The sequence below is a fragment of the Stenotrophomonas sp. LC732 genome (genome assembly GCF_052446685.1).
In the GTDB taxonomy this organism is placed as follows: Bacteria; Pseudomonadota; Gammaproteobacteria; order Xanthomonadales; family Xanthomonadaceae; genus Stenotrophomonas; species Stenotrophomonas muris.
In genome coordinates, this window is record NZ_CP199214.1 from 3,472,521 (window position 1) to 3,529,189 (window position 56,669).

Annotated in this window: 52 protein-coding genes and 1 tRNA gene (2 of these 53 cut by a window edge); 22 read left to right on the plus strand and 31 right to left on the minus strand. The window is 66.6% G+C overall.

Annotated features, from left to right (window positions below; translation table 11 throughout):
* Positions 1-1,360, minus strand: the 5' portion of a protein-coding gene (gene clpB / locus ACT6SE_RS16570) for an ATP-dependent chaperone ClpB (protein WP_012481080.1). The gene continues 1,226 nt to the left of window position 1, outside the view; only the first 1,360 of its 2,586 coding nucleotides appear in the window; its start codon is at positions 1,358-1,360; its stop codon lies beyond the left edge, outside the window.
* Positions 1,361-1,541: 181 nt separating this feature from the next.
* Positions 1,542-2,363, minus strand: coding sequence for a DUF3014 domain-containing protein (locus tag ACT6SE_RS16575; protein WP_046432180.1), 822 nt, complete (start codon positions 2,361-2,363; stop codon positions 1,542-1,544).
* Positions 2,364-2,532: 169 nt separating this feature from the next.
* Here ACT6SE_RS16575 and ACT6SE_RS16580 point away from each other — a divergent pair, with 169 nt between their 5' ends.
* Complete coding sequence (locus tag ACT6SE_RS16580) at positions 2,533-3,243, plus strand: glutathione S-transferase (RefSeq protein WP_014648184.1); 711 nt, start codon at positions 2,533-2,535, stop codon at positions 3,241-3,243.
* Positions 3,244-3,408: 165 nt separating this feature from the next.
* Here the strand turns inward: ACT6SE_RS16580 and ACT6SE_RS16585 are convergent, their stop codons facing one another.
* From ACT6SE_RS16585 to ACT6SE_RS16600, 4 genes are all read right to left on the minus strand, one after another.
* Positions 3,409-5,019 carry a membrane protein gene (locus tag ACT6SE_RS16585; protein ID WP_049420761.1) on the minus strand — a complete coding sequence of 537 codons (1,611 nt, stop codon included), beginning with the start codon at positions 5,017-5,019 and terminating at the stop codon, positions 3,409-3,411.
* A 629-nt stretch (positions 5,020-5,648) separates the two neighbouring features.
* A complete protein-coding gene (locus ACT6SE_RS16590) occupies positions 5,649-7,367 on the minus strand; it encodes a thiamine pyrophosphate-dependent enzyme (protein ID WP_046432208.1) in 1,719 nt (572 codons plus the stop codon).
* 108 nt (positions 7,368-7,475) lie between these two features.
* Positions 7,476-8,333, minus strand: a complete 858-nt coding sequence (locus ACT6SE_RS16595) for an XAC2610-related protein (RefSeq protein ID WP_046432245.1) — start codon at positions 8,331-8,333, stop codon at positions 7,476-7,478.
* 36 nt (positions 8,334-8,369) lie between these two features.
* Positions 8,370-8,852 carry a DUF3574 domain-containing protein gene (locus tag ACT6SE_RS16600; RefSeq protein WP_005410781.1) on the minus strand — a complete coding sequence of 161 codons (483 nt, stop codon included), beginning with the start codon at positions 8,850-8,852 and terminating at the stop codon, positions 8,370-8,372.
* 215 nt (positions 8,853-9,067) lie between these two features.
* Between ACT6SE_RS16600 and ACT6SE_RS16605 the strand changes: the two genes are divergently transcribed.
* From ACT6SE_RS16605 to otsA, 4 genes are all read left to right on the plus strand, one after another.
* Positions 9,068-11,503 (plus strand): TonB-dependent receptor plug domain-containing protein, encoded by a 2,436-nt coding sequence (locus ACT6SE_RS16605; RefSeq protein ID WP_046432210.1) that lies wholly within the window; start codon positions 9,068-9,070, stop codon positions 11,501-11,503.
* A gap of 151 nt (positions 11,504-11,654) precedes the next feature.
* Positions 11,655-12,413, plus strand: coding sequence for a trehalose-phosphatase (gene otsB, locus ACT6SE_RS16610; RefSeq protein WP_014648189.1), 759 nt, complete (start codon positions 11,655-11,657; stop codon positions 12,411-12,413).
* Between the two features lie 41 nt (positions 12,414-12,454).
* Positions 12,455-14,236, plus strand: coding sequence for a glycoside hydrolase family 15 protein (locus ACT6SE_RS16615; protein ID WP_032960733.1), 1,782 nt, complete (start codon positions 12,455-12,457; stop codon positions 14,234-14,236).
* Entirely contained in the window at positions 14,233-15,597 is a 1,365-nt protein-coding gene (gene otsA, locus ACT6SE_RS16620) for an alpha,alpha-trehalose-phosphate synthase (UDP-forming) (RefSeq protein ID WP_014648191.1), read from the plus strand. The genes ACT6SE_RS16615 and otsA overlap by 4 nt, the downstream gene beginning before the upstream one ends.
* 70 nt (positions 15,598-15,667) lie before the next feature.
* Here the strand turns inward: otsA and ACT6SE_RS16625 are convergent, their stop codons facing one another.
* The 4 genes from ACT6SE_RS16625 to rluD are packed head-to-tail and all read right to left on the minus strand — an operon-like array spanning position 15,668 to position 18,366.
* Entirely contained in the window at positions 15,668-16,105 is a 438-nt protein-coding gene (locus ACT6SE_RS16625; protein ID WP_046432211.1) for a thiol-disulfide oxidoreductase DCC family protein, read from the minus strand.
* Positions 16,080-16,586, minus strand: coding sequence for a DUF4166 domain-containing protein (locus tag ACT6SE_RS16630; RefSeq protein WP_046432214.1), 507 nt, complete (start codon positions 16,584-16,586; stop codon positions 16,080-16,082). Before ACT6SE_RS16630 ends, ACT6SE_RS16625 begins: the two co-directional genes overlap by 26 nt.
* 20 nt (positions 16,587-16,606) lie before the next feature.
* Entirely contained in the window at positions 16,607-17,377 is a 771-nt protein-coding gene (pgeF, locus tag ACT6SE_RS16635; RefSeq protein ID WP_046432215.1) for a peptidoglycan editing factor PgeF, read from the minus strand.
* Entirely contained in the window at positions 17,377-18,366 is a 990-nt protein-coding gene (gene rluD / locus ACT6SE_RS16640; protein ID WP_014038257.1) for a 23S rRNA pseudouridine(1911/1915/1917) synthase RluD, read from the minus strand. Before rluD ends, pgeF begins: the two co-directional genes overlap by 1 nt.
* A gap of 113 nt (positions 18,367-18,479) precedes the next feature.
* Between rluD and ACT6SE_RS16645 the strand changes: the two genes are divergently transcribed.
* The gene (locus tag ACT6SE_RS16645) at positions 18,480-19,367 is read left to right on the plus strand and encodes an outer membrane protein assembly factor BamD (RefSeq protein WP_032960726.1); all 888 of its coding nucleotides are present in this window, start codon (positions 18,480-18,482) and stop codon (positions 19,365-19,367) included.
* Positions 19,368-19,566: 199 nt separating this feature from the next.
* Entirely contained in the window at positions 19,567-20,769 is a 1,203-nt protein-coding gene (locus ACT6SE_RS16650; protein ID WP_046432217.1) for a lipase family protein, read from the plus strand.
* Between the two features lie 72 nt (positions 20,770-20,841).
* On the opposite strand, the gene ACT6SE_RS16655 is transcribed toward ACT6SE_RS16650, so the two are convergent.
* The 3 genes from ACT6SE_RS16655 to sucC all read right to left on the minus strand — a co-directional run bounded on the left by ACT6SE_RS16655 (position 20,842) and on the right by sucC (position 24,723).
* A complete protein-coding gene (locus ACT6SE_RS16655; protein ID WP_014648197.1) occupies positions 20,842-22,476 on the minus strand; it encodes an NAD+ synthase in 1,635 nt (544 codons plus the stop codon).
* Positions 22,477-22,657: 181 nt separating this feature from the next.
* Entirely contained in the window at positions 22,658-23,533 is an 876-nt protein-coding gene (gene sucD / locus ACT6SE_RS16660) for a succinate--CoA ligase subunit alpha (protein WP_005410793.1), read from the minus strand.
* A 20-nt stretch (positions 23,534-23,553) separates the two neighbouring features.
* Positions 23,554-24,723: an ADP-forming succinate--CoA ligase subunit beta gene (sucC, locus tag ACT6SE_RS16665; RefSeq protein WP_004154430.1), complete on the minus strand. Its 1,170-nt coding sequence runs from the start codon at positions 24,721-24,723 to the stop codon at positions 23,554-23,556.
* Between the two features lie 405 nt (positions 24,724-25,128).
* Here sucC and ACT6SE_RS16670 point away from each other — a divergent pair, with 405 nt between their 5' ends.
* The 4 genes from ACT6SE_RS16670 (at position 25,129) to ACT6SE_RS16685 (ending at position 29,404) form a co-directional block, all read left to right on the plus strand.
* Positions 25,129-26,742 (plus strand): sensor histidine kinase, encoded by a 1,614-nt coding sequence (locus tag ACT6SE_RS16670; protein ID WP_046432220.1) that lies wholly within the window; start codon positions 25,129-25,131, stop codon positions 26,740-26,742.
* 60 nt (positions 26,743-26,802) lie between these two features.
* On the plus strand, positions 26,803-28,176 hold the full coding sequence (locus ACT6SE_RS16675; protein WP_046432223.1) for a sigma-54-dependent transcriptional regulator: 1,374 nt from the start codon (positions 26,803-26,805) through the stop codon (positions 28,174-28,176).
* Positions 28,177-28,347: 171 nt separating this feature from the next.
* Entirely contained in the window at positions 28,348-28,677 is a 330-nt protein-coding gene (locus ACT6SE_RS16680; protein ID WP_141098642.1) for a hypothetical protein, read from the plus strand.
* A complete protein-coding gene (locus tag ACT6SE_RS16685; RefSeq protein ID WP_046432224.1) occupies positions 28,649-29,404 on the plus strand; it encodes a zeta toxin family protein in 756 nt (251 codons plus the stop codon). Before ACT6SE_RS16680 ends, ACT6SE_RS16685 begins: the two co-directional genes overlap by 29 nt.
* Before the next feature lie 50 nt (positions 29,405-29,454).
* On the opposite strand, the gene pilB is transcribed toward ACT6SE_RS16685, so the two are convergent.
* From pilB to ACT6SE_RS16700, 3 genes are all read right to left on the minus strand, one after another.
* The gene (gene pilB / locus ACT6SE_RS16690; RefSeq protein ID WP_046432226.1) at positions 29,455-31,185 is read right to left on the minus strand and encodes a type IV-A pilus assembly ATPase PilB; all 1,731 of its coding nucleotides are present in this window, start codon (positions 31,183-31,185) and stop codon (positions 29,455-29,457) included.
* A gap of 224 nt (positions 31,186-31,409) precedes the next feature.
* Positions 31,410-31,817 (minus strand): pilin, encoded by a 408-nt coding sequence (locus ACT6SE_RS16695; protein WP_046432228.1) that lies wholly within the window; start codon positions 31,815-31,817, stop codon positions 31,410-31,412.
* Positions 31,818-31,894: 77 nt separating this feature from the next.
* Entirely contained in the window at positions 31,895-32,308 is a 414-nt protein-coding gene (locus tag ACT6SE_RS16700) for a pilin (RefSeq protein ID WP_046432229.1), read from the minus strand.
* Positions 32,309-32,663: 355 nt separating this feature from the next.
* Between ACT6SE_RS16700 and ACT6SE_RS16705 the strand changes: the two genes are divergently transcribed.
* Genes ACT6SE_RS16705 through coaE form a run of 3 tightly spaced genes read left to right on the plus strand, consistent with a single transcriptional unit; the run spans position 32,664 to position 35,417 of the window.
* Positions 32,664-33,923: a type II secretion system F family protein gene (locus ACT6SE_RS16705; protein ID WP_046432231.1), complete on the plus strand. Its 1,260-nt coding sequence runs from the start codon at positions 32,664-32,666 to the stop codon at positions 33,921-33,923.
* 7 nt (positions 33,924-33,930) lie between these two features.
* Positions 33,931-34,794 carry a prepilin peptidase gene (locus ACT6SE_RS16710; RefSeq protein WP_444811032.1) on the plus strand — a complete coding sequence of 288 codons (864 nt, stop codon included), beginning with the start codon at positions 33,931-33,933 and terminating at the stop codon, positions 34,792-34,794.
* Positions 34,795-34,805: 11 nt separating this feature from the next.
* Positions 34,806-35,417: a dephospho-CoA kinase gene (gene coaE / locus ACT6SE_RS16715; protein ID WP_046432233.1), complete on the plus strand. Its 612-nt coding sequence runs from the start codon at positions 34,806-34,808 to the stop codon at positions 35,415-35,417.
* Between the two features lie 173 nt (positions 35,418-35,590).
* Here the strand turns inward: coaE and ACT6SE_RS16720 are convergent, their stop codons facing one another.
* From ACT6SE_RS16720 to ACT6SE_RS16765, 10 genes are all read right to left on the minus strand, one after another.
* The gene (locus tag ACT6SE_RS16720) at positions 35,591-35,977 is read right to left on the minus strand and encodes a hypothetical protein (RefSeq protein ID WP_014648204.1); all 387 of its coding nucleotides are present in this window, start codon (positions 35,975-35,977) and stop codon (positions 35,591-35,593) included.
* Positions 35,978-36,517: 540 nt separating this feature from the next.
* A complete protein-coding gene (locus ACT6SE_RS16725) occupies positions 36,518-37,888 on the minus strand; it encodes a sensor histidine kinase (protein ID WP_032957212.1) in 1,371 nt (456 codons plus the stop codon).
* A complete protein-coding gene (locus ACT6SE_RS16730; protein WP_005410804.1) occupies positions 37,851-38,528 on the minus strand; it encodes a response regulator transcription factor in 678 nt (225 codons plus the stop codon). The genes ACT6SE_RS16725 and ACT6SE_RS16730 overlap by 38 nt, the downstream gene beginning before the upstream one ends.
* A gap of 162 nt (positions 38,529-38,690) precedes the next feature.
* Positions 38,691-39,152, minus strand: a complete 462-nt coding sequence (locus tag ACT6SE_RS16735; protein WP_014648206.1) for a hypothetical protein — start codon at positions 39,150-39,152, stop codon at positions 38,691-38,693.
* A gap of 115 nt (positions 39,153-39,267) precedes the next feature.
* Positions 39,268-39,738, minus strand: coding sequence for a hypothetical protein (locus tag ACT6SE_RS16740; RefSeq protein WP_014648207.1), 471 nt, complete (start codon positions 39,736-39,738; stop codon positions 39,268-39,270).
* A gap of 95 nt (positions 39,739-39,833) precedes the next feature.
* Entirely contained in the window at positions 39,834-40,313 is a 480-nt protein-coding gene (locus ACT6SE_RS16745) for a hypothetical protein (RefSeq protein WP_046432237.1), read from the minus strand.
* 257 nt (positions 40,314-40,570) lie between these two features.
* Positions 40,571-41,449: a 30S ribosomal protein S6--L-glutamate ligase gene (gene rimK, locus ACT6SE_RS16750; RefSeq protein WP_005418651.1), complete on the minus strand. Its 879-nt coding sequence runs from the start codon at positions 41,447-41,449 to the stop codon at positions 40,571-40,573.
* A 177-nt stretch (positions 41,450-41,626) separates the two neighbouring features.
* On the minus strand, positions 41,627-41,845 hold the full coding sequence (locus ACT6SE_RS16755; protein WP_046432239.1) for a hypothetical protein: 219 nt from the start codon (positions 41,843-41,845) through the stop codon (positions 41,627-41,629).
* Positions 41,846-41,968: 123 nt separating this feature from the next.
* A tRNA-Gly gene (locus ACT6SE_RS16760) sits at positions 41,969-42,042 on the minus strand.
* A gap of 160 nt (positions 42,043-42,202) precedes the next feature.
* Positions 42,203-44,056 (minus strand): autotransporter domain-containing esterase, encoded by a 1,854-nt coding sequence (locus ACT6SE_RS16765; RefSeq protein ID WP_046432240.1) that lies wholly within the window; start codon positions 44,054-44,056, stop codon positions 42,203-42,205.
* Positions 44,057-44,263: 207 nt separating this feature from the next.
* Here ACT6SE_RS16765 and thiS point away from each other — a divergent pair, with 207 nt between their 5' ends.
* The 4 genes from thiS (at position 44,264) to ACT6SE_RS16785 (ending at position 47,986) form a co-directional block, all read left to right on the plus strand.
* Entirely contained in the window at positions 44,264-44,464 is a 201-nt protein-coding gene (gene thiS, locus ACT6SE_RS16770) for a sulfur carrier protein ThiS (RefSeq protein WP_005418796.1), read from the plus strand.
* A gap of 118 nt (positions 44,465-44,582) precedes the next feature.
* Positions 44,583-45,377: a thiazole synthase gene (locus ACT6SE_RS16775; protein ID WP_005418798.1), complete on the plus strand. Its 795-nt coding sequence runs from the start codon at positions 44,583-44,585 to the stop codon at positions 45,375-45,377.
* On the plus strand, positions 45,377-46,111 hold the full coding sequence (trmB, locus tag ACT6SE_RS16780) for a tRNA (guanosine(46)-N7)-methyltransferase TrmB (protein WP_046432243.1): 735 nt from the start codon (positions 45,377-45,379) through the stop codon (positions 46,109-46,111). Before ACT6SE_RS16775 ends, trmB begins: the two co-directional genes overlap by 1 nt.
* Before the next feature lie 27 nt (positions 46,112-46,138).
* Complete coding sequence (locus tag ACT6SE_RS16785) at positions 46,139-47,986, plus strand: SLC13 family permease (protein WP_032957191.1); 1,848 nt, start codon at positions 46,139-46,141, stop codon at positions 47,984-47,986.
* A 307-nt stretch (positions 47,987-48,293) separates the two neighbouring features.
* Here the strand turns inward: ACT6SE_RS16785 and ACT6SE_RS16790 are convergent, their stop codons facing one another.
* On the minus strand, positions 48,294-48,629 hold the full coding sequence (locus ACT6SE_RS16790) for a Rieske (2Fe-2S) protein (RefSeq protein ID WP_012511947.1): 336 nt from the start codon (positions 48,627-48,629) through the stop codon (positions 48,294-48,296).
* 178 nt (positions 48,630-48,807) lie between these two features.
* On the opposite strand from ACT6SE_RS16790, the gene ACT6SE_RS16795 reads away from it, so the two are divergent.
* From ACT6SE_RS16795 to ACT6SE_RS16810, 4 genes are all read left to right on the plus strand, one after another.
* A complete protein-coding gene (locus tag ACT6SE_RS16795) occupies positions 48,808-49,089 on the plus strand; it encodes a hypothetical protein (RefSeq protein ID WP_005410817.1) in 282 nt (93 codons plus the stop codon).
* Positions 49,090-49,164: 75 nt separating this feature from the next.
* On the plus strand, positions 49,165-49,881 hold the full coding sequence (locus ACT6SE_RS16800; protein WP_019660190.1) for a fumarylacetoacetate hydrolase family protein: 717 nt from the start codon (positions 49,165-49,167) through the stop codon (positions 49,879-49,881).
* A 54-nt stretch (positions 49,882-49,935) separates the two neighbouring features.
* Positions 49,936-50,340, plus strand: coding sequence for a large-conductance mechanosensitive channel protein MscL (gene mscL, locus ACT6SE_RS16805; protein ID WP_005418809.1), 405 nt, complete (start codon positions 49,936-49,938; stop codon positions 50,338-50,340).
* A 245-nt stretch (positions 50,341-50,585) separates the two neighbouring features.
* Positions 50,586-52,007, plus strand: a complete 1,422-nt coding sequence (locus ACT6SE_RS16810) for a M28 family peptidase (RefSeq protein WP_032957185.1) — start codon at positions 50,586-50,588, stop codon at positions 52,005-52,007.
* A gap of 60 nt (positions 52,008-52,067) precedes the next feature.
* Here the strand turns inward: ACT6SE_RS16810 and ACT6SE_RS16815 are convergent, their stop codons facing one another.
* The 4 genes from ACT6SE_RS16815 to ACT6SE_RS16830 form a co-directional block, all read right to left on the minus strand.
* Positions 52,068-53,519, minus strand: coding sequence for an alanine/glycine:cation symporter family protein (locus ACT6SE_RS16815; protein WP_046432255.1), 1,452 nt, complete (start codon positions 53,517-53,519; stop codon positions 52,068-52,070).
* Between the two features lie 10 nt (positions 53,520-53,529).
* Complete coding sequence (locus ACT6SE_RS16820; RefSeq protein ID WP_046432257.1) at positions 53,530-54,516, minus strand: hypothetical protein; 987 nt, start codon at positions 54,514-54,516, stop codon at positions 53,530-53,532.
* A gap of 166 nt (positions 54,517-54,682) precedes the next feature.
* Positions 54,683-55,516 carry a TrmH family RNA methyltransferase gene (locus ACT6SE_RS16825; protein WP_046432259.1) on the minus strand — a complete coding sequence of 278 codons (834 nt, stop codon included), beginning with the start codon at positions 55,514-55,516 and terminating at the stop codon, positions 54,683-54,685.
* Positions 55,517-56,669: the 3' portion of an alanine/glycine:cation symporter family protein gene (locus ACT6SE_RS16830; RefSeq protein ID WP_046432261.1), read on the minus strand. It continues 356 nt past the right edge of the window; 1,153 of the gene's 1,509 nt are visible here — the last part of the coding sequence; its start codon lies off the right edge, out of view — the gene reads right to left on this strand; the stop codon is at positions 55,517-55,519.

Below are 56,669 nucleotides of genomic sequence, written 5' to 3' on the forward strand. Positions count from 1 at the left end.
CGCGCTCCAGCCCGTCGATGTCGTTCTCCAGATCGGCCAGCCGCTGCCGCGAGGCTTCGTCCTTTTCCTTCTTCAGCATCTCGCGCTGGATCTTCAGCTGGATCACCCGGCGTTCCAGGCGATCCAGCTCCTCCGGCTTGGAGTCGATCTCCATGCGCAGGCGCGAGGCAGCCTCGTCCATCAGGTCGATGGCCTTGTCCGGCAGCTGGCGATCGGTGATGTAGCGGTTGGACAGCGTGGCGGCGGCCACGATGGCCGGGTCGGTGATCTCCACCCCGTGGTGCACGGCGTACTTTTCCTTCAGCCCGCGCAGGATCGCGATGGTGTCCTCCACCGACGGCTCACCGACGAAGACTTTCTGGAAGCGGCGCTCCAGCGCAGCGTCCTTCTCGATGTACTTGCGGTATTCGTCCAGCGTGGTCGCACCGATGCAATGCAGCTCGCCGCGTGCCAGCGCCGGCTTCAGCATGTTGCCGGCATCCATCGCGCCGTCGGCCTTGCCCGCGCCGACCATGGTGTGCAGTTCATCGATGAACAGGATGATCTGGCCTTCGTTCTTGGCCAGGTCGTTGAGTACACCCTTCAGTCGCTCCTCGAATTCGCCGCGGAACTTGGCCCCGGCGATCAGCGCGCCCATGTCCAGCGACAGCACGCGCTTGCCGCGCAGGCCCTCGGGTACTTCGTCGTTGATGATGCGCTGGGCCAGCCCTTCCACGATCGCGGTCTTGCCCACGCCGGGTTCGCCGATCAGCACCGGGTTGTTCTTGGTCCGGCGCTGCAGCACCTGGATGGTGCGGCGGATTTCCTCGTCACGGCCGATCACCGGGTCGAGCTTGCCGCTCTCGGCCCGCGCGGTCAGGTCGATGGTGTACTTCTCCAGCGCCTGCCGCTGCTCCTCGGCATTCTCCGACTGCACGTTCTCGCCGCCACGCAGCTTGTCGATCGCCGCCTGCAGGCGCGTCTTGTCGGCACCAGCGGCGCGCAGCGCCATGCCCAGTGTGCCGCCATCGTCCAGCGCCGCCAGCACGAACCACTCGCTGGCAATGAAGGCGTCCCCGTGCTGCTGCGCCAGCTTGTCGGTCTGGTTCAGCAGGCGCCCCAGATCGTTGCCCATCGAGACGTTGCCGGCCTGGCCGGATACCTTCGGCAGTGCGTCCAGCGCCTCGGTCAGGCGCTCGCGCAGCACCGGCACGTTCACCCCGGCCTGGGCCAGCAGCGGGCGCGTGCTGCCACCCTGCTGGTCCAGCAGCGCGCTGAACAGGTGAACCGGTTCGATGATGCTGTTGTCGCGGCCCACGGCCAACGACTGTGCGTCTGCCAGCGCCTGCTGGAAACGCGAGGTGAGCTTGTCCATCCGCATTGCGAATCCTCATCGGTCTTCAGGGCCGGCCTGGGCCGGCAATGCTGGAAAGATGCGGTTGCCCCACCCGGTTTCAAGGGTGGCTGCGACTGCACCCCGGGGCCAGTCAGCCTGCGGCCAGCATGCCGGAGCGCGTGTGGTCGGCGCGTTGATCCCGATCAGTTCCGCACGGTGGACGGGCTCAGCGGGTGATCGCGCTGCGGATCGCCCGCAGCTGCTGCTTGATCGCCCGCGCCTGTGCAGGATCCATGCGTAGCAGGGCCTTCTGCCCGATCGAGCGTGACTGCAGGGTGGGATCGACGAAGCGATAGCGGCCGCGCTCATCGCGCTGCACCAGCGGCGACTGGGCCAGTTCCGGGGTGTCCAGCAGGTGGTCGATCACCATGACCAGGCGGTCGTTGAAATAGCCCTCGGGCCGGCCAAGGTCGGCATAGGCCTGCTGGATCAGCGGATAGAAGCGCTTGTAAGCGGTAGCCGTTGCCGCCGGGTCCAGCGCAGTGAACGCCTGTACGTAAGGCGCATAGCGTGCCGCATTGCTGGCGGCGATGCGTTCGCCGCCTTCGCCCGTATCGACCTGCAGGTTGCCCGGCAGCGGCCGCGCGCCCAGCGCGGTCGGCGGCACGCTGGGCTTGTCCAGGTTGTCGACCTGGGTGACCAGGCGCTGGATCAGGTGATCACGCAGCAGCAGGGTCAGCGGCCCCTCGCCCTGGAACAGCTGGCTCAGTGCGCCCCAGGCCGCGGCGTCGCTGTCAGCCAGTTTCGGCAGCGCCGGGTCGGCGGCGGCCTCGGTATCCAGCGGATGCCTGATCGATGGTGGTGCTGGCGCGGGCTCTGCGGCCGCCTGCGATTGTGCCGGTGCACTGGTACTGGCAGGGTTTGATTGCACCGGCACCGGGACACCGTCGGCCAGGCTCTTCAGCTGATCGCGGAACAACCAGCCGCCCGCGCCACCGATCACCACCACACCCAACACCCAGGGCCAGACCGCCTTTCCACTCTGCATGATGCAGCACCTCGTTTCACACGCAATGGAGAAGGTGTGACCCCATCGATTGCAGCCGGTTCCCCGCCTGTTCCGCTGCCGTTCGGGTTCAGGCACGCGTCGTCCACGCTCACGTCTGCTTTGCGCCACCCGCGCGAGGCTAGGAGTCCTGTCCCGTGGAGACTCTGCCATGCAGTACGCGCTGTACTACTGGACCGGCATCCAGGGCCGTGGCGAGTTCGTGCGCCTGGCGCTGGAAGATGCCGGCGCCGACTACATCGACATGGCGCGGGTGCACGGCGATGCGGTGATGCAGCCGTTTCTGGAGGGTCGCAACGAAGGGGCACAGCCCTTTGCGCCGCCGTTCCTGAAGGCCGGCCGCCAGGTCATCGCGCAGGTCGCGGCGATCCTGGATTTCCTCGGCCCGACGCTGGACCTGGTGCCGCAGGCCGCATCGCGGCGGATGCAGGCGCTGCAACTGCAGTTGACCATCGCCGACCTGGTAGCCGAGGTGCACGACACCCACCATCCGATCGCCGCATCGAAGTACTACGAACAGCAGAAGACCGAGGCCAAGGCACGAGCCGCGTCACTGCGCAGCGAGCGCCTGCCCAAGTTCCTCGGCTATTTCGAGCAGGTGATGGCCGCCAACGGTGGCCGCCATGCACTGCGCGAGCACTCCTATGTGGATCTGTCACTGTTCCAGCTGCTGAGCGGGCTGGACTACATGTTTCCGCGCCGCATGCAGGCGCTCGGCCCCACCCTGCCCCGGCTGCGCGCGCTGCAGGAACGAGTGGCGAAACGACCCAACATCGCCGCCTATCTGGCGTCTGAGCGGCGGTTGCCGTTCAACACCAACGGCATCTTCCGCCATTACCCGGAACTGGACGCCGAACGGTAGTGCCGGCCGCTGGCCGGCAGAGCGCGCTGTGATCATTCGCCGCCTGCAACACGCCCCTGTAGAGCCGAGCCATGCTCGGCTCAGAGCAGCCGAGCGCAGGCTCGGCTCAACAGAGCACCAGAAGTGGAAGGAGCGGTAACGCCGGGCCATGCCCGGCGTCACCGGTCAATGATCGGTGCGATCATCCAGCGGTTGCACCGGCTGCTTCTGCAGCGACAGCAGGCCCAGCAGCAGCGCCAATGCCACGTAGGCGCCGGCGAACTGCAAGCTGATGATGCGTGCCAGCCCGTCCAGATCCCACGGCAGGTAGATGCCGCCACGCGGGTCCACCGAATGGATCAGGCCGAACAGGGTCAGCACCGCCGCCACCAGCAGGAAGCCGCAGGCACGGCGCAGGCGGCCATCGACCATCGCGGCTACCGCCGAGATCCACAGCATCGAGGTGATGATGAAGCCGTTGCCGAGGGTGAAAATCACCGCCAGCTCGGGCAGGCCATGGCCGTCGAGCTTGGTCAGCAGCTGCGGCAGCTGGTCCGGTGCGATCCAGCCGGGCGCCTTGATCGCCAGCAGGTAGGCCACCGACGGCAGGAAACCGAACACCATCGCGCCGGTATGGTGGCGCGGCGTGGCCTGGAAGGCCTGGGTGGTGATGTCGATGGCCACGTACACGATGATCGGTGCCAGCACCGCCAGCGGCAGCCACTGCACCAACCCGGAGATGATGCCGAGCATGCCGCCAATGCCGACGAACAGGCCGGTCAGCAGCGTGTAGCCGCTGCGCGCGCCCATGTGCTTGTAGGCAGGCTGGCCGATGTAGGGCGTGGTCTGCGCGACACCGCCACAGACACCCGCCACCAGCGTGGCCACCGCTTCCACCAGCAGGATGTCGCGGGTGCGGTAGTCATCGCCAGCCGCGCGTGCGCTTTCAGACACATTGATGCCGCCCACCACCATCAGCAGGCCGAACGGCAGCAGCAGCGGCAGGTAGGTCATCGCGGTGGGCAGGCCATCGAGGAAGCCCAGCGTCGGCAGCGGCAGCACCACCTGCGGCGGCACCCATTCCGGCACATGGAAGCCGGGCGCGCCCAGCCCGGCCAGGCCAAGTCCGTAATACAGCACGGTGCCGAACACGAAGGCCAGCAGCACGCCCGGGCCACGCACCGGCAGCTTGCCCTTGGCGATCAGCACATACAGCAGCAGGCCCAGCGTGGTGAAGCCGACCAGCGGCGAGCGCAGCGTTTCCAGCAGCGGCAGCAGGCCCATCAGCACCAGCGCGATGCCCGCGATGGAACCCAGCAGCGCAGCTCGCGGCAGTGCGCGGGTGACCGCTTCACCGAAGAACGACAGCACGAACTTGAGCACGCCCATGATGACCAGCGCGGCCATGCCCAGCTGCCAGGTGGCGATGCCCGCAGCGTGCGGGTCCATGCCCTGCTGCTTGAACGCGAGGAAGGCCGGGCCGAGCACCAGCAGGGCCATGCCGATGCTGGTGGGGGCATCCAGGCCGAGCGGCATGGCGGTGACATCGTCGCGGCCGGTACGTGCCGCCAGCCGGCGCGCCATCAGGGTGTACAGCAGGTTGCCGACCAGCACGCCAAAGGCGGTGCCGGGGAACATTCGGCCGAACACCACGTCGGCGGGGAACTGGAAGATCCCGACCAGGGCCATGGCGATGAAGCCGAGGATGGAGAGGTTGTCGACGACCAGGCCGAAGAAGCCGTTGAAGTCGCCGGCGACGAACCAGCGACGCGGTACGGCGGAAGCGGGAGCGGACATGGAAGGGGCGGTGGGGGTGGGGAGCGCCGATGGTAGGCCCAGCGGGGCCGGCGCGCCAATTCCGTCGTGGAATGATGGGTTCCAGCCAACGGCGGGGCCCCTCGTGGCTGGTCGCGGATAGAGTCGACTGTTAGTCGACCGGCATTGCGAGTTCGGCCGGTCGGGGGGGCTGCGCAGGACACGCCGTAAATCCCCAGACCGGCCCAGCCGCTGGCGGCTGTGCGTTCGGGCCTTGCGAAGCAGTGCTTCGCAAGCAAAGCGCCCTCACCCATGGGGGCTCGATGGCGCCATCCATGGCGCCAACGGTCCTGCGCAGCCCACCCGACCGACCCCTGACAGTTTCCTGCGCGCGGCAGCCACGGAAGAAGATCAAAAGATCCAAAGCCAAGGCAGGCTCTCGCTGCAGTGCCGAGCCCATGCTCGCCCGCTGTACGCGAAGGCTCTGAGCCGAGCATGGCTCGGCTCTACAGAAGATTATTTCGATCATTCGTTCGTTCATCCACGCATGGCGTGGATCTACCGTGTCGACCAAGGTCGACACCTACCACACGGATGGCCGCCGTTGCTTCCGAGTGGCCGGCCAGCGGCCGGCACTACCGCGGGTGCAGGGCGCAGCCCTGCATCGCGCCCTACTTCTTCAGGAAGTTGTCCACCAGCAGATGCTTCACGTCGTCGAAGCGGCCATTCAACACCGCCTTGGCGGCATACAACGCCGTACCTGCCACCTGCTTGGCCTCGATCTGCGGCGGCATCACCAGCTCCGCGCGGCTGGTATGCACGTCCAGCAGCGCCGGGCCGCGCTGGGACAGGAAATCCAGCACCGCCTCCTCCAGATCCTCGCTGCGGGTTACCGTGCGGCCGTGGAAGCCGATGACCTCGGCCAGGCGGCCGAAGTCCGGGTTCTTCAGGTCGGTGTAGTTGTCCAGCAGGCCCTCCACCTTCTGCTCCAGCTCGACGAAGTTCAGCGAACCATTGTTGAACACCACCACCTTGATCGGCAGGTTCTCCTGCACTGCCGTGAGCAGGTCACCCAGCAGCATCGCCAGGCCACCATCACCGGACAGCGAGATCACCTGCCGGCCGGGGAAGGCCTTCTGCAGGCCCAGCGCCTGCGGCATCGCGTTGGCCATCGTGCCGTGCAGCAGGCTGGTCAGCGTGCGGCGGCGGCCGTTGACGCGGATATGGCGCAGCACCCACACCATCGGCGAACCGCCGTCGGCGGTGAACAGCGCATCGTCGCTGGCATGCCTCGACAGCAATGCCGTCAGGTGCTGCGGATGGATCAGTTCACCCTCGCCCGGTTGTTCTTCCTGTTCGCGCTTCTTCAGCGCCTTGTCGCGATGCCCGATGCACTCGTCCAGGAAACTGCTGTCCTCGCGCGGCGGCAGCATCGGCAGCAGCGCGTCCAGCGTCGGTGCGATGTCACCGACCACGCCGAGGTTCACCGGGTGGCGGCGGCCGAGGTGGCTGCCATCGCGGTCGACCTGGATGATCGTGGCCTTGTCCGGGTAGAACTGGCCCCAGGCGAAATCGGCGCCGAGCAGCAGCAGCGTGTCGCACTCCATCAGCGTGTGGAAGCCGGATTCGATGCCGAAGATGCCGGTCATGCCCATGTTGTACGGGTTGTCCGACTCGACGAAATCCTTGGCGCGCGAGGTATGCGCGATGGGCGCCTGCAGGCGCCGGGCCAGCTCCAGCAGCTGCGCGTGCGCGCCTTGGCAACCGGCACCGGCATAGATGCCGATGCGCTTGCCCTGCCCCAGCAGTTCGGTGATGCGCTGCAGCTCGGCATCGGACGGGCGCAGCACCGGCTGGGTGTAGTGCACCGAGAACGGCACATCGTGCTTCACCTCGGCCTGGCTGATGTCGGCCGGCAGGATCACCACCGCCACGCCACGGCGGCTGATCGCGGCCTGGCAGGCCAGGGCCACGACGCGCCGCGCCTGCTCCGGGCTGTGCACCTGCTCGCAGAACACCGAACAACTGGCATACACCGCCTTGAAGTCCACTTCCTGCGGAAATTCCATGCCCAGCTCACTGGTCACCACCTGGCTGGCGATCAGTACCATCGGTGCACGGTTGCGATTGCTCTCGAAGACGCCGTTGATGAAGTGCAGGCCACCGGGACCACAAGAACCCGCACAGGCGGTCAACTCGCCGCTCACCAGCGAATCGGCGCCGGCAGCGAAGCCGGCCACTTCTTCGTGGCGTACATGTACCCAGTCGATTTCACTGCGGTGCAGGGCATCGGTGACGTGATTCAAGGTATCGCCAACGATGCCGTAACAGCGGCGGACGCCCGCCTGCTGCAGGGTATCGACAACGATCTCGGCAACGCGCTTGCTCATCGGATACATCCTCGAGGGGAGAGCATCCGAGGCTAGACCCGAAGAAGTGATGCCTCCGTGGGCAAGGCGCACATCACCTCGATAGGCAAACTACCGGCGGAGATCGAGTCAATCGTTGACGTTGATCCAGCCCTCCACCGCGCCCTGCTTCGGGTTGCGGTAGCGCAGCTTCACCCAGCCATCCCGTTCATCCAGCATCTCCACGCGGTCTCCCTGCACCAGGTAACGCCTGGTGCTGGATGCGCCGGGTCGATCGAACAGGAACAGCCGCGCGGGTACCACGGTGGCCTGCTGGCCACGCAACGGTCCATCCGGCGGTGCACCCAGGCCATCGGCGATGGCACTTTCCAGCACCCGGCCGGCGGCATCATAGGTGCGCCAGACCGCCAGCGGGCCCTGCTCGCCGGTCTGTTCCCACTGCAGCGCGGCGTTCAACGTATCGCCCAGCATCAGCACGCTCTCGGCGCGGTACAGATAGAGCTTCGCGCCTGCAAACCGGTACTGATCGGTGTACCACATCGGGCCGCTGCGGCAGCTGCTGGTCAGCGTGCGGCTCGGACGGTCGACCGTAAGCCCCATGAGGTCACCGCAACTGTCCTTGCCGTGGGTATCGGCCTGCAGCGCGCGGAACCCGGCACTGGCCGGATCGAAGCGGTACACGGTCACCGCTTCGTTGACCATGCCCACCGAGGCGCGCGCGACCAGTTCCGGGTAGCCATCGAAATCGACATCTTCGAGCGACCATCGCGAATTGCCGTCGGCATCGGCCGCGCCCTCAAGCGTCTGGCGCTTGCCTGACGGTGACAGCTGCACCGCGATGCTGCCGTCCTGCTGCGGATCGGCATGCGCCTGCACATGCGCGGCCACCTGGAAGCGCAGCGTTTCGCCGTCGTCCCCACCCGCCTGCGCCGTCGGTGCCAGTACGCCTGCCAATGCCAGGCCCAGCATGCATTCCCTGTAGTTCATCATTGCTCCCTGCGGCACCTCGGCGGCACCTTCCACTCAGAACGATACCTCGACCGGCTGCCGCGACCACAGCACCGATTGATGTTTGGTCTGCTGCTTCCACGCCAGGCGGATCGCCTCGATATCGGCACGGCGCTGCGGGGTGTCTTCGTGCAGCACCACCAGCACCTTGGTGCGCAGACGGTTGGGCGAGGCATCACCGCGGAACAGCCACTGGCCGTAGGCATCGAACACGGTCAGGCCATCCGGAAAGCGCGGGGTCACTTCCTTGTCCAGGAAGGTGCGCCACTGCGCCTCGCTGATGGTGTCGGCCTGCGGGCGGTTGCCGGCGCCCTGCTCTTCGCCTACGCCGAAGTACAGCTCGCTGCGCACCCAGCCGTGGCCGGCGGACGGACGCGCGGCATCGCCCTTCAGTTCGGCGGTGGTGGCCGTGGCATAGGCGCTGGGCGCCTGCGAAGAGAGGCTGGCGCAGCCACTGGTGGCCAGCAGCACGGCGAAGACGAGGCCAAGGTGTTTCATCGGTACAGCTCCGGGGAAGGGGAACAGGGCGAGCCGGCAGCGTACAGCGCCACTGGCCCGGCGTGCTGATGCCAACCGGGCATCAGCTCATGCCGGACCGGCAGGGACTTGCATCGGCACCGGCCATCACGCGAAGATAATATATCGCTTCATCCGGATGGATGTAAGTGAAACTATCTCCCCCTTCCCCGTCGTCGTTGTTGCTGGAGCCCTCCATGTCCGCCCGCCTGCCCGCGTCGCCGCTCGGCCTCGCCATCGCCCTCGCGCTTTCCTCCGCTGCCATCCCGGCCCTGGCCCAGGACGCCACCAACCTGGACACCGTGATCGTCACCGGCACCCGCGCCGCCGATCGCACCGTGCTCGAATCCACCTCGCCGGTGGATGTGCTCACCGCCGAGGACATCCGCAAGGCCGGCGTGGTCAACGGTGAACTGGGCAGCGCGCTGCAGGCGCTGCTGCCGTCGTTCAACTTCCCGCGCCAATCCAACTCCGGTGGCGCCGACCACGTACGCGCCGCACAGTTGCGTGGCCTGTCCCCCGACCAGGTGCTGGTGCTGGTCAACGGCAAGCGCCGCCACCACACCGCGCTGGTCAACACCGACAGCAAGATCGGCAAGGGCACCACCCCGGTCGATTTCAATGCGATCCCGGTCAGCGCGATCAAGCGCATCGAAGTGCTGCGCGACGGTGCCGGTGCGCTTTACGGCTCGGACGCCGTGGCCGGCGTGATCAACGTGATCCTCGACAACGGCGGCGACGGCGGCGAGATCGAGGCCAGCTACGGTGCCAACCACACCGACCTCAAGCCGATCGGCCGCACCCTCACCGATGGCCAGACCGGCAACATCAGCGCCAAGGTCGGCACTTCGCTGGGCGAAGACGGCGGCTTCCTGCGCGTCGGCCTGGAATACAAGCACCGCAACGGCACCAACCGCGCTGGCTTTGACCAGATTCCACCGTGGGACCAGACGCCGGACAACCTGGCGCTGCAGGGCAAGCGCAACTATGTGCTGGGCGATGGCAAGAGCAAGGACATCAACCTGTGGCTGAACACCGAGATTCCGGTGGGCCAGACCTCAACGTTCTACGCGTTCGGCACCTTCAACCAGCGCGACACCGAAGGCGCCAACTACTTCCGCTATCCCGATGGCGATGCCAACTGGAAGCAGGTCTATCCGAACGGATACCGACCGATCTCCGAAGGCGAGAACCGCGACGTACAGGCCGTGGCCGGCGTGCGCGGCCAGTGGGGCGAGTGGAGCTACGACAGCAGCCTGGATTACGGCCAGAACGACTTCACCTACCGCCTGCGTGAGTCGCTCAACGCGTCGCTGGGCCCGACCAGCCCGACCCGCTTCAAGACCGCCGACTACGAGTACGCGCAGACCGTGGGCAACCTCGATCTGAGCCGCGTGTTCACCCAGAGCGACAGCATCAGCCACACGCTGGGCCTGGGCGTGGAAGCGCGCCATGAGCGCTACCAGACCCGCCCCGGCGACCCGGCCAGCTATGCGGCGGGCCCGTACACCGACCGCCCGACCGGCTCGCAGGCCGGTGGCGGCCTGACCCCACAGGACGCCGCCACCCTGTCGCGCGACGTGGCCAGCGCCTATGCCAGCCTGTCCAGCCAGTTCGGCGAGAAGTTCTCCACCGACCTGGCCGCGCGCTACGAGCACAACGACGACTTTGGCGGCGAACTGACCGGCAAGCTCGGCCTGCGCTACGAATTCACCCCGGCGTTCGCACTGCGCGGTGCCATCTCCAACAATTTCCGCGCTCCGTCGCTGGCGCAGATCGGCTACGAATCCACCTCCACCGGCTACAACGCCGGCGGCCAGCTGGTGCAGGGCCGGCTGCTGTCGGTCAACAATCCGATCGCGCGTGGCCTGGGTGCGCAGAACCTGAAGCCGGAGAAGTCGATCAACACCTCGCTGGGCTTCACCAGCCGCATCGGCGAGCATTTCGACCTGTCGCTGGACTTCTTCCAGATCGATATCGACGACCGCATCGCGCTGTCGGAGAGCATCACCGGCGATGCGCTGACCGATTACGTGGCCGCCAGCTACGGCGTCAGTGGCCTGCAGAGCGCCAGCTTCTTCGTCAATGCCGCCGATACCCGCACCCGTGGCGCCGAGCTGGTAAGCAACTGGCGGCAGTCGCTGGGCGATGGCCAGCTGCTGCTGACCGGCACTTACGCCTACACCAAGACCACGCTGAAGAATGTGCTGGCCACGCCGGCGCAGCTGCGCGCGCTGAACCCGGACTACGTACTGTTCGGCATCGAGGAGACCAACACCCTGACCGATGCCACCCCGCGCACGCGTGGCAGCTTCTCGGCCGCCTGGAGCAACGACCACTGGTCGCTGAGCACCCGCGTGAACCGTTACGGCAGCGCCACCCGGGTGTTCAACTTCGGTGATGGCTACATCCCGCGCCAGACCTACCAGGCCGAATGGCAGCTGGATGCCGAAGTCGAGTACCGCATCACCCCGCAATGGAGCGTGGCGATCGGTGGCCAGAACCTGACCGACAACTACCCGGATCGATCCAACAGCGATATCCACTACTTCGGCAACCTGCCGTACGACGTGCTGTCGCCGATCGGCAGCAACGGCGCGTACTACTACGGCCGCGTCCGCTATACGTTCTGATCGCATTGGGTGGGTGCGGACCGTTGGTCCGCGCTGTTTGGGCTGGATGCAGGCTGACCTGCCGTGCCGACCAACGGTCGGCACCCACCGAAGCTGATCCGCAGCCTGCCCTCGACCCCACGTACACGCTCAGGCTGGCAGGCTGGTCGTCATGGCTGAACCGCTCCCCCTGCGTCCGCCACCGCCATTGCTGGACGACGCCTGTGCGTTGTTCCTCGATGTCGATGGCACCCTCATCGAATTCGCTGCACGACCGGATGCCGTGCAGCTCCTGCCGGATGTGCGCGAAGCCATCGGCCGCATCAGTGACCGCCTGGAAGGCGCCGTGGCACTGGTCAGTGGCCGACCGCTTGAACAGCTGGACCAGCTGTTCGCTCCCCTCCAGCTGCCTGCCGCCGGCCTGCATGGGCACGAACTGCGCGGCGAGGATGGTCGTGTGCTGCGCGACGAACACGACGACGACACCGCCGAGTGGCTGCACGCGCTGCACCAGCAGGCGATGCGCTTTGCCCACGGCCATCCCGGCGTGCTGGTGGAAGACAAGGGCGTCGGCCTGGCCCTGCATTGGCGCGGTGCGCCGCACGCGGCAAGTGATGTGCGCGCCTTCGCCGATCGCCACGTGCGGGGCCGCGCCAGTTACCGCCTGCAACCCGGCGACCATGTGGTCGAGTTCGTGCCCGTCGGCACCGACAAGGGCCGTGCCGTGCGCCGGATGATGCAGTACCTGCCCTTCCGCGGCCGCCTGCCGGTGTTTCTCGGTGACGACCTCACCGATGAATTCGGCTTCGATGCCGCCAACAGCCAGCATGGCTGGAGCGTGCTGGTGGGTGAACGTGAACCCAGCGCGGCGGTGTTCGCGCTGCCCGACATACGCAGCGTGCACGCCTGGCTGCGTGAGAATGCCTATTGACCCGGCCAACCCCCACGGCCGCAACCGAGATGTACCGCGTGATGACCCAACCCGATCTTGATCTGGGCGTGGTCGGCAACGGCAGCTTCGGCGCCCTGGTCGACAAACGTGCCCGCGTTGTCTGGAGCTGCCTGCCCACCTTCGACGGCGACCCTACCTTCTGTGCGCTGCTCGGCCCCAACCAGCAGACCGGTGGCGACTTCGCCATCGAGCTGGAAGACTTCGCCAGCAGCGAGCAGGAATACCTCACCAACACGGCGATCCTGCGCACGGTGCTCCGCGACGCGCACGGCGGCGAACTGGAAATCCTGGATTTCGCCCCCCGCTGGCGGCAGAACGACCGCTTCTACCGGCCGGTCAGCCTGATCCGCCAGGTGCGTCCGCTGGCCGGCAGCCCGCGCATCACCGTGCGTGCGCGCCCGCTGGCCGACTGGGGCGCACGCGTGCCAGAGTCGACCTGGGGCAGCAACCATGTGCGCTGGATCCTGCCGGAGCACGTGCTGCGGCTGACCACCGATGTGCCAGTGCGCTTCGTGCGCGATGGCCTGCCGTTCGTGCTCAACCATCCCATCCACCTGATCCTGGGCGTGGATGAGTCGCTCAACCGGTCGATCAGCGGCTACGTGCAGGAAGCCTTCCAGCGCACCCGCGACTACTGGCGCGAATGGGTGCGCTACCTGTCCATTCCACTGGAGTGGCAGGACGCGGTCATCCGCAGTGCGATCACGTTGAAGCTGTGCCAGTACGAGGACAGCGGCGCGATCATCGCGGCGATGACCACCTCCATTCCGGAAGCACCCGGCAGCGTGCGCAACTGGGACTACCGCTACTGCTGGCTGCGTGACGCAGCTTTCGTGGTGCGGGCGCTGAACCGTCTCGGCGCAACGCGCACGATGGAACAGTTCCTCGGCTACATCTTCAACCTGGCCACCACCGACGGCACGCTGCAGCCGCTGTATGGCATCGGCTTTGAAGCCAAGCTGGACGAAGACGAAGTGCCCAGCCTGTCCGGCTACCGCGGCATGGGCCCGGTACGCCGCGGCAACCTGGCCTGGGTGCAGCGCCAGCACGATGTCTACGGCAGCGTGGTGCTGGCCTCCACGCAGCTGTTCTTCGACCGCCGCCTGCAGGATCCCGGCGACGCGCACACATTCGCCCGCCTCGAACCGCTGGGCGAACAGGCCTTCGCCCTGCATGACGTGCCCGATGCGGGCCTGTGGGAGTTCCGTGGCCGCACCGAGGTACACACCTACACCAGCGCGATGTGCTGGGCCGCCTGCGACCGCCTGTGCAAGATCGCCGTGCGCCTGAAGCGCGATGACCGTGCACACTACTGGCGCGAGCGCGCCGACACCATCCATGCGCGCATCATGGCCGAGTCCTGGAATGAGGAACTGGGCCACTTCACCGATACCTTCGGCGGCCATCGCCTGGACGCCTCGCTCCTGCTGCTGGCCGACATCGGCTTCATCGATGCGATGGACGCCCGCTTCATCGCCACCGTCGATGCGATCGGCCGCGACCTCAAGCATGGCAATTCGCTGTACCGCTATGTCGCGCCAGATGACTTCGGTGAGCCGGAAACCAGCTTCACCATCTGCACGTTCTGGTACATCGATGCGCTGGCGGCGATCGGGCGCATGGACGAGGCGCGCGAGATGTTCGAGCTGCTGCTGAAGCAGCGCAACCACCTGGGCCTGCTGTCGGAGGATCTGGCCTTCGACAGCGGCGAGGCCTGGGGCAATTTCCCGCAGACCTATTCGCACGTCGGCCTGATCACTGCCGCGATGCGCCTGTCGCGGTCCTGGCAGGAGGCATCGTGAGTCGTCTGGTGGTGGTTTCAAATCGCGTGGCCGTACCCGGCGAGAACCGCGCCGGCGGCCTGGCTGTCGGCCTGCTGGCCGCCCTGAAGGAACGCGGCGGCCTGTGGTTCGGCTGGAGCGGCAAGACGGTAAAGGACGGCAGCGGCACGCTGCACAGGCAGAAAGACGGTGACATCGACTACGTCACCATGGACCTGAGCAAGCGCGAGGTGGACGGCTACTACAACGGCTTTGCCAACCGCACGCTGTGGCCGCTGCTGCACTTCCGCCTGGATCTGGTCGACTACGACCGTGCCACCCGCGAGACCTACCACAAGGTCAACGCCCTGTTCGCCGACAAGCTCGCGCCATTGCTGCGCGAGGATGACATCGTCTGGATCCACGACTATCACCTGATCCCGCTTGGCGCACTGCTGCGCGAGCGTGGCATCGGCTGCCGCATCGGCTTCTTCCTGCACATCCCGATGCCCTCGGCCGACCTGCTGCAGGCGATGCCCGACCACCTGCGGTTGTTCTCCGCGCTCTACGCCTATGACCTGGTGGGCTTCCAGACCCAGCGCGACGCCGATCGCTTCCAGACCTACCTGCGCCTGTTCGGCGGCGGTCGGGTACTCGCCAACGGCGAGCTGGAGGCACCGGGCGGGCGTCGTTTCCGCGCGGCGGCGTTCCCGATCGGCATCGACACCGAGCTGATCGCGCGCCAGGCCGGTACCGCCGCCACCAAGGCCGCCGTAAAGAACCTGCGCGCCAGCCTGCGGGATCGCCAACTGGCGATCGGCGTTGATCGCCTGGATTATTCCAAGGGCCTGCCCGAGCGCTTCCTCGGCTTCGAACGGTACCTTGAGCGCCATCCCGACCAGCGCGGGTCGCTGACCTACCTGCAGATCGCCCCCGTCTCGCGCGGTGATGTCACCGAGTACCGGCAGCTGCGCAGCCAGCTGGAGCAGATCGCCGGCCACATCAACGGTGGCCACGCCGAGCCGGACTGGACGCCGCTGCGCTACGTCAACCAGAACTTCACCCATGCCACCCTCACCGGTTTCTACCGTGCAGCGGCGGTGGGGCTGGTCACGCCGCTGCGTGATGGCATGAACCTGGTGGCCAAGGAATACGTGGCCTCGCAGGACCCGGAGGACCCGGGCGTGCTGGTGCTGTCGCTGCTGGCCGGCGCCGCCGACGAACTCAAGCAGGCACTGCTGGTGAACCCGCACGACCTGGATGGCGTTGCCGACGCCATCGCCACCGCGGCGACGATGTCGCTGCGCAAGCGCAAGGAGCGCTGGCACGCCATGATGGAGCACCTGCGCACCTACGACATCAACCACTGGCGGCGCAGCTACCTGGACGCACTGGAAGGCTGAGAAAAAAGGGGACGGAGGGGATTAAGTCGTTTGTGCACAAACGACTTAATCCCCTCCGTCCCCTTTTTCTTCAATCCAGGAACCGCGCAGCCTGCTCCGGTGCCGGCAGATGACAGGCATCATGCCGCCCGAACCAGCGGTAGCGGTTGCGGGCCAGCGCGCGGTACGCGGCATCCCTCCAGCCGCGCGGCACCATCCGCAGCACGCCGGTCAGGCGCCAGACGCCGTCCAGCCCGGCCAGTACACGCAGGATGGCATCGGTATCGGTCCAGGTGCCCTGCGCGTCCAGCAGCAGGAACGACATCGGGTCCTGCGGGTCCAGCCCGTGCGCGCGCAACATCGCGCTGCCCTGCTGCCCCTGCATCGCCGCAAAACGGTAGCGCCCCTTGCGGTCGAAACGCAGCAGGAAGCGCACCCAGCGGTTGCACAGGGCGCACACGCCGTCGAACACGATCACCGCGCTGCCAGTCCCGGCGGCGCCGTCACTGTGGTTCGAGCCAGCCTTCATAGCGGATCAGGGCTCCGGCCCGGGGCAGCGTCACATCGACCAGGAAAGTGTAACGCTCGCCGCGCCAGGCTTCACGGCAGCGCACACCGCCGAACCAACGCGTCGGCAGCGGCAGCAGCCCGAACGCCCAGACCCGCCGCACCGACCAGTCGATGCCGCCCTCGCGGGCCTGCAACGCGAACTCGAAGCGCACCGCGCCCAGCTGCTCGCGCAGAAGCCCTTCGTGCGCCCACAGCCGCGACACCATCGGCCAGCGGCCGAACCGTCGCGCCCACTGCTCGCCCTGCCCGCGTGCACTGAACGCCACTTCGGTGGGCAGCGCGTCGCCGTCCTTCGGCAGCCGCGCCAACGCGGCCAACAGCGGCACCAGCCAGTGCCGCCCTCGCACGATGCGCGCCTGCCCCACGTAGCGGCAGGGCAACGGCGCGGCATGCAGCGCCTGCACCGGCGCTGCCAGGGTGGCGAAGGCCGGCCCCAGCACGCGCGCGAACAGCGGCGTGGTCAGGGCGCGATCCAGGCCAGGGTCGCCATGCGCCCGGTACGACGGTCGCGCCGGTGCGAATACAGGTCAGGATCGGCCATGGTCGACACCGTGCCGCCATACACCTGCGCCGGGTCCATCCCCGCCGCCTGCAACCGCTGCCGCGCCAGCGCGAACAGGTCCACTTTCCAGTGGCCTGCGCGGGTGGCCACGAACGCCGCCCCGGCGGCCGGATCATGGCCGACGAAGGCGTGGTAGACCTCTTCGCCGATCTCGTAGTCGGCCGGCCCGGCAGCCGGGCCCAGCCAAGCCCGCAGCTGCGCCGGCGGCGTCTGCAGGGCGGCCACCGTGGCCTCCAGCATGCCGTCAGCCAGCCCACGCCAGCCGGCATGGGCCGCACCCACCTCGCTGCCATCGGCCGCGGCAAACACCACCGGCAGGCAGTCGGCGGTCAGGATCGCCAGCACCACGCCCGGCACCGAGGTCACTGCGGCATCGGCCACCGGTTCGCTGGTGCCGGGCACCGGCGGCGCGGTGAAGCGCAGCACGGTGCTGCTGTGCACCTGGCGCAGCCAGTGCGGTGCCGAGGGCAGTGCCAGCCCCTCCTGCAGCAGCTGGCGGTTGTGCTCCACGTTGGCCGGGGTATCACCATCGGCCGCGTGCCGGTTGCCGAGGTTGAACTGCGCGAACGGCGCCGGCGAAATGCCCGCGCCATGCCGGCGCGTGGTCAGCGCATGGACGCCTGCCGGCGCCGGCCAGTCCGCCTGCAGCAACGGCAGCGCGGCGGCCATCACCAGCGATCCCGCTCGCGGGCGGCGAAGGCTTCGCTGTCTTCGCGCAGCACCTTCATCAGGTGCAGCATGTCCTCCGGCACCGGCGCGGTATTGCGCACCGGCTCACCGGTGATCGGGTGCATGAACTCCAGGGTCTCGGCGTGCAGGGCCTGGCGCTTGAAGCCGCGCAGCGCGGCCACCAGCTCGTCGCTGGCACCCTTGGGCAGCTTCAGCGCACCGCCGTACAGCGGGTCGCCGATGATCGGATGGCGCACGTGTGCCATGTGCACGCGGATCTGGTGGGTACGGCCGGTTTCCAGGCGGCACTCCAGCGCGGTGTGCGCACGGAAGCGCTCGCGCAGGCGGTAGTGGGTCACCGCTTCCTTGCCGTCTTCGCGCACCGCCATCTTCAGCCGGTCGCGCGGGTGGCGGTCGATCGGGGCATCGGCGGTACCGCCTGCCACCAGCGCGCCCATCACGATGGCCAGGTACTGGCGGTGCACGTCACGGGCCGCCAGTTGCTCGACCAATGCAGTCTGCGCTTCCAGGGTCTTGGCCACCACCATCACGCCGCTGGTGTCCTTGTCCAGGCGGTGCACGATGCCCGCGCGCGGCAGCACCGCCACCGAGGGGTCGCGGAACAGCAGCGCGTTGACCAGGGTGCCGCTGTGGTTGCCGGCGCCGGGGTGGACCACCAGGCCGACCGGCTTGTTGATCACCAGCACATGCTCGTCCTCGAACAGCACGTCCAGCGGGATGTCCTCCGGCTGGGCGTCGGTCTGGGTTTCCAGCACCACATGGAGGGTCACCACCTCGCCGCCGCGCAGCGGATCGCGCGGGCGCACCTGGGCGCCGTCCAGCAGGACGTCACCGGACTTGATCCACTCGGTCAGGCGCGAACGCGAATATTCGGGGAACAGTTCGGCCACGACGGCATCGAAACGACGGCCGGCAGCGGTGTCGGGGACGATGGCCTGGCGGGCCGATTCAGAGGGTTGTTCAGACATGGCAGGGGGCATTCTTTGAAATTTTGGGGTCCCGGCGGCCGGTTTCAGTCGCTGGACAGGACACTAGGCTATCATCGACCCTTCGTATTCCAGCCGCGTCCCGCCTCGACCCCATGATCCGACGCTCCGCCATGCTCTCCGCGCCCGTCCGCCTCACCGCCCTGCTGCTGGTGCTGGTCATCGCCGCAACCGGCTGCCACCGCGGCGCCAAGAAGGGTGATCGCCCCGACGAAGGCGTGCCGGTCGAACAGCTGTACGAGAAAAGCCACAAGCTGATGCAGGGCGGCAACTGGAGCGGCGCCGAAGCCAGCTTCCGCCGCCTGGTGGCCCAGTATCCGTACGGCCCGTACACCGAGCAGGCGATGATCGAAACCGCCTACGCCCAGTACAAGGCCGGCAAGCACGATGACGCGGTGTCCAGCATCGACCGCTTCATCCGGACCTACCCGACGCACCGCAACATCGCCTACCTGTACTACCTGCGCGGCCTGGCCAATTCCAACCGCAGTACGGTTTTCCTGCGCCGCGTATGGTCGCTGGATGCCAGCCGCCGCGACCTGTCCACGCCGCACCAGGCGTACTCGGACTTCAACATCGTGGTTGATCGTTACCCGAACAGCCGCTACGCCGCCGATGCGCGCCAGCGCATGCTGGAGCTGCGTGACGTGTTCGCCCAGCACGAGCTGGACAACGCCCTGTACTACATGCGCCGCGGCGCCTGGGTCTCGGCCGTGGGCCGCGCCAACTACCTGCTGGAAACCTACCCGCAGAGCGCCTTCCAGTACGACGCCGTGGCCGTGCTGGCCGATTCCTACACCCACCTGGGCAACAAGACCCTGGCCGACGACGCCCGTCGCGTCCTGCAGCTGAACCAGCCGGATCACCCGTGGCTGGAAGGCAAGTGGCCGAAGTACCCGTGGATGATCCGCAAGCTGAACCCGTTCGCCGGCGAGAAGTCCGCCAGCACCGGCCAGCGCAACGCGCGACTGGAAAAGAAATAAGAGAGGGCCCCGAAAGGGGCCCTTCTTCTTTGTGGAGTCGAGCCACGCTCGACTGCTTTCCTCATCCGCCTCCCCGCGCCGGGGCCGGCACCTAGGAATGCTACGAATCCAGCGCGGATGCGACGCCGGTCGCAGCCCGCCTGGGCGAGGCGCTCCACACTGCGGCGCAACGGCCACACCGGCCATCACGGAGCGTCCCATGGCCCCACTGCGCTGCAGTTTCCGTCCCCTGTCCTGCCTCATCGCCACCGCCCTGCTGGCGCTATCCCCGCGCCCCCTGGCCGCTGCACCGGCCGCGCCGGGCGATCTGCTGTCTGCTGCCCCCTATCGCGCGTCATGGGTGCCGTCGAAGGCCGCGCAGGCCTACAAGCTGCACTACCGCACCCCGGACCACCGCGGCCAGCTGGCCGAAGGCACCGGCCTGCTGTACCTGCCCGCCGGCGCGGCGCCTGCGGGCGGGTGGCCGGTGGTGTCCTGGGCACATGGCACCCAAGGCATTGCGGATCGCTGTGCGCCCTCGGTCTCCGGCCCCACCCATGCCGAACGCGACGGACGCTTCCTGGACGTGTTCCTGGCCCAGGGCTATGCCGTCGCCGCCGCCGACTACCAGGGCCTGGGCAGCCCAGGCACTCATGCCTACCTGCACGTGCGTACCGCGGCGCGCAACGCCATCGACATGGTCAAGGCCAGCCGCCAGTACCTGGGTACGGCAACATTGTCGCCGCGCTGGGTCTCGGTCGGATATTCGCAGGGGGGCGCGGCCGCATTGACAGCAGGCCATCTGGCCGCCTCCCATGGCGGCCCATCCCTGCAGTACCGCGGCAGTTTCACCGCCGGAACGCCCACCGCAGTCGAACTGACCGCGCTGGTGATGAATCCCGGCAACCGCACCGCCAATCCTGGCGCACCCAACGCATATCACGCGTATCTGCTCGACGGCCTGCTGCAGGTCGCGCCTCAGATCGACCGCGTCCTCAGCGACGCAGGCCGTGCCCGTGTGGCAGTGGCCCGCGAGCAGTGCCTGAGCGAACTGACCGCCACGCTGGACGGCGCCGATACCGGCAGCATGTTTACTGCACCACTGACCAGCGTGCCGGGCATCTGGGCGGTGCTGCATGACTACCTGGGCGTACCGCGCCGCGGCTTCAGCCAGCCGCTGATGCTGGCCCATGGCAGCGAGGACCGCGACGTGCCCTATCTGACCACCCTGCTGTACGCCGCAGGCCTGGCCGTGCGAGGCGAGCCGGTCGCGTTCCGGCGCTACCCGGTCGATCATCGCGGCACGCTGGATGCGGCGGCGGCGGATGCCCTGGCGTTCGTGCGTGCACGACTGGAGGGCGACCACTTCAACGACGCTGCGGAGATCGCAGGCCTCGAACAACGGCTCGACGAAGCCCGGTAGATCCACGCCATGCCGGATACGCGCTATAGGGCGTTGCCGGCCAGCGGCCGGCATCACCTGCCAACCGCTGCCTCAGCCCTTGTAGCCGTTGCTGATCGGGTAACGACGCTCGCGACCGAACGCGCGGCGCGAGACCTTCGGCCCCGGCGCGGCCTGGTGCCGCTTCCACTCGCTGATGCGCACCAGCCGCAGCACGCGGTCAACCACGGCCGCATCGTAACCGGCGGCCACGATCTCCGTGCGCGACTGTTCCTGGTCGATGTAGCGGTACAGGATGCCGTCCAGCACGTCATAAGCCGGCAATGAATCCTGGTCCAGCTGGTTCTCGCGCAGCTCGGCCGACGGCGGGCGGCTGATCACCGCCGGCGGGATCACCGGCGCGCCGCCCACGGTATTGCGCCACTTGGACAGGCCGAACACTTCGGTCTTGTACAGGTCCTTCAGCGGCGCATAGCCACCGCACATGTCGCCGTAGATGGTGGCGTAGCCGACCGCATACTCGCTCTTGTTGCCGGTGGTCAGCAGCAGGCCACCGAACTTGTTGGCCAGCGCCATCAGGATCACGCCACGGCTGCGCGACTGCAGGTTCTCTTCGGTCACGTCCGGCGCGGTGCCCTCGAACATCGGCGCCAACGCTTCCATCAGGCCCTTGAACGCCGGCTCGATCGACACCGCCTCCAGCTTCACGCCCAGCGCCTGGCACTGCTCGGCCGCCAGGTCGTTGGACAGGCCCGCGGTGTAGCGCGACGGCAGGCGCACGGCGGTTACGTTCTCCGCGCCCATCGCGTCCACCGCCATGGCCAGCACGATCGCCGAGTCGATGCCGCCGGACAGGCCCAGCCACACTTTCTTGAAGCCGTTCTTGCGGCAGTAGTCCTGGATGCCACGGGTCACCGCGCGCCAGGCCAGCGCGTCCATGCTCTCGTCGCCGTCGTCCATCCACACGTGCGGCATGAAGCGGCGGCTGGCGCCGTCGTACTCCACCACCAGCCACTGGTCGACGAAGGCAGCAGCGGCCGGGTGCACCGTGCCATCACCGTCGGCCACCACCGAGGCGCCATCGAACACCAGCGCGTCCTGGCCGCCAACCACGTTGAGGTAAGCGATCGCCGCCCCGCTCTCGCGGGTACGTGCAGCCAGCACGGCGTCGCGCTGGGCATGCTTGCCACGCTCGTACGGCGAAGCATTCGGCACCACCACCAGCTGCGCACCGGCGCGCATGGTGTCGGCCAGCGGCTCGGCAAACCACAGGTCCTCGCAGATCAGCAGGCCAACCGGAATACCGTTGACCTCGAACACGCAGCTGCCGCCATCCGGATCGACATCGAAGTAGCGGCGCTCGTCGAACACGGCGTAGTTGGGCAGCTCACGCTTGCGGTAGGTCTGCTCGACCAGGCCGTCACGCAGCACGCTGGCGGCGTTGTAGACCACCGCGCCAGCCGCCTGCGGCCAGCCGACCACGGCGGTGATGCCGCGGCAGGCGGCAGCGATGCGGGCCATCGCCTGCTCGCACTCGTACAGGAAGCCCGGGCGCAGCAGCAGGTCTTCCGGCGGGTAGCCGCTCACCGCCAGCTCGGGGAACATCACCAGCTCGGCGCCGTACTCGTCGCGCGCCTGGCCGATCATCTCGATGATGCGCTCGGTGTTGCCGGCGACATCGCCGACCGGGAAGTCGAACTGCGCCATCGCGATGCGGATCGAAGCCATGGGATTCCAGCCTGTGGTTGCAATGCCGCCATTGTAACGCCGGGGTCAGATCCCTTTTGCACAGCAAAAGGGATCTGACCCCACGCCAGACGCAGAAAGGCCGCCCGGAGGCGGCCTTTCTGTGTTCAAGCAGCCGGCCAGCGGCCGGCTCTACAGCATCGTCTGCCGGAGGCAGTCGATCTTATTTCACCAGCTTGGCGATGGCAGCGCCCAGGTCGCCCGGCGAGCGGACGGTGACAACACCGGCAGCTTCCATGGCGGCGAACTTGCCTTCGGCAGTGCCCTTGCCGCCCGAGGCGATCGCACCGGCGTGGCCCATGCGCTTGCCGGCCGGAGCCGACGCACCGGCGATGAAACCGACGACCGGCTTCTTCACGTGGTTCTTGATGTACTCGGCGCCGGCTTCCTCGGCGTCGCCGCCGATTTCGCCAACCATGATGATGCCTTCAGTCTGCGGGTCTTCGTTGAACAGCTTCAGGCAGTCGACGAAGTTCAGGCCGTTGATCGGGTCACCACCGATGCCGATGCAGGTGGACTGGCCCAGGCCGACTTCGGTGGTCTGCTTGACCGCTTCATAGGTCAGGGTGCCCGAACGCGACACGATACCGATCTTGCCCGGCTGGTGGATGTGGCCCGGCATGATGCCGATCTTGCACTCGCCCGGGGTGATGACGCCCGGGCAGTTCGGCCCGATCAGCACGGTGTCCGGATGCGAACGGGTCAGCACGTTCTTGACGCGCAGCATGTCCAGCACCGGGATGCCTTCGGTGATGCAGACGATGACCTTGATGCCGGCAGCTGCGGCTTCCAGGATCGCGTCGGCCGCGTACGGCGGCGGCACGTAGATGACCGAAGCGTTGGCGCCGGTGCTCTGCACTGCGTCGGCAACGGTGTTGAAGACCGGCAGATCGATGTGGGTGGTGCCACCCTTGCCCGGGGTCACGCCGCCAACAACCTGGGTGCCGTACTCGATCATCTGAGTGGCGTGGAAGGTGCCCTGCTGGCCGGTGAAGCCCTGCACGATCACCTTGGTGTTCTTGTTAATCAAAACAGACATGGGAATTCCTTGGTGTCGAATCAGGCAGCGTTCTTGACAGCTTCAACGATCTTCTTGGCGCCATCGTTGATGTTGTCAGCCGGGATGATGGCCATGCCGCTGTCGCGCAGCAGCTGCTTGCCTTCTTCCACGTTGGTGCCTTCCAGGCGCACCACGACCGGAACCTTGACGCCCACTTCCTTCACGGCGGCGATGATGCCTTCGGCAATCATGTCGCAGCGGACGATGCCGCCGAAAATGTTGACGAAGATGCCTTCGACCTTGTCCGAGGACAGGATCAGCTTGAACGCTTCGATGACGCGCTGCTTGTTGGCACCGCCGCCCACGTCCAGGAAGTTCGCCGGCTCGCCGCCGTTGAGCTTGATGACGTCCATGGTGGCCATGGCCAGGCCGGCGCCGTTCACCATGCAGCCGATGTTGCCGTCCATGGTGACGTAGTTGATGTCCAGCTCCGAAGCGATCACTTCGGTCGGATCTTCTTGGGTCTTGTCGCGCATGGCGACCAGGGCCTTCTGGCGGAACGCGGCGTTGTCGTCGCTGTCGAACTTGCCGTCCAGCGCGTACAGGTTGCCGTCGTCCAGGATGGCCAGCGGGTTGATTTCAACCAGGGCCAGGTCCTTTTCGTTGAACAGGCGGTACAGGTTCACCATGATGCTGGCGAACTGGCCGGCCTGCTTGGCAGTCAGGCCCAGCTTGAAGCCGAAATCACGGCCGTGGTAACCCTGCACGCCTTCGACGAAATCGACGTTCAGCGAGTGGATCAGCTCCGGGGTTTCAGCAGCAACCTGCTCGATTTCCACGCCGCCTTCCGAAGAGGCGATGTAGGTGATGGTCTTGGTGCCACGGTCGACCAGCACCGACAGGTACAGTTCCTTGACGATCTCGCCGGCGGTGGTCACCAGCACCAGGTTGACCGGCAGTTCAACGCCTGCGGTCTGGTAGGTGGCCATCTTGGTGCCGAGCATCTTGGCCGCAGCGGCCTTCACGTCGTCGGTGGTCTTGCAGAACTTGACGCCGCCAGCCTTGCCGCGGCCGCCAGCGTGGATCTGCGCCTTGACCATCCAGGGGCCCTGGCCCAGGGAGTTGGCAGCGGCAACCGCTTCGTCCGGGGTCGCAGCGACCTTGCCGGCCGGGACCGGGATGCCGTACTCGGCAAGCAGTTGTTTTGACTGGTATTCGTGGAAATTCATGCGTCACCGTGGGAATAGGAACGACCGCACGCAATTCCTCAGGGCCCCGGCGGGGCGCCGGCATGGACCGCGGCGGGCCCACTATTGTGGCCGAGCCGGCGCCGGGGCGCAAAGAAGTCTGTACAAAACGCCAGACGCGGCCAGATTTCCGCCGTCATTCAGGCAGTTGCGCCCGGCGGCCCACTGGCCACCGGTATCCATCCCGGGCCAAATGCGCGATCCGGGCGGCTCCGGCGGCGCCCTGCCTGGGGCCCTATACTGGCCGACCAAGGTGTGTAGAGTCGGGCTTGCCCTGCTGCTTCCACCGCAGGCTACATCGAAGCGACGTGCCCGCCCGGCCTCAGGGGACGCCGGGCAGGCCCGCCGCAGCGTCCAGACCCAGGCAGCCAGAAGGGGAGTTCCGGCGTGTCACCCAGTGCTTCATTGATCGACCGCATCGAATCGATTCCGCGGCGTGAGCTGTATTTCTTCGCGCTGTACCGGGTGCTGATCGCCTCGGTCATCGCCGCCCTGCTCTACAGCCCGCTGTCGGCCATGGTCGGCGAAGCGCACCACCCGCGGCTGGCCGACACCGTCGCCGCCATCTACCTGGTGCTGTCCCTGCTGGCCCTGGTGATCGGCCGCAACGAACGCTGGCTGCGCCCGATCGTGGTCAGCGGCGTGCTGGTGGACATCGTCGCCGCCACCCTGCTGTCACATGCCCTGCCCGGTGCCAGCGCCGGCATCTCGATGTCGCTGCTGTTCAACATCGCCGCCGCCGCCACCCTGCTCCCGCTCAGCCTGGGGCTGGGCCTGGCCCTGGCCGCCAGCCTCGCCACCGGCGTGGAGTACACCTGGAAGCTGCTGGAAGGCGGCGATCCCACCCGTACCCTGGCCGAACTGGCCATGTTCGCCACCAGCTACCTGGCACTGGCCTTCATCAGTTACCAGGTCGGCAGCCGCGCGCGCCGCAACCAGCAGCTGGCCAACCAGCGCGGCGATGAAGTGGCCAACCTGTTCCAGATCAACGAGCTGATCATCCGCCGCATGCGTACCGGCGTGCTGGTGGTCGACGCCGACAACCGCGTCACCCTGGCCAACGAGGCGGCCTCGATGCTGCTCGGTGACAGTGATGGCAGCGGCGAAAGCGGCCGCCTGGACCTGGCCAGCGCCGCCCCGGAACTCGCCCGTCGCCTGCAGCGCTGGCGCAATGGCTGGGCGCAGGACGAACTGCCGCTGCAGCTCAACCCCGACCAGCCCGAAGTGCAGCCGCGCTTTGCCCGCCTGCTGGCCGGCAGCGACCTGGCCCTGGTGTTCCTGGACGACTCCAGCGTGGTCTCGCGCCGCGCCGAATCGCTCACCCTGTCGGCGATGGGCCGCTTCTCGGCCAGCCTCGCCCACGAGATCCGCAACCCACTGGCCGCGATCAACTACGCGGTGCAGCTGCTGGAAGAAGGCACCGGCTTCAACGAAAGCGACCGCCGCCTGCTGCAGATCATCCGCCAGCAGTGCCAGCGCACCAACGGCATCGTCGAAAGCGTGCTGGGCCTGGCCCGGCGCGAGCGCGCCACGCCGGAGAACATCGACCTGGCCGCCTTCGTGCGCCGCTTCGTGCTGGAGTACAAGCAGGGCCAGACGCTGGAGACCGACAGCATCGAGCCGATCATCAACGACACCTCGGTGCTGGCCCAGGTCGACACCAAGCACCTCTACCAGGTGCTGACCGTACTGGTGCACAACGCGCTCAAATATGGCCGCATCGGCCAGCAGCCGGCGCGGGTGCGCCTGCGCGTGGCGCAGCACGAGCGCAGTGCGGTCATCGACGTGATGGACCGTGGCCCCGGTATTCCCGAGAGTGTGGCCGCACAGTTGTTCCGACCGTTCTTCACCACGTCCGAGCATGGCACCGGGCTGGGCCTGTATATCGCCCGCGAGCTGTGCCGGGCCAACCAGGCGCGGCTGGACTACATCCCGGTTCCCGCTGGAGGCTCCTGCTTCCGCCTGGTGCTGCCCGGCCCGCATACGCTGTTGCCCACCTGATCTCGATTCTGTGCGTCAAACATTTGTCGCTTCCAGCCCCCTCGTTTATCTTTCACGCCCATGAACGAAACCCGCAGCGCCCTCGTCGTCGACGACGAACGCGACATCCGCGAACTGCTGGTACTGACGCTCGGCCGCATGGGGCTGCGCATCAGTACGGCAGCCAACCTTGCCGAAGCGCGCGAACTGCTGGCCAGCAATCCGTACGACCTGTGCATCACCGACATGCGCCTGCCGGACGGCAATGGCATCGAGCTGGTCAGCGAGATCGCGCAGCACTACCCGCGCACGCCAGTGGCGATGATCACCGCCTTCGGCAGCATGGACCTGGCCGTGGAAGCGCTGAAGGCCGGCGCCTTCGACTTCGTCAGCAAACCGGTGGATATCGCCGTGCTGCGCGGCCTGGTCAAGCACGCGCTGGAACTGAACAACACCGAGCGCCCTGCGCCCGGCCCCGCCGCCGAACAGGGCGCACGCCTGCTCGGCGATTCGCCGGCCATGGACGTGCTGCGCGCCACCATCGGCAAGGTCGCGCGCAGCCAGGCGCCGGTCTACATCCTCGGCGAATCCGGCGTGGGCAAGGAGCTGGTCGCACGCACCATCCACGCCCAGGGCGCCCGCGCGGCCGGCCCGTTCGTGCCGGTCAACTGCGGCGCCATTCCCGGCGAGCTGATGGAAAGCGAATTCTTCGGCCACCGCAAGGGCAGCTTCAGCGGCGCCCACGCCGACAAGCCCGGGCTGTTCCAGGCCGCGCATGGCGGCACCCTGTTCCTCGACGAAGTGGCCGAGCTGCCGCTGCAGATGCAGGTGAAGCTGCTGCGCGCGATCCAGGAAAAATCAGTGCGCGCGGTGGGCGCGGCTACCGAGGAGCCGGTGGACGTGCGCATCCTCTCGGCCACCCACAAGGACCTGGCCGAGCTGGTCGAGGACGGGCGCTTCCGCCACGACCTCTACTACCGCATCAACGTGATCGAACTGAGGGTGCCGCCGCTGCGCGAGCGTCGCCAGGACCTGCCGGAACTGGCCGCATCGGTACTGGCACGGCTGGCCCGCAGCCATGGCCGCCCGACGCCGTTGCTGGCGCCGTCGGCGCTGGACGCACTGGCCCAGTACGCCTTCCCCGGCAACGTGCGCGAACTGGAGAACATCCTGGAACGCGCGCTGGCCCTGGCCGAAGAAGACCGCATCGGCGCCGACGACCTGCGCCTGCCGCAGCATGCCCCGCGCACGCCCGGCAGCGCAGCACACGCCGAGGCCGTGGTGGACCTGCAGCCGGGCAGCGCCGCCCTGCCCTCGTACATCGAACAGCTCGAGCGCAGCGCCATCCAGCGCGCGCTGGAAGAGAACCGCTGGAACAAGACCCGCACCGCCGCGCAGCTGGGCATCACCTTCCGCGCGCTGCGCTACAAGCTGAAGAAGCTGGGGATGGAGTAAGGACAGGGTCGGATCCCTTCCGAAGGAAAGGGCATCAGATGGTCCAACAAACTGAATAAGTAAATGGACGCAACATCCATTGATCAGGCTACCTTGTTGTCGCCCGAATGATCTGATAGCGTCCGCTCCATGTCCCGGAAATCGCCCCCGCAGCCATACAGGCAAACGCTTGTGGTCGCCGACCGCGTTGCCGTCGCCCGTCAGAAGCCAGGTACCAAGAAGGCCACGGACAACTGGCGCCAGATTCAGTTCGGCTCAGTACTCATCAATAGTCCAGCGCTAGACGCCAAGGCTGGGCGGCAAGGCCGTGCGGAAAGCCAGCGCGCGCTACAAGCACTTGGCCAGGCACTAGGCCGCCCTGGCGTCACACTCAAGGAAGCGCGAGGCGTTCCTTACTACAGTGCAGACCCACAGCATCCTGGCGTGATCATCCGCCGCCTCGATGGAAAGATAGCCCAAGGACGGTTTATCAATGGCAAGTTCAAGGAAAACGCCGCCTGACCTGGCGACTGCATTCGGCCGTATAGAACAGGCAAGGGCAGAAACTAATCGCCCGCTTGCGGTCATTCTTGCCGGCCACAATGGGTCTGGTAAATCGACATTGTGGTATGAACACTTGGCCGATTCGTTGCAGATTCCTCTGATCAATGCTGATCGCATGATGCTGTCCATCCTGCCAGATGCGAACAAGCAGGCGCTCCCACAATGGGCGGTGCAACTACGAGACGAAAATGACGCATGGATGAAGGTCGCACAGCAAGGAGTCCAGGCTTTCGTCGGCCACGCGATGACGGCAAACGTTCCCTTTGCGTTTGAGACGGTGTTCTCGCACTGGCAGCCTCGTGGCGACGGTACGTTTGAATCAAAGATTGATCAAATCCAACAACTGCAGGAGGCGGGCTACTTCGTCATTCTGGTTTTTGTTGGGTTGGCCAATGATCAACTTTCCATCGCACGGGTTCTAACACGTGTTGCCAGCGGCGGACACAACGTCCAGCCGGGAAAGCTGACCTCGCGCTTTCCTCGAACGCAAAGGGCCATTGCGGCTGCAGCGGGCGTGGCTGATGCCTGCATTCTGACCGACAACAGCCTGAACGAAGAAGAAGCGTTCACGGTATGTCGGATACAACTCGGCAATATCGAAATTTTCGACTGCCGTACGGACGATCATGCAGTGGCCAAGCCCATCCTTGAATGGATGAACATTGTCAGTCCGATCGCCGCGTGACTATGGAAAGAGCCCCACCCAGCGGAGCTCTACAATGATCACTCTCCGCCTCAATCTTTCGTAACGCGGTTGATCTCGGCCAAGCTCGTGACGCCAGCAGCCGCCTTCTTCAACGCCGACTGGCGCAGATCGTTCACCCCGATCTGCTGTGCGGCCTCGGCAATCTGCAACGCATTGCCACCGGCCAGCACGATCGTGGCGATCTCGTCGGTCATCGGCATCACCTGGTAGATACCGGTGCGGCCCTTGTACCCCTCGGTGCACTCGTCACAGCCGACCGCCTCGTACAGCTCGATACCCGCATCCAGCTGCGCCTGGGTAAAGCCCTCGGCCAGCAACGCATGTTCGGGCAGGTTGGCCGGGCGCTTGCAGTTGTTGCACAACCGGCGCGCCAGGCGCTGGGCGATCACCAGCGTCACCGAGCTGGTGATGTTGTACGGCGCGATGCCCATGTTCATCAGGCGCGCGATGGTCTGCGGTGCATCGTTGGTGTGCAGCGTGGACAGCACCATGTGGCCGGTCTGCGCCGCCTTGATCGCGATCTCGGCCGTCTCCAGGTCGCGGATTTCGCCGACCATGATGATGTCCGGATCCTGTCGCAGGAACGAGCGCAGTGCCGCGGCGAAGGTCATGCCGCGCTTGTTGTTCTGCTGCACCTGGTTGACGCCGGGCAGGCGGATTTCCACCGGGTCTTCGGCGGTGGAGATGTTGCGCGTCTCGTCGTTGAGGATGCCCAGCGCGGTATACAGCGACACCGTCTTGCCCGAACCGGTCGGGCCGGTCACCAGCACCATGCCGTAGGGCTTGTGGATGGCGTCCAGGAACAGCTTCTGCTGGTCCGGCTCGTAACCCAGCTTGTCGATGCCCAGCTTGGCCGCGCTGCCGTCCAGGATACGCAGCACCACCTTCTCGCCGAACAGGGTCGGCAGCGTGCTCACGCGGAAGTCGATCTGCTTGGTCTTGGACAGGTTGAGCTTGATGCGTCCGTCCTGCGGCACGCGCTTCTCGGCGATGTCCAGCTGCGCCATCACCTTCAGGCGCGCGGCGATGCGCTGGTTCAGCTTCACCGGCGCGCGCGCGACCATCTTCAGCAGGCCATCGATGCGCAGGCGCACGCGATAGTCGTCTTCATAGGGCTCGAAGTGGATGTCCGAGGCGCCCTTGCGGATCGCGTCCACCAGTACCTTGTTGACGAACTTCACCACCGGGGTGTCATCACCCTTGGCATCGATGCCGGAGTCGCCACCGGCGCCGAGATCCTCGTCTCCGGCCGCAACATCCAGGTTGCCCATGCCATCGTCGTCACCGCCCAGCGCGTCGCCCAGCGTGTCATGGCTGGCATGCCACTGCTCGAGCGTGCGGCGGATCTGGTCTTCATCCACCAGGATCGGCTCCACCACCAGATTGGTGTGGAACTTGATCTCGTCCAGCGAATGGGTCGGATTGCTGGTACCAACGAACAGCTTGCCGCCGCGCCTGAACAGCGGCAGCACGTTGTGCTTGCGCAGCAGCTCCTCGCTGACCAGGCTCATCGCGTTCTGGCTGGCGTCGAACGTGGACACGTCGAACAGCGGCATGCCGAACTCGACCGCGTTGGCCGCCGCCAACTGGGCCGCCCCGACCACCTTGTTCTGCGCGAACCAGGTCGGCAGCGGCTGCCGGGCCGCAGCGGCCTTGGCCATGGCGTCGCGGGCGGAAGCCTCGTCCAGCGCACCATCCTGGACCAGGCGACGGGCCAGGCCGGTGATGCCGACGAGATTGGCGGTGGTTACGGCGTTCATATGGATCCTTGGCTCATCATGGGTCAGGCAGTGCGGCGCGCCTTCCAGAGGCACCGCACAGGGCAGCAGAACCTGCCGCGACCCGATGGCCGACGACGACGCCAATCCTTCAGCATGACTGCCTCGCCCGGCACTCCCAGCCCGGCAGGCACGATCCTGACTCCCCCGGGGATGATAGCCCCGTCAACGGCCCGCCAACATCCCATTGGCAGGCCGAAGTGTGATCAACAGCCGGTTGGGCGATAGCGCGCTTCGAAGGCGCTGCCGTCGCAGGTCCAGGTGCCGTCGGCTGCGCGGCGAAGGATGAGATCTTTGCCTTGCACTGCTCCACCGCCAGCGACGGTACAACTGATGGTGCCGACACCCGCTCCGCTGAGTTCCGCAGATACCGACGAACACCGCACGGTCTCCTTCAATCCAATGTATTTGGCCGTCACAAGATCCGAATCTCGGTTCTCCTGAGCAATTGCTTCCATGGTTGTCTTGCCAGGCCGAATATCTGACAGCGCCGCCGCAAGCTGCGACTTGGCAACGTAGATCTGATACATCGGCAACGCAATGGCGGCGAGAATCGCGATGATCGCAACAACAATCATCAATTCGATCAACGTAAAACCGTGCGCTTTTTTCATGGAGCCCCCCAAAGCTCTCATTAGGTCCCGACAAAATAAAAAAGGCCCCGCTTTCGCGGGGCCCTCTTCTCGTCTCATTAGACGCCGGTGCAACCCGTCGGTGCGTACTTCTTCACAACGGTGGTCGCGCAGCTCCAAGTACCGTCAGCTGCCGCGCGCGACAGGGTGATGGTCTTGTTGGCGACCTGCGAGTTACCTGCCAGGGTGCAAGCGATGCTGGCTTCGCCAGTCGAAGCGGTGCCCTTGACATCCAGCTTGGTGCAGCGGGTCGAAACCTTGAGGCCGATATCCGCAGCAGTCGTCACGTCCTTGCCTTCATTCATCGCCACTTCGGTCGCCGACTTGCCACCGGTGACTTCAGCCAGACCCGCAGCGGTCTGCGACTTGGCCACGTAGTCCTGGTACATCGGCAGGGCGATGGCGGCCAGGATGGCGATGATCGCAACAACGATCATCAGTTCGATAAGGGTGAAGCCCTTCTGGTTCTTCATTTGGTACATCCCCAAGATAAGTGGTGGTTGATTTCAGAAGTCAGGATCGGTCTGACCAGCGGCCAGCTGAGCGGGTCCTGCCCCCTGCGGGTGGATCAACGCAGGTTGCGTGCCAACCCCGGCACGCCTCCCCCTGGATTTCCCCGCGCCCATGATGGCAGCTATTTCACGGATGGGAACCCCCCGGATGCGAATCTGCGATGGACGCGGCAATGTGACGCAGTGCGTCACCTTTGGCCGGCAACCGGCACGAATTCGCATCATGGGCCCCTTGGCAACTGCCCAGACGGGCATGAACCCGCTACCATCGACGGCTAGACGCCCGCCTGGGGATGGCGGGTCTTGGGGAGCCGATATGTCTGTCAGTCGCAGTGCGATCAAGAAGGAGCCCGTGGTGCGCAGCACCACGGAACTGCAGCCGTTTGTCTGGGAGGGGACCGACAAGCGGGGCGTGAAGATGAAAGGGGAGCAGGCCGCGAAGAACGCGAACCTGCTGCGGGCTGAACTACGCCGCCAGGGCATAAATCCCGGCGTGGTCAAACCCAAGCCCAAGCCGCTGTTTGGCGCGGCCGGGAGCAAGATCACACCCAAGGAAATCGCTTTCTTCAGCCGGCAGATGGCCACCATGATGAAGTCAGGCGTACCCATTGTGGGGTCGCTGGACATCATCGCGAACGGGCACAAGAACCCGCGCATGAAGAAGATGGTGGATGGCCTGCGCACCGACATCGAGGGCGGCTCGTCGCTCTATGAGGCTGTCAGCAAGTACCCGGTACAGTTCGACGAGCTCTATCGCAACCTGGTGCGGGCTGGTGAAGGCGCCGGCGTGTTGGAAACCGTGCTGGACACTGTTGCCAACTATAAAGAGAACATCGAGGCCCTGAAGGGCAAGATCAAGAAGGCGATGTTCTACCCGGCCATGGTGCTGGCAGTGGCCCTGCTGGTCAGTGGCATTTTGCTGGTCTGGGTGGTGCCGCAGTTCGAGGACGTGTTCAAGGGCTTCGGCGCGGACCTGCCGGCCTTCACCCAGATGATCGTGAACATGTCTCGATTCATGGTCTCGTGGTGGTGGCTGATCCTGCTGGTCATCATCGGCTCGGTCGTAGGCTTCATCGCGGCCTACAAGCGCTCGCCGAAACTTCAGCACAGCATTGACCGGCTGGTACTGAAGCTGCCGGTCATCGGGCAGATCATGCACAACAGCTCGATCGCACGCTTTGCGCGTACCACTGCGGTGACTTTCAAGGCCGGTGTGCCACTTGTGGAAGCACTGAGCATCGTGGCCGGCGCCACCGGCAATACAGTTTACGAGCATGCCGTATTGCGCATGCGCGACGACGTGTCTGTCGGTTACCCGGTCAACATGGCCATGAAGCAGACCGCCCTGTTCCCGCACATGGTCATCCAGATGACCGGCATCGGCGAAGAGGCGGGCGCCCTGGACGCCATGCTGTTCAAGGTGGCCGAGTACTATGAGCAGGAGGTCAACAACGCCGTTGACGCCCTGAGCAGCCTGCTGGAACCGATCATCATGGTGATCATTGGTACCATCGTAGGCGGCATGGTCATCGGCATGTACCTGCCGATCTTCAAGCTCGCTTCCGTCGTCGGATAATCACTACATGGCATTTCTAGACCAGCATCCCGGCCTCGGCTACCCCGCCGCGGCCGCCCTGGGGCTGCTGCTGGGCAGTTTCCTCAACGTCGTCATCCTGCGCCTGCCCAAGCGGCTGGAGTGGCAGTGGAAGCGCGATGCGCGCGAGGTCCTGGAAGAACCGGACTTCTACAAGCCCCCGCCACCGGGGATCGTGGTCGAGCCCTCGCACTGCCCGCACTGCAAGCACAAGCTGAGCTGGTACGAGAACATCCCGCTGTTCAGCTGGATCATCCAGGGCGGCAAGTGCCGCCACTGCAAGGCGCCGATCTCGCTGCAGTACCCGCTGGTCGAGGCCCTGACCTCGGTATTGGTGCTGGCCTGCGTCTGGCAGTTCGGCTTCGGCTGGCAGGGCTTCGGCGCCATCGTGCTGACCTGCTTTCTGATCGCCTTGTCCGGCATCGACCTGCGCACCCAGCTGCTGCCCGACCAGTTGACCCTGCCACTGATGTGGCTGGGCCTGATAGGCAACATCGACAACCTGTACATGCCGGCCAAGCCTGCATTGGTCGGCGCGGCGGTGGGCTATCTGTCGCTGTGGATGGTCTGGTGGCTGTTCAAGCAGCTGACCGGCAAGGAAGGCATGGGCCACGGCGATTTCAAGCTGTTGGCCGCGCTCGGCGCCTGGTGCGGGTTGAAGGGCATCCTGCCGATCATCCTGCTGTCGTCGGTGCTGGGCGCCATCATCGGCTCGATCTGGCTGTACACCCGGGGCCGTGACCGCGCCACGCCGATCCCGTTCGGCCCCTACCTGGCCATCGCGGGCTGGCTGTACTTCATGTGGGGCGCGCCCGTGGTGGAGCAGTACCTGGTGTTGAGCGGACTGCGCTGAGGGGAATCCCCATGAGCCGCTATGTGGTTGGCCTGACCGGCGGCATTGCCGCCGGCAAGAGCGAGGTGACCCGGCGCTTCGAGGCGCTGGGCATCATGGTGGCCGACGCCGATCTGGCCGCCCGCGCGGTGGTTGCCGCCGGTAGCCCGGCCCTGGACCGTATCGCCGAGCGCTTCGGCGCCGGCATGCTGCAGGCGGATGGCAGCCTGGACCGGGCGCGCCTGCGGGCCCACGTATTCGCCGACCCGGCCGAACGGGCGGCACTGGAAACGATCACCCACCCGGCCATCCGCCTGCTGATGCAACAGCAGTGCGAGCAGGCCGCCAGCCCCTATGCGATTGCCGCCATTCCGTTGCTGACCGAGGTCGGTGGGCGGCAGGCCTACCCGTGGTTGGACCGGGTATTGCTGGTGGATGCGCCCGAAGCCGTGCAGCACGCCCGGCTGATGCAGCGCGACGGCATCGACGCCGCGCTGGCCGACAAGATGATCGCCGCCCAGGCCAGCCGCGCGCAGCGGTTGGCACTGGCCGATGATGTAGTGGTCAACGATGGTCACCCGGAAGAGCTGCAGGCGCAGGTGGAAGCGCTGCATGAGCGGTATCTGGGGCTGGCTGGGGGTTGAGGCTTGGTTGCCGGCCAGCGGCCGGCACTACCGAAGCGCATCCGCGCATGGCGGCGATTTACCCTGCACCAGCGTGGAACTGCTGTAGAGCCGAGCCCACGCTCGGCTGCGATCATCAAGCCGAGCATGGGCTCGGCTCTACAAAGCGTTCTGCATTCACGCGTGGCGTGGACCTACTCCAGCTGCAGGCGGGCGTAGCGGGCCAGTTCGCGGGCGCCGAGCAGCAGGCCGTCGACGACATCCGGGCTCAGCTGCTGGTGGGCACCGCCCTGTTCGCGGGCGGCTTCGGCGGCGTGCAGCACCTGCATGAGTGCATTCAAGCCGGCCAGGGTGCGGCTGAGACCGGCCATGGTGGCCGCTTGGGCAGGGCTGAGGCCCTGCGCTTCCAGTCGCCGGCCGTCGGCGGCATCGCGACCGTCCATGCGGGCCAGCAGCGCGGGCAGCAGATCCTTGGGATCATCGAGCAGGGTTTCGACACGCTCGGCCACGTCGGCCGGCAGCAGGTCAGCGGCTTCGCCGATCAGTGCGTACAGTTGGGGGAACACGGGGCGTGCGGACATGGTGAATCTCCTCGCAGACGACGAGCCACCTGCGGATGCGAGGTGGCGGACGGTGCGGGTTGGCGTACCGGAGACCCAACAACTCAAGCGCGAGGAAAAAGACTCCAGCGGATTCTGATGAATCCCCACGCACCATCCGCCGAAACGAGGCAGGCGATGCATTTTCCATGATGAGCCGCAGCCCACCCGGAGCGCTTGAGTTGAAGGTTTTTTTTCAGGACGCCAATCCCGGCCAGGGCACCTGCCCCGGCCGCCCCATCTGGCCATCACGCAGCACTGTGATCTGTAAGGAAATTCTCAAGCCGCTGTTGGGTGTACGAATGCGTGCATGCGGACACGCGCGCTACGTGGCAACGGTCACGGTGATGTCGTGTTGGGCTTCTGGCCCATCCTTCCTGCGAGGGGAATTCGGTGGCACAAGCGACAGAGGGCGCGACACGAACCCGCTGTGGAGCCGAGCCTATGCTCGGCTTCGGGAAGCCACGGCAGCCGAGCGCAGGCTCGGCTCTACAAGTGGAGCACCCACCCAAGCAGGGGCCCTTACAACGGCTTCGGCGAGAACGTCAGCGTGGCGATCACGCCGCGCTCGCCACCGGGGCGCACGCTGACCTGCCAGCCGTACAGATCGCACAGGCGGCTGACGATCGACAGGCCGATGCCACCGCCCTGCGAATGGCCGGCATGGGTGCCGCGATAGCCGCGCTGGAACAGCTTGGCGGCGTCTTCTTCGCTCAGGCCCGGGCCGCTGTCAGTCACCGACACTGAATTGCTGCCGACAAAGACGCGCACTTCGCCATCCTGCGAGTACTTCACCGCGTTGCCGATCAGGTTGCCCAGCGCCACCGACAAGGCCGCCTCCGGCGCATCGATCACCAGGTTGCGCTCGCCTTCCAGCGCCAGCTCCAGCGGCTTGCCACCCAGCTGGGCGCGGTGGGCGTCCAGCAGCTGTTCGGCCACGCGCGCGACGTTGCTGGTGCCCTGCCCGCGCTCGTTGCGCGACAGCAGCAGCAGCGCGCCGATCAGGTCGCTGCACTGCTGTTCGGCGCGTTGGATGCGCTGTAGCCGCTGCAGCACCTTCTCATCCAGGCCGGGCCGGGTCAGCAGCAGTTCGGTGGCGCCACGGATCACCGCCAGCGGCGTGCGCAGTTCGTGGCTGACGTCGGCATTGAACTCGCGGTCGCGCTGCACCACTTCGGTCAGTCGCGACGAATAATCATCCAGCGCCTGCGCCAGCTGCCCCACTTCGTCGTCGGGGAAACGCGGCGCCAGCGGCTCGGGATCACTGGTGCCGCCGCGATAGGCACGCAGCCGCGCGGCCAGGTCCGAAACCGGCTTCATCACCTTCGATGCCGACCACCAGCCCAGCACCAGCGACAACAGGCTGAACACCAGCACCGACAGCACCAGCGCGCGGTTGAGCTGCTGCCCACCGCGCACGCTGTCGGTCATGTCATAGGCCAGGAACGCCCAGGCGTCGGGCGTCTTGCGCACGGCCAGCTTGTAGGAATAGCGCTGGCCGCGCTCGTCCACGCCGCCCATGTTGTACAGGCCATCCTTGAACTCATACCAGTCCGGCTCTTCCTCGCGCAGCGCGTCAAACTTGTCAGGCTTGATCAGGCGCGCACGCATCTGCTGCACGGGCAGGTCGGGGTTGCGATCCGGGCTCTCGTAGAACCGCCGCACGTACTCGTTGATGTTGCGGTTCATCACGTCTTCCACCAGCTGGTTTTCCACGCGCATGCGGGCCCAGTTGGTGGCAAACGCGAACAGTGTCGTCAGGCAGAAGCCCAACAACACGAACGAGACGATGATGCGGCTGCGCAGGCGCCGCCGATACGGCGAACGCCGGCGCTCCCCCTTGGTTGCCACGGAATCAGGCTTCCGGGGTGGCGATGCGGTATCCGATGCCATGGCGGGTCTGGATCAGCGGCACTTCAAACGGCTTGTCGACCACCGCACGCAGGCCGTGGATGTGGACACGCAGCGAATCCGAGTCGGGCAGCTCCTCGCCCCACACGCGGGTTTCCAGCTCCTGGCGGGTAACCACGGCCGGCGCGGCCTCCATCAGGGCCTGCAGGATCTTCAGCGCGGTCGGGTTGAGTTGCAGCAGCTTGCCCTGGCGGCGCACTTCCAGCGTGTCCAGGTTGTATTCCAGGTCGCCGGTTTCCAGCACGCGGGTCTGCACGCCCTTGCCGCGGCGCGACAGCGCGTTCAAGCGCACTTCCACTTCCTGCAGCGCGAACGGCTTGATCAGGTAGTCATCGGCGCCGGAATCGAAACCGGCCAGCTTGTTGTCCAGCGAGTCGCGGGCGGTCAGCATCAGCACCGGGGTCTGCTTGCGCGCTTCGTTGCGCAGCTTGCGGCACACTTCGATGCCATCCATGCCCGGCAGGTTCAGGTCCAGAACGATGGCGTCGAACTCGTGGACCACGGCCAGGTGCAGGCCGGTCACGCCGTCGGCGGCGAAGTCCACGGTGTGGCCACGATCCTCAAGGTAGTCGCCAAGGTTGGCGGCGATGTCGCTGTTGTCTTCGATTACGAGAATGCGCACTGGGACCTCTGGTTCTTGAAGGGTCGTCGGGGGGCCAGGCCCACCCGCTCAGGATGCCCCTGCGTGGGTGGACGCGACGTCTACCTGCTGAACGATACAGGTTCCATTCTTAACATTTCGTACCGAAGGGCCGACACCGACAAAAGCCCCCTCGGCGAGCGGTCAGCGGCTGATGCGCTGCTGGTCGGTCAGCGCCCGGCGGCTGTCTTCCTGGGCCTTGCGACGCTGGGCCACGGTCAGGCAGACGCTGGTCGGCATGTTGCTGCCGGTAAGGCGCTCGCGGCGGCAGATCATGCGGCTGTCGGCCTGGGCGCGGGTCATGATGGTGTTGACGATCTCCTGCTCGTTGAACAGGTCGTTGCGCTCCTGCGGGGCCAGCTCATCCACCTTCTCCCGGCCATTCATCTTGATCCGGATCCGGTTCAGAGCCTGCTGCACGCGACTCTTGTCCTCCAGCCCGATCTCGCTGTAGTCCTCGCTGCCCATGGCCGTTTCAACGCGGCGGATCTGCTCGGACACCGGGGTGAAGGCATCCATCTGCACGGTGTCCTTCTGCGCCTTGGCCTGCACGGTGGCTACCAGGCCGAGCGACAGCATCAGGGCAAGTGTCGTGTTGCGGTACATGACGAGCTCCATGTTCGTCCATGAATAGGGTCTCGACTTTACGATTCCGCCGATGCGCCCACAAGGGACGCACGGCAGGGTGACCGATGGCGGCATGCGATCGGTCCGGCAGCGATCAGGGCTTGTAGTTGTTGAAGCGCTGATTGTCGTTGAGCGCCTTGCGGCTGTCTTCCTGCGCCTTGCGGCGCTGGGCTACGGTCAGGCAGACACTCTGCGGCATGTTGCTGCCGGTGGTGCGTTCACGACGGCAGACCATGCGGCTGTCGGCGTGGGCGCGGGTCATGATCGTGTTGATCACTTCCTGGTCGTTGAAGATCTCGGTGCGGTCCTGCGGACTGACCTGCTCCACGCGTTCGTGGTCGCCCATCTTGATCTTGATGCGGCCCAGCGCCTGCTGCACGCGGCTTTTGTCTTCCAGCCCGATCTCGCTGTAGTCCTCGCTGTTGATCGCCGTCTCAACGTTGCGGATCTGTTCGGCCACCGGTGCGTTGGCGTCGAACTTCACCTGCCCTTTCTCGGGCTTGGCGTGGGCGGTGGTGGCCAGGGCCAGGCCCAGCATCAGGGCGAAGGGGGTCATGCGCTGCATCGTTACCTCCAGGTTCTTCCATGAGTGGAACATCGATCCTGCGGTGCCACCGATGCGTCGTCACAGCACACTCGATGGGCCGAAGGGCGGTGCGGTCAACGCCCGGCGGGCGGTGGGCTGAGCGTGTTGTAGCTGCGCTGGTCGTTGATCAGCGCCTTGCCTTTCTCTTCGATCCGGCGCCGTTCGGCCACGGTCAGGCAGCGGCTCTTGGGCATGTTGCTGCCGGTGGTGCTTTCGTACCTGCAGATCTGCCGGCTGTCTTCATGGCCACGCGCCAACAGGGTGTTGATGCGTTCCTGCTCGTTGAAGACCTCGGCCTGCAGCTGCGGCGGCAGCTCCTGCACGGTCTGGCGTTCGCCCATGTGCTGGCGGATACGCGACAGCGACTGCTGCACCTGGCCGCGATCCTCGGCGGACAGTTCGGCATAGTCGGGGGCGGCCAGGGCGGTTTCCACCTGACGCATCTGCTCGGCGACCGAGCCCTGCCGGTCCATCTGTACAGCCACTTTCTCCGGCTTGGCGGCAACAGCGCCAGACAGGCCCAGCAGCAACGCGATCATCATGATGCGGTACATCGCCAACCTCCCGATCCATCCCGGAACGAAGGGCCAACTCTACGACCGTCACGCGGCCTCCACAAGAGACCTTGGGCATGGGGCCGACAGGCATAAAAAAGGCCCAGACGGTGCACCCGCCTGGGCCTGAAGTCGTATCCCGATACCGATCCTGCTGAGAGGCAGAGCTGCGGTTCGCTGAAGCCTACGCCGGATCCGATTAAAGCCTCGTTAAAGGCCCGGATCATTTGCCGTGAGAATCATAACCCCATGGATAATCAGGGTTTTTTGATCTTCTCTACGTGCTCGATGATGCGTGTCGCCACGTCGACCCCGCAGGCCGCTTCGATGCCTTCCAGCCCGGGCGTGGAGTTGACCTCCAGCACCAGCGGGCCGCGCGCGGAACGGATCAGGTCCACGCCGCAGACCGACAGGCCCAGCGCCTTCGCCGAACGCACCGCCACCTGCTGCTCGGCACGGCTGGCCTTGGCCGCCACGGCGGTACCCCCGGCGTGCAGGTTGGAGCGGAAGTCGCCCTCCGGTGCCTGCCGCTGCATCGACGCCACCACCTGGTCGCCCACCACGAAGCAGCGCAGGTCGGCCCCCTTGGCCTCGCCGATGAATTCCTGCATCAGGAAGTTGGCGTACAGGCCGCGCAGCGCTTCGACGATGCCGCGCGAGGCACTGGCCTTCTCGGTCAGGATCACGCCGCGCCCCTGGGTGCCTTCATTGAGCTTCACCACGTGCGGCGGCGGGCCCAGCATGGACAGCAGGTCGACGGTGTCGTCGGGGTTGTCGCCGAACACGGTGACCGGCATGTCGATGCCCTTGGCCGCCAGCAGCTGGTGCGCGCGCAGCTTGTCGCGCGAACGCAGGATGGCGTCGGACGGATTGGGCGTGCGCGCGCCCATCAGCTCGAACTGGCGCAGCACTGCGGTGCCGTAGCGGGTGATCGAGGCACCGATGCGCGGAATGACCATGTCCACGCCGGTCATTGGCCGGCCCTTGTAGTGCATGGAAAAGCCATCGGCGGCGATGCGCATGTAGCAGCGCAACGGGTCCAGGATGCGCACGGTGTGGCCGCGCGCGCGCGCCGCCTCGACCAGCCGACGGGTGGAATACAGGGAGCTGTTGCGGGACAGGATGGCGAGCTTCATCGCGGTGGGATCGGTCGGCAGGCGCGAAGCATAGCGCGGGCGTGTGGCGGGTGGATGATGCCTGGCCCGTGCCGCCTGCGCCGGTAGTGGCCGGCTCCTGCGGCGACGATTCCGGCGAAAGAGTAACCGTCGCCGGATACACCACAGGCCCGCATCACCATGCGGGCTGGTTCCGCTTCAGAACCCGCGCGCGGATTCACCCAGCGCTGCGATGCAGGCCATCTGCGTGACCGATCCGGCCGAGGTCCCCTCATAGATCTGCCACAGAAGCTGCGCGGCCTTCGGCCCACCGGCGCGACCCAGTGCGCGCACTGCGGCCAGCTGGCGGGAGGTGCCGGCACCGGAGTTCTTGTAGATCTCATGAAGGCTGCCGACGACGTCGTCCTTCGTTTCCATGCGCTGCTTCCGTGTAGGAAATGCGGCAACGCTAACCGGGCGCGTATGGGCGTGGATATGAAACTAATCAGAAATGAAGAAGGCCGCTGATGAGCGGCCTTCTGTCTACGCGCGTGGCGCGATTGGAGCGGGCGATGGGAATCGAACCCACGTCAGTAGCTTGGGAAGCTACAGCTCTACCATTGAGCTACGCCCGCAGTGCGCGGTGAAAGTCTATGCGGTTGGGCCAGTGTTGCGCAATGGCAGCATGCCGCAATGGGGTCAGAGCCGTTTCCTGGCGGAAACGGATCCGACCCCCGGCGCAACAGGTCAGAGCCCTTTCCTTGCGGAAAGGGATCCGACCCCAGCGGGTGCTGCTTAGAACGTGCCGCTGAAGTTGGCGAACAGGGTGGCGTCCTGCGCGCGCTTCTGGCCGGTCGACGCGCTCAGGCCGAAGTTGCTCTGCAGGCCGAACAGTTCGGTGCGGGCACCCAGCACGACGGTGGCGTAGTTCTTGTCGAACTTCAGGCCCGGCACGCGGTAGCTGCCCAGTTCCGGCAGGGTCTGCAGCCAGGCGCTGGCCTGCTTGGTGTCCTCGAACTCGTGATCGTAGGTCACCTGCGCGTACGGCTTGACGGCGCCGCCATCGAAACGGGCCTGCCAGCCGAGGCGGCCGACGGTCGAATCGACGTTCTGGCGGTCATAGCCCAGTGCGGTGGCCAGGGTGCCGGCCGCGGCGCTTTCGGTGTAGCCGTCGATCTTCACCTTCTGCCAGATCACCGAGGCGATCGGGCCGTGGCGGAAGCCGCCTTCGGTGCCGAACTCGTAACCGGCGTTCAGGGCGGCGGTCAGGTTGCTGCCGTCCGGCGAACCACCATGCTCACGGGTGGCCGGGCCCAGCTGGACCTTGCGGTTCACGTCATAGGACAGCCAGGTGTAGCTGACCTGGCCGTTCACCCAGATGCGGTCGCCATACCAGCCGGCGAACAGACCGGCGGTGGTGTCCTTCTGGGTGAAGTCGCCACGGCTGTTGCCGAAGTCGGCGCTGAGGCGGCCGAAGCCGGCGAAACCGCCGAACACCATGCCGTCGCGGGCCCAGTCGATACCGAACAGGCCGGCCGGGGCCAGGCCGTCGTACAGGTCTGCGTGGTCGTAGCGCTGCAGGTCACCGCGCACGCCGCCCCACCAGGACAGGCCGTCAGCCGGACGACCACCCAGGTGCATGCTGACCTGGTCGGCACGCGAGCGGCCGATGGTCTGTGCCGAGTGGCTCAGCACCTGCTGCAGGCGCGGGCCTTCCAGCACCGAGACCGCGTACTGACCCAGCAGCTGATGACCCGCGGTGGTCGGGTGCACGCCATCGGCGAACAGGTAGGTGTTGGCCGCATCCGGGCTGACGTAGCTGGTCGGGTTGCAGGTCAGGATGCTCTGCGTCGAGTTGGCCGGATCGATCTTGCAGGCGGTGCTGGTGACGTTGGTGAAGCCGTACATGCCCGGGTTGGCGGTCACTTCACGCAGGATGCTGAAGGTGTCGAGCGGAATGAACTCGATGCCCGCCTGCTTCAGACCACCGTACAGGGCCTTGTTGTAACCGGCCGACAGTGCAGTGGCGGCGGCGGCGTTGGGGCCACGGAACTGCGGAGTGATGCCCACGTCCGGCAGATTCGGCACGAGCACGTACTGGGCACCGGCCTGCTTCAGGGCGCCCACCAGCGCGATCTGGTCGGTGACCGCGGCGCCGATGATGCCCTGCACCTGGGCCTGCGAGGCACCACCGGCCGCTGCGCGCGTGGCCGCGAACAGATCATTGGCACCGCCCCATACGGTGTACAGGGCATTGGCGTCGGCCTTGCCACCATTCGCAGCAAGGTAACGGGTCGCCTGCGACTTCAGCGACGGAATGGCTCCGAGGCCACCCGCTTCGTCGGCCGATACACGGGCGCCGCCGACGGCGTAGTTGTCACCGTTCTGGCCATTGCCGTTGGGCGTGCCGTTGAGGCCGTAGTAGTTGGCGACCTGCTGCGCCCACACCCAACCCGGGTTGGTGGTGAACTGGCCGGTCACCGGACGCACATCGGCCGGCAGCAGCGGGCGGAAATAGCCAGCGTCGGTCAGGCTGTCACCGAAGAACACGGCCTTGGAATAGGGGGATTCGCCTGCCATGGCCGGAAGCGCGGCCAGCGCGATCGCGGCCGCCATCAGGGAGCGGATCGGGCGTTTGCTGAGCAGCATGTAAAAAACTCCTGTGGGGATATCGTTGAGGACCCGGCGGACGTACGCCGGCGCACGGTGAATGGTTCCACTGCGCCGCGTTTTGCTCACGCTGCGCCGCCGCATGGATTGTCGCCTGAGGGCGCTGGACCACGCTGTGCCGGGGCTGGCGATCAACGAAATTTGCAAGGGTTCCGATCCGCGCAGGCCATCGGCGACAATGCGGCGATGAACATCCAGCTCAACGGCGAACCCCGTACCCTGCCCGCTTCGGCGACCCTCCACGACCTGCTGCAGGCCGAGCAGCTGCTGCAGCGCCGGGTGGCGGTGGAGGTCAACGGCGAGATCGTCAGCCGCAGCCGCCATGGCGAGCACGTCCTGGCCGAAGGCGACGTGGTGGAGATCGTGCACGCGCTGGGCGGGGGCTGAGGCCTGCGCGGGTGTTCAGGGGTCAGATCCCTTTGCCGATGGCAAAGGGATCTGACCCCACGCTCGACCCCGCCCTCTGCGTGACCCCATCTTCAGGCGGATAAGCGATAATCGCGCCATGAACGTTCATGTCTCCCCCGATTCGCTGGTGATCGCCGGCAAGACCTATGGCTCGCGGCTGCTGACCGGCACCGGCAAGTTCAAGGACCTGGAAGAAACCCGCCTGGCCACCGAGGCCGCTGGCGCCCAGATCGTCACCGTGGCCATCCGCCGCACCAACATCGGGCAGAACCCGGGCGAGCCGAACCTGCTGGACGTGCTGCCGCCGGAGCGCTTCACCATCCTGCCCAACACCGCCGGCTGCTACACCGCCGAGGACGCCGTGCGTACCTGCCGGCTGGCCCGTGAGCTGCTGGACGGCCACAACCTGACCAAGCTGGAAGTGCTGGGCGACCAGAAGACCCTTTACCCGGACGTGATGCAGACCCTGAAGGCCGCCGAGCAGCTGGTCAAGGACGGTTTCGAGGTGATGGTCTATACCTCCGACGACCCGATCCTGGCCAAGCGCCTGGAAGAGATCGGCTGCGCTGCGGTGATGCCGCTGGCCGCGCCGATCGGTTCGGGCCTGGGCATCCAGAACAAGTACAACCTGCTGCAGATCATCGAAGACGCCAAGGTGCCGATCATCGTCGACGCCGGCGTCGGTACCGCGTCGGACGCGGCGATCGCGATGGAGCTGGGCTGCGACGGCGTGCTGATGAACACCGCCATTGCCGGTGCGCGCAGCCCGGTGCTGATGGCCAGCGCGATGCGCAAGGCGGTCGAGGCCGGCCGCGAGGCCTTCCTTGCCGGGCGCATCCCGCGCAAGCGCTACGCCAGCGCCTCCTCGCCGGTGGATGGGCTGATCGGCTGATGACCAATCCTTTTGACAGCGCCGGTTCCAAGGCCCCGCCCAAGCCCTTCACCGTGAGCGAGGGCCGCCGCGAGGTGCGCAGCTTCGTGTTGCGCCAGGGCCGCTTCACCCCTGCCCAGCAGCGCGCGTTCGACGAGCGCTGGCCGCGCTTCGGCATCGATTACACCGGTCAGCTGCGTGATCTGGACGCCACCTTCGGCCGCCCGGCACACAAGGTGCTGGAGATCGGCTTCGGCAACGGCGCCGCGCTGCGCTTCGCCGCCCAGCACGACCCGTCGCGCGACTACATCGGCATCGAGGTGCACGCCCCGGGCGTGGGCCGTCTGCTGAACGCGCTGGCCGAGGACAATGCCGACCACGTGCGCCTGTACCACCACGATGCGGTGGAAGTGCTGCAGAACGAGATCGCCGACGGCGCGCTCGATGAAGTGCGCATCTACTTCCCGGATCCCTGGCACAAGAAGCGCCACAACAAGCGCCGCCTGCTGCAGCCGGCGTTCGCCGAACTGCTGGTGCGCAAGCTGCGCCCGGGTGGCCGCCTGCACTGCGCGACCGACTGGGAAGACTACGCCGAGCAGATGTGGGATGTGCTCGATGCCACCGCCGGCCTGGTCAACCGTGCCGGCCCGCGTGGCAGCGTGCCGCGCCCGGACTGGCGCCCGCAGACCCACTTCGAGACCCGCGGCCAGAAGCTCGGCCATGGCGTCTGGGACCTGCTGTACGACCGCACCTGACGATCGCCTGAGGACGCCGCGCCCCACATGGATACCGCGCTGACGCTGACCAACGACATGAAGCTCGTGCTCGGGCTGGTCGGCTTCACGATGGCGATGTTCCTGTTCGAGCGCATCCGCGCCGACGTGGTCGCGCTGGTGGTGCTGGTGGTGCTCGGTGTCACCGGACTGATCGCGCCGGAGGAAATCTTCGGCGGTTTCTCCGGTAACGCGGTGATGAGCATCATCGCCACCACCATCCTCGGTGCGGGTCTGGACCGCACCGGGGCGCTGAACCGGCTGGCCGCCTGGCTGCTGCGGCGCGGCCACGGTGTCGAGCAGCGGCTGCTGATGATGACCACGGCCATCGCCGGCCTGAACTCATCCTTCATGCAGAACCCGTCGGTGATGGCGTTGTACCTGCCGGTCGCCTCGCGACTGGCAGCGCGCACCGGGCTGACGATGCAGCGCCTGCTGCTGCCGATCTCGGCGGCGATCGTGATGGGCGGTGCGCTGACCATGGTCGGCAATTCGCCGCTGATCCTGCTGAACGATCTGCTGGCCTCGGCCAACAACAACCTGCCCTCCGGCCTGGCCACCATCGAGCCGCTGCGCATGTTCGCGCCGCTGCCGATCGGCGTGGCACTGCTGGTCGCCTCGCTGCTGTACTTCCGCTACTACGGCGACCGCAAGCTGATCGAGGAAGAAAACCTGGTCAACGACGGGGTCACCCCGGCGCGAACCGAGAGCTACTTTGCCAAGACCTACGGCATCGAAGGCGATGTGTTCGAGCTGGTGGTCAGCGCCGAAAGCCCGCTGGTCGGCATGACCCTGGGCGAGGCCGAGACCCTGCACGATGCGCCACTGCTGCTGGCCCTGAAGACCGGCAATGACACCCGCCTGGCGCCGCCGGCGGAGATGCGCATCTGGGTCGGCAGCGTGCTCGGTGCGATGGGCCCGCGCCAGCAGATCAGCGACTTCGCGCAGAACCAGTTCCTGCGCATGTCCTCGCGCCTGAAGCACCTGGGCGACCTGTTCAACCCCAGCCGCGCCGGCATTTCCGAGGCGGTGGTGCCGCCGACCTCGAACGTGATCGGCAAGAGTGCGGCCGACCTGCGCCTGCGCAAGGAGCGCGGCATCAGCCTGCTGGCGATCAACCGCGACAAGCAGGTGATCCGCGAGGACGTGCGTGACGTGCAGCTGCGCGCCGGTGACATGCTGGTGTTCCACAGCATCTGGACCGACCTGGCGCAGGCTGCCAAGAGCCGCGACTTCGTGGTGGTGACCGACTACCCGACCGGCGAGCAGCGCCCGCACAAGTTCAAGATCGCGATGGCGATCTTCGCGTTGACCATCCTGATCGCGCTGACCAGCAAGCTGCCGGTGGCGCTGACGCTGATGACCGGCGTGGCCGGCATGCTGCTGACCGGCGTGCTGCGCATGGACGAGGCCTATGCCTCGATCAACTGGAAGACGGTGTTCATGATGGCCGGGCTGATTCCGCTCGGCTGGGCGATGGACTCCAGCGGTGCGGCCGCGTGGGTGGCCGGCCATACCATCGACAAGCTGCCGACCGGCATTCCGGTGTGGGTGCTGGAGGTGGCGCTGGCGCTGCTGACCACGGCGTTCTCGCTGGTGATCAGCCATGTGGGCGCGACCATCGTGATGGTCCCCATTGCGGTGAACCTGGCACTGGCGGCGGGTGGCAACCCGACCGCGTTCGCGCTGATCGTGGCGCTGTCGGCGTCCAACAACCTGATGACGGCCTCCAACCCGGTGATCTCGATGATCACCGGCCCGGCCAACTACACCCCGCGCGAGATGTGGCGGGTCGGCGGCCCGTTGTCGCTGATCTACACCTGCGTGGTGGTGCTGATGATCAACCTGATGTTCTGAGGGTTGGGGTTTGTTGGCAGGGCTGCGCCCTGCACCCGCCGAATCAACGTCAACGTCAAAGGCTGGCATTCCGTGGGATGGCGGGGTGGGTCCGGTTGCGGGGGACGCCGTGAACCCGTCCATGGGGGCTTGGCCGCGGCATCCATGCCGCGGACACCGCCGCAACCGGACCCACCCCGCCTTCGACAGTTTCACGCGGCTGGTGGTGGGTGCCGACCGTTGATCGGCACGGATCTCGCTCTGGTAGCTGTCGACCTTGGTCGACACGGCTTTTGTAGCGTCGAGCCGTGCTCGACTGCTTCTGGCCTCAAGCCAGGTAGACCTGCCCGTCGCGCACGTCCACCGGCACCGCGCGCAGGCGGTCGCCCTTGCACGGGCCGGCGATGCAGTCGCCACTGTCCAGCGCGAACGACGCGCCATGCGCGGCGCACACCAGGTGGCCCTCGCGGCTCTTCAGGAACTGCCCCGGCGCCCAGTCCAGGCGGCGGCCGGCATGCGGGCAGATGTTCAGGAATGCGCGCACCTGCGCGCCGTCGCGGTACAGCACCAGCGATTCGGCATCTCCATCGACCACCGCTTCGACCTCGGCAAACGCGCCATCGGCAATGGCATCCAGGGCGATCAGGGCAGCAGCGGCAGTCATGGCGAAGGCTCGTACGATAAACCCGCATTGTCGCATGCCCACTCAGGTGACTGGCTGCGACATGAACACAAGTCATTGATCCGTAATAAGCACAGGCTATATTTAACGAGTTTTTCACTCAATGACAGTGGCGCGTCCCGATACTCTGGTTTCGCTGATCCCAGCCTATCGAGCCGCCATGTTCAATCGCGCATCCGCCTTCAACCAGTTCCGCACCCTGTTCGCGCCGCGCAAGCCGCGCCACCCGCTGGTGCGCGTTGCCGTGGGCCTGCTTGGCCTGGCGATCCTGGCCGCGATGGTGTTCATCGGTGTGTTCGTCGGTGCGGCGATGATCCTGGTCGGCCTGGCGTGGAAGCTGCTGGCCTCGCGCAAGCCGGGTGTTGCCCGTCCGGTCGACCCGACCGTGGTCGAAGGCGAGTACCGCGTGGTACGCAAGCCGGTGTTGCCGGCCTCGCGCTGATCCACCTCCTGCGCGCCCGCTGACGGCGGGCGCCATGCGTTCTAGACTGCGGGCACGCCCTTCCTGGATGCCCGCATGTCCGATGTCTCCGATGTGATCCCTGCCGTAGCCCTGCCGCGTGTGCCGGTAGCCGGTGGTGGCAGTTTCCCCGTGCACCGTATCTACTGCGTCGGCCGCAATTTCGCCGACCACGCCCGCGAAATGGGTGCGGCAGTGCCGGCGGCCGATGACCGTGGCCGCCCGATGTTCTTCAGCAAGCCGGCCGATGCGATCGTGGTCGGCCACGACGATGCAATCCCCTACCCGCCAGCGACCGCCAACCTGCACCACGAAGTGGAGCTGGTGGTGGCGATCGGCCGCGATGCGCCCGCCGGCGAGCTGGCCGTGGCCGACGCCGACGCACTGGTCTACGGCTATGCCGTCGGCCTGGACCTGACCCGCCGCGACCTGCAGGCCGCGGCCAAGGACAAGGGCCACCCGTGGGACGCGGCCAAGGGCTTCGACGCCTCCGCGCCGATCAGCGAAATCGTCCACGCCGAGGAAGTCGGCGACCTGGCCGCGCTGAACCTGTCGCTGGAGGTCAACGGCGAGGTGCGTCAGCAGGCTCTGCTCGACCAGATGATCTGGAACGTGCCGGAGATCCTGCATGAGCTGTCCAAGCTGTGGCAGCTGCGTGCTGGCGACCTGGTGTTCATGGGCACGCCGTCCGGCGTGGCCGCGCTCAAGCCCGGCGACCGCTTCAGCGCGCGCCTGGAAAACGTGGCCGAGCGCCACGGCGTGATCGCCGGCTGACATCACCTGCGCTACCCTGCGCGCTGTCCACTTCCCCACCGGAGAAAAACAACAATGGGAATGCTCACCGAGTTCAAGGAATTCGCGATGCGCGGCAACGTCATCGACCTCGCCGTCGGCGTGGTGATCGGCGCGGCCTTCGGCAAGATCGTGACCGCACTGGTCGAGAAGATCATCATGCCGCCGCTGGGCTACCTGATCGGCCGCGTGGACTTCTCCAGCCTGGCCTGGACGCTGTCGCCAGCCCGGCTCGGACCGGATGGCAAGGAGATCCCGGCGGTGGTGGTTGGCTACGGCGACTTCATCAACACCGTCATCCAGTTCGTGATCGTGGCTTTCGCGATCTTCATCGTGGTCAAGGCGATCAACCGCCTGTCGCGCAAGAAGGAAGCGGCACCGGCGGCGCCGGCCGAAGAAGTGGTGCTGCTGCGCGAGATCCGCGACAGCCTGAAGAAGTAAGGGTACCGGGCGCCTATGGGCGCCCCTCCCACCTGTAGAGCCGAGCCCACGCTCGGCTGATCTGCAAAAGGCAGCCGAGCATGGGCTCGGCTCTACAGAAGCAGGCGAAAGCCCCGCTCCGGCGGGGCTTTCGCTTTGCTGCATCTGGCGGAAAACAGCATCCGCGCCAGCCATGACCTCCCGCCCATGCGCCGGGCTGAACGACTGTTAAGCTCCAAGGCTTAGGTCCCTTCCCGGAGTTGTCCATGCGTCGCCGCGTCCTTGCCATCGCATCCTCCCTCGCCCTGTTGGCCGCCCCGGCCTTCGCGGCACCGCGCACCACCACCCTGCCCCCCGCCTCGCTGGCGACCGCCGCGCAGCTGCGCGACCAGGCGCTGGCCGATGACACCGGCTGGAAGGTGGTCGAGTCGCTCACCACCGAGATTGGTCCGCGCATCGCCGGCAGCGAAGCCGATGCCCGCGCCGTTGCCTGGGCCGAAGCCAAGTTCAAGGCCCTGGGCTTCGACAAGGTCTGGAAGGAGCCGGTGACGTTCCCGAAATGGGAGCGCCGCAGCGAACACGCCGCCGTGACCGGCAGGAACCCGCAGCCGCTGCAGATCACCGCACTGGGCGGCAGCCCGGGTGGTACCGTGGAAGCCGAGGTGGTGCGCTTCGCCGATCTGGCCGCGCTGCAGGCCGCACCGGCAGGTTCGCTGAAGGGCAAGATCGCCTTCGTCGATTACCAGATGCTGCCCTTCCGCGATGGCCGCGATTACGGCCGCGGCGGTGCGATCCGCAGCAAGGGCCCATCCGAAGCCATCCGCAAGGGCGCGGTCGGCTTCCTGATGCGCTCGGCCGGTACCGACTCGCACCGCGTGCCGCACACCGGCATCACCCGTTTCGATGACGGCCTGACCCCGGTGCCGTCGGCCGCGCTGTCGGTGCCCGATGCCGACCAGCTGGCCCGCCTGCTGGCGCGTGGCAGCACCACGGTGAAGGTGGCACTGGATTGCGGCTGGGACGGCACCGCCACCTCGTACAACGTGATCGGCGAGATCACCGGCCGCAGCCTGCCGAAGGAAGTGGTGGTGATCGGTGGTCACCTGGATTCGTGGGACCTGGGCACCGGCGCCGTGGATGACGGCGCGGGCGTGGGCATCACGATGGCCGCCGGCCACCTGATCGGCCAGCTCAAGCAGGCACCGAAGCGCACCATCCGCGTGATCGCCTTCGCCAACGAGGAACAGGGCCTCTACGGCGGCAAGGCCTATGCCGAAGCGCACGCGAAGGACGTGGCCCTGCACCAGCTGGCCGCCGAGAGCGACTTCGGCGCAGGCCGCATCTACGCCTTCAATACCGGTTCACCGAATCCGGAAGGCTCGCGTGAAGCGACGAAGCAGATTGCCGAAGTAATGAAGCCGCTGGGCATCGAGTACCAGGCCGACAAGGGTGGCCCGGGCCCGGACGTCGGCCCGCTGGCCGCCAAGGGCGGTGCGTGGGCGTGGCTGGCGCAGGATGGCTCGGACTACTTCCACCTGCACCACACCGCCGACGACACGCTGGACAAGATCGACCCGAAGGCGCTGGCGCAGAACGTGGCCGCGTATACGGTGTTCGCCTACCTGGCGGCGGAAGCCGACGGCAGCTTCGGCAGCGAGGCCAAGGCGACCACGCCGCCGAACGAGTGATGCGGTGACACAGGGGGTCAGAGCCCTCGCCCTTGGCGAGGGATCTGACCCCTGATCGTATTAGCTCTCCCAGACCCGGGTGTTGCTTACCCCGATCGTCTGCGGCTTGAACAGCGGATCACGCTGCTTGCGCTTCTGCGCCTCGTAATCGCGCAGTGCGGCCAGGGCAGGCCTTTGCAACAGCAGGATGGCGATGATGTTCAGCCAGCTCATCAGGCCGACGCCGATGTCGCCCAGCGACCAGGCCACTGTGGCACTGTTCACCGCCGAGTAGCCGGTCGCTGCCAGGAACAGCAACTGGAAGACGCCCATCAGCCACGCCGCCGGCCGATCGCGGCACAGATAGCTGACGTTGGTCTCGGCCATGTAATACAGCGCCAGGATGGTGGTGAACGCAAACGGCAGGATCGCCAGCGCCACGAACGAACGGCCGAAGCCCGGCAGCGTCGATTCCACCGCGTGCTGCACGAAGCGTGGGCCGGCTTCGACACCCGGCAGATTGCCCAGCAGCAGGCGCGCCTCATCCGGAATACCGTTCACCGCCGGGTCGTAGACGTTGTACAGGCCGGTGGACAGGATCAGGAAGGCGGTCGCACTGCACACCACCATTGTGTCGATGTAGACCGAGAACGACTGCACCAGGCCCTGCTTGACCGGATGCGAGACTTCCGCGGCGGCGGCCGGATGCGCACCACTGCCCATGCCGGCCTCGTTGGACAGCACGCCACGGCGCACGCCCCACTGGATGGCGGTGCCGATCATCGCGCCGAACGCCGCATCCACGCCGAATGCACTGCGCAGCACCAGCATGATCACCTCCGGCACCCTGTCCGCGTTGAGCACCATCACCAGCGCCGCGACCAGCAGGTAGGCCACGGCCATCAGCGGCACCACCCATTCGGCCACGCGCGCAATGCGCCGTACACCGCCGATGAGGATGGCGCCCAGCACCACCAGCAGAACCGCGGTGGTGGTCATCACCGGTACGTCCCAGGCTTCGTTCACCGCGCTGGTGATCGCATTGGACTGCGTGCCAGCCAGCATCGCGCCCGCCAGCACCGTCACCAGTGCGAACAGCACTGCATACCAGCGTTGGCCGAGGCCTTTTTCGATGTAGTACGCCGGGCCGCCCCGGTACTGCCCCTTGCCGTCGCGGTCCTTGTAGATCTGTGCGAGCGTGGATTCGATGAAGGCACTGGATGCGCCGAGGAAGGCGACGATCCACATCCAGAAGATCGCGCCGGGCCCGCCGAAGGCGATGGCCATGGCGACGCCGGCGATGTTGCCCACGCCCACGCGGCTGGACAGCGAAAGGGACAACGCCTGGAACGGCGACACGCCGGCATCGGAGCGCTCATGGCGGAACATCAGGCGCAGCATGTCCGGCAATGCACGCAGCTGGATGAAGCGCGTGCGGACGCTGAAGTACAGGCCGGTGAGCAGGCACAGCACCACCAGGTAGGGGCTCCAGACGACGCCAAGGATCGCGTTGACGATGGATTCGATGTTCATCGGCGGCCCCTCAGAAGAACATGCCCAGGGCGACCTGGGGGCTGATGATGCGGCCGGTGTTGCGGCCAGCCACGCTGAACTCGACGCCGGCGATCAGGCCCAGTGACGGGCTGAAGTGGTACTCCACGGCCGGCGCCAGGGTGACGCTGCGGCTGGCCGGGCGATGCTCGTCGATGCGTTCGAAACCACCGCTGGCGTTGCGCGCGAAACCCCTCAGGCGCTGGCCGGTCTCACGGCTGGCGGCCACTTCCATCACGCCCACCCAGCGCGGATTGAAGCTGTACTCGGCGCCGACCGACAGGCCCAGCACCGACCCCCGGGAGATGTGCCCCTGGAAGCTGTCGTCGGTGCCGTAGACGCTGGCCCCGGAGATCGCCGTCCGCGACGGCGCAGGCCCGGCGCTGAGCTGGGCACGCCAGCGCAGCGGGCGGTCGTTACCCAGCCAGACCACCTGCTGCACGCCCAATGCGGCAGTGGTGCGCTGCACACCGTCGCCCTGCGCATCGAGCGGATTGCCGGTGATGCGGTCATGGCTGCCGGTGCTGAAGCGCTGCACCAGCGCAACCGAGACGGCCGGACGCGTGCCATCGGCATTGGGCGCCTGCAACAGGTACTGCAGGCGCGCGGTGGTGTCACCGGCACGGAAACCACTGCTGCGCGCGCCGCCCTGTTCGGCACGCGATGCACTGAGATTGACCTGCCCCATCACCCGGTCGCTGAAGCCGTAGATGATCGGTACCACCGTTGCCCATGCGCCGCTGCGTTGCCCACTGCGGCGGCGATGGCCGCCATCGTCGTAATGATCGCGGCTGTCGATCCGCACCAGATAGGGTTCGATGTACCAGTTGCCCTGCGGCAGGCCAGCCGGGTTGGGGGTGATCAGCGGCCCGGTGAAGTTGACGCCGTCCAGGCTGCGTTCGCTGGCTGCGGCACGGCCGTTGGCAAGGACGCTGGTCAGGACCAGCAATGCGATGAGGATACAGCGTGGGTGATGCATGGCAGCCTCTTCTGGACAACGTGGGATGGAGTTCCACCCTGCGTTGCCGGAAGCGGCTGACCAATAAGGAAACTTTCAAAACATCATGCGCGCTTGACGCAATTACGGACCCTGGAAGGGGTCAGAGCCCTCGCCTGCGGCGAGGGATCCGACCCGGGATACCGGATCAGCCGCGGCGGCTCGCCCACTGCGCCAGCAGTACCGCCGTGGCCGAGGCCACGTTCAGGCTCTCCACCGCGCCGCTGCCGGGAATCGAGACCTGCTGGTCGCACGCTCCCGCCAGGCTGCGGTCCATGCCCTCGCCTTCGGCGCCCATCACATACACCAGGCGGGCCGGCAGCGAGGTGCGGAACACGTCGTCACCGCCCTCCACCAGGGTCGCCGCCAGGCCGAAGCCGGCCGCACGCAGCTGCGTCATCGCCTGGGCGGTCTCCGGCAGCTGCACCAGCGGCACCGCTTCTGCACCGCCCTCGGCCACGCGCGCGGCGGCACCGGACAGCGCCAGCGTGCTGCCGGCCGGCAGCAGCAGCGCCTTGGCGCCGAAGTGTGCGGCCGAGCGCAGGATCGCACCGAGGTTGTGCGGGTTGCCCACGCCATCAAGCCACAGCGCCAGCGCCGGGCCGTCGCCGACCTGCTCCAGCCACTGCGCCAGCGGCAGCGCCGGTGCGCGCAGCACATCGGCCACCACGCCTTCGTGGTGGGTGGTGCCGGCAAGCTTGTTCAGATCGCCGTCTTCAACCACGCGATACCCCACGCGGTTGGCCACGCACCACTTCAGCAGCGGCTGCAGGCGCGGAATGCGCGCCTCCAGCAGGTACAGCTTGCGCAGCGCCTGTGGCCGCGCTTCGAACGCGGCCAGCACGGCATTCAGGCCGTACAGGCGCAGCTCGTCGCTGCCACCGCGCCCACCACCGCCCGTGGCCGGCACCTCCGGGCGCGGCAACGGCGTTGCGCGCGGCGGACGGGCGGACGGGCGGCGGTTGTTCCAGGGGTTGTTCACTTACACACTCTCCTGCTTGCGCTGGCGCCAGAAATCGGCGTTCTTGATGCCCAGGGCATCAGGGTCGAACACCGGATCCAGGCCCAGCTTCTTCTGTCGTTCGTAGTCACGCAGGGCCAGCATCGCCGGCTTCTGGATGATGAGGATGGCAATGATGTTCAGCCAGGCCATCAGGCCGACGCCGATGTCACCCAGCGCCCAGGCCAGGGTCGCATTATGGAACGCGCCGAACACCACCATGCCGATGATGCCCAGGCGCAGCACCAGCACGGTCAGCGGGCGCTTCCTGTTGTGGTTCACATAGCTGAGGTTGGTCTCGGCCATGTAGTAGTACGCCATGATGGTGGTGAAGGCGAAGAAGAAGATGGCGATCGACACGAACGCCGAACCCCAGCCCGGCAGCACCGCTTCCACGCCGGCCTGGGCGTAGCCCGCACCTTCGGGAATGCCGGCCAGGCCCTGGAAGATCGGCGCGGCGCCCTCCACCGGCGAGTACACGTTGTAGGTACCACTGGCCAGGATCAGGAACGCGGTGGCGGTGCACACCATCATGGTGTCGAAGTAGATCGCGAAGGCCTGCACGTAGCCCTGCTTGGCCGGATGCGAGACTTCCGAGGCGGCCGCTGCATGCGGGCCCGAGCCCTGGCCGGCTTCGTTGGCATAGATGCCACGCTTGATGCCCCACTCCACCGCCAGGCCCATCATCGCGCCGAACGCGGCGTGGGTACCGAAGGCGCTGCTGAAGATGATGTTGAACATCTCCGGCACGCGGTCGTAGTTGATGATCATGATGACGATGGCCATCAGGATGAAACCGGCGGCCATGAACGGCACCACCACTTCGGCGAAGTTGGCGATGCGCTTGACGCCACCGAAGATCACCACGCCCAGCAGCAGCGCCACCACGATGCCGATGCCCAGCTTCAGCGCCTGCACCGATTCCATGCCGAAGGCCTGGCCATCGAGCGGACCGCACAGCGCGGTGCCACGGCAAGCGTTGATGATGCTGTCGGCAATGGCGTTGGCCTGTACGCCCGGCATCAGGAAGCCGGCGGCGATGATCGTGGCGATGGCGAAGGCCAGCGCGTACCACTTCAGGCGCATGGCCTTTTCGATGTAGTACGCCGGGCCACCGCGGTAGCGGCCTTCGGCG

Bases quoted from the DNA above. Each gene is read 5' to 3' on its own strand.
- ACT6SE_RS16795 (WP_005410817.1), top strand. From the start codon at position 48,808: ATGTTCAATCGCGCATCCGCCTTCAACCAGTTCCGCACCCTGTTCGCG.
- rimK (WP_005418651.1), bottom strand. From the start codon at position 41,449: ATGAAGCTCGCCATCCTGTCCCGCAACAGCTCCCTGTATTCCACCCGT.
- ACT6SE_RS16700 (WP_046432229.1), bottom strand. From the start codon at position 32,308: ATGAAGAACCAGAAGGGCTTCACCCTTATCGAACTGATGATCGTTGTT.
- ACT6SE_RS16755 (WP_046432239.1), bottom strand. From the start codon at position 41,845: ATGGAAACGAAGGACGACGTCGTCGGCAGCCTTCATGAGATCTACAAG.
- ACT6SE_RS16655 (WP_014648197.1), bottom strand. From the start codon at position 22,476: ATGGCTTCGATCCGCATCGCGATGGCGCAGTTCGACTTCCCGGTCGGC.
- ACT6SE_RS16765 (WP_046432240.1), bottom strand. From the start codon at position 44,056: ATGCTGCTCAGCAAACGCCCGATCCGCTCCCTGATGGCGGCCGCGATC.
- ACT6SE_RS16815 (WP_046432255.1), bottom strand. From the start codon at position 53,519: ATGAACATCGAATCCATCGTCAACGCGATCCTTGGCGTCGTCTGGAGC.
- ACT6SE_RS16740 (WP_014648207.1), bottom strand. From the start codon at position 39,738: ATGCAGCGCATGACCCCCTTCGCCCTGATGCTGGGCCTGGCCCTGGCC.
- ACT6SE_RS16820 (WP_046432257.1), bottom strand. From the start codon at position 54,516: ATGCATCACCCACGCTGTATCCTCATCGCATTGCTGGTCCTGACCAGC.
- ACT6SE_RS16675 (WP_046432223.1), top strand. From the start codon at position 26,803: ATGAACGAAACCCGCAGCGCCCTCGTCGTCGACGACGAACGCGACATC.
- ACT6SE_RS16725 (WP_032957212.1), bottom strand. From the start codon at position 37,888: ATGGCATCGGATACCGCATCGCCACCCCGGAAGCCTGATTCCGTGGCA.
- ACT6SE_RS16580 (WP_014648184.1), top strand. From the start codon at position 2,533: ATGCAGTACGCGCTGTACTACTGGACCGGCATCCAGGGCCGTGGCGAG.
- otsB (WP_014648189.1), top strand. From the start codon at position 11,655: ATGGCTGAACCGCTCCCCCTGCGTCCGCCACCGCCATTGCTGGACGAC.
- ACT6SE_RS16650 (WP_046432217.1), top strand. From the start codon at position 19,567: ATGGCCCCACTGCGCTGCAGTTTCCGTCCCCTGTCCTGCCTCATCGCC.
- ACT6SE_RS16710 (WP_444811032.1), top strand. From the start codon at position 33,931: ATGGCATTTCTAGACCAGCATCCCGGCCTCGGCTACCCCGCCGCGGCC.
- ACT6SE_RS16585 (WP_049420761.1), bottom strand. From the start codon at position 5,019: ATGTCCGCTCCCGCTTCCGCCGTACCGCGTCGCTGGTTCGTCGCCGGC.
- sucD (WP_005410793.1), bottom strand. From the start codon at position 23,533: ATGTCTGTTTTGATTAACAAGAACACCAAGGTGATCGTGCAGGGCTTC.
- ACT6SE_RS16800 (WP_019660190.1), top strand. From the start codon at position 49,165: ATGTCCGATGTCTCCGATGTGATCCCTGCCGTAGCCCTGCCGCGTGTG.
- ACT6SE_RS16645 (WP_032960726.1), top strand. From the start codon at position 18,480: ATGATCCGACGCTCCGCCATGCTCTCCGCGCCCGTCCGCCTCACCGCC.
- ACT6SE_RS16685 (WP_046432224.1), top strand. From the start codon at position 28,649: ATGGCAAGTTCAAGGAAAACGCCGCCTGACCTGGCGACTGCATTCGGC.
- ACT6SE_RS16745 (WP_046432237.1), bottom strand. From the start codon at position 40,313: ATGTACCGCATCATGATGATCGCGTTGCTGCTGGGCCTGTCTGGCGCT.
- trmB (WP_046432243.1), top strand. From the start codon at position 45,377: ATGACCAATCCTTTTGACAGCGCCGGTTCCAAGGCCCCGCCCAAGCCC.
- ACT6SE_RS16735 (WP_014648206.1), bottom strand. From the start codon at position 39,152: ATGTACCGCAACACGACACTTGCCCTGATGCTGTCGCTCGGCCTGGTA.
- coaE (WP_046432233.1), top strand. From the start codon at position 34,806: ATGAGCCGCTATGTGGTTGGCCTGACCGGCGGCATTGCCGCCGGCAAG.
- ACT6SE_RS16590 (WP_046432208.1), bottom strand. From the start codon at position 7,367: ATGAGCAAGCGCGTTGCCGAGATCGTTGTCGATACCCTGCAGCAGGCG.
- thiS (WP_005418796.1), top strand. From the start codon at position 44,264: ATGAACATCCAGCTCAACGGCGAACCCCGTACCCTGCCCGCTTCGGCG.
- ACT6SE_RS16605 (WP_046432210.1), top strand. From the start codon at position 9,068: ATGTCCGCCCGCCTGCCCGCGTCGCCGCTCGGCCTCGCCATCGCCCTC.
- ACT6SE_RS16575 (WP_046432180.1), bottom strand. From the start codon at position 2,363: ATGCAGAGTGGAAAGGCGGTCTGGCCCTGGGTGTTGGGTGTGGTGGTG.
- ACT6SE_RS16775 (WP_005418798.1), top strand. From the start codon at position 44,583: ATGAACGTTCATGTCTCCCCCGATTCGCTGGTGATCGCCGGCAAGACC.
- mscL (WP_005418809.1), top strand. From the start codon at position 49,936: ATGGGAATGCTCACCGAGTTCAAGGAATTCGCGATGCGCGGCAACGTC.
- pilB (WP_046432226.1), bottom strand. From the start codon at position 31,185: ATGAACGCCGTAACCACCGCCAATCTCGTCGGCATCACCGGCCTGGCC.
- ACT6SE_RS16625 (WP_046432211.1), bottom strand. From the start codon at position 16,105: ATGAAGGCTGGCTCGAACCACAGTGACGGCGCCGCCGGGACTGGCAGC.
- ACT6SE_RS16810 (WP_032957185.1), top strand. From the start codon at position 50,586: ATGCGTCGCCGCGTCCTTGCCATCGCATCCTCCCTCGCCCTGTTGGCC.
- ACT6SE_RS16705 (WP_046432231.1), top strand. From the start codon at position 32,664: ATGTCTGTCAGTCGCAGTGCGATCAAGAAGGAGCCCGTGGTGCGCAGC.
- ACT6SE_RS16600 (WP_005410781.1), bottom strand. From the start codon at position 8,852: ATGAAACACCTTGGCCTCGTCTTCGCCGTGCTGCTGGCCACCAGTGGC.
- ACT6SE_RS16595 (WP_046432245.1), bottom strand. From the start codon at position 8,333: ATGAACTACAGGGAATGCATGCTGGGCCTGGCATTGGCAGGCGTACTG.
- pgeF (WP_046432215.1), bottom strand. From the start codon at position 17,377: ATGGCCGCCGCGCTGCCGTTGCTGCAGGCGGACTGGCCGGCGCCGGCA.
- ACT6SE_RS16720 (WP_014648204.1), bottom strand. From the start codon at position 35,977: ATGTCCGCACGCCCCGTGTTCCCCCAACTGTACGCACTGATCGGCGAA.
- ACT6SE_RS16790 (WP_012511947.1), bottom strand. From the start codon at position 48,629: ATGACTGCCGCTGCTGCCCTGATCGCCCTGGATGCCATTGCCGATGGC.
- ACT6SE_RS16695 (WP_046432228.1), bottom strand. From the start codon at position 31,817: ATGAAAAAAGCGCACGGTTTTACGTTGATCGAATTGATGATTGTTGTT.
- sucC (WP_004154430.1), bottom strand. From the start codon at position 24,723: ATGAATTTCCACGAATACCAGTCAAAACAACTGCTTGCCGAGTACGGC.
- rluD (WP_014038257.1), bottom strand. From the start codon at position 18,366: ATGTCTGAACAACCCTCTGAATCGGCCCGCCAGGCCATCGTCCCCGAC.
- ACT6SE_RS16785 (WP_032957191.1), top strand. From the start codon at position 46,139: ATGGATACCGCGCTGACGCTGACCAACGACATGAAGCTCGTGCTCGGG.
- ACT6SE_RS16615 (WP_032960733.1), top strand. From the start codon at position 12,455: ATGACCCAACCCGATCTTGATCTGGGCGTGGTCGGCAACGGCAGCTTC.